Below are 57,671 nucleotides of genomic sequence, written 5' to 3'. Positions count from 1 at the left end.
CAGGTTACGCTGATATACAATGATGTCAAGGTGTTGTCAAAGGCAGTCAATTCTGATTACGAAGAATCGATGCCTTTACTCTCACCGGATGGAACAACCCTTTATTTCACCCGCTTCCTATCACCCGAAAACAAAGGAGGAGAATTTTCAGGAACCGACGTTTGGACTAGTCGTTACGATGTTACGAAGCTCGATTGGGGTAAGCCGAACAATACAAAAATTGAGAATACACCCGGCAACAACGTGGTTGTCGGTGTCGGCAACAAAGGCGATGTGATTTATCTTCAGCATACTGTTGCCTCGCGCGATGTATTCGGTATTTACTTTTCGAAGAAAGTAGGAAACGAATGGTCGAGACCGGAGCTTGTGCCAATGAAAGGACTTGCGTCGGAAGGTTTTCTCGGTATTTATGTTTCGCCGGAATTTGATGTGATCTTTTTGTCTATGAAGGGTTCTGATTCGCGCGGCGAGGAGGATTTATACATCAGCTTGAAGAGCGTAACAGGACAATGGTCAGAGCCTAAAAATTTAGGAACAACGATTAATACCACTGGTTTCGAGATCTCGCCTTACCTGTCATCGGATAAGACCAAGCTTTATTTTTCAAGCAACGGTCATGCGGGGCAGGGAGATGCAGATATCTTCGTCAGTGAACGTCAGTATGGTTCTTGGGAAGTTTGGTCACCACCGAAGAACCTAGGTCCGGCGGTAAATTCAAAAAAGTTTGATGCTTACTTTTCGATGTACGGCGATTCCACTTTTTTCTTTACTAGTAACCGTGCTGGAAAGATGAGTGACATCTACCGAGGCTCAATTACGATCGATGATGGTAAGAAGGAGCAAATGAAATTGGATAGTCTCGTGAATCAAACGAAGGATTTGTTGAATCAACTTCGAACTTCAACCAAATCGATGGTGAACCTTGAGACCTCAAAGAATCTCATTGTATTTGATGACAATACAGCGCGGATAGCGGCAGATTCAGAAGACTTGATCGAAACCTATGCGAATTATCTGAATAAGAACGTGAAAGCGCGCGTGTTTGTGGAGTACGATAGTCGGGCTATGCAGGCTACCAAAGCGCAACAGAAGCTAACAGATGATCGGATCCGCCGACTCAAGCAAATTTTGAAATCGTATGGTGTCGCAGAAAGTCGCGTTGTAATGTCTTCCGCTTGGGCAAGCACACAACCCGACAATGTTCGCCGCAACTCTGTGCAGCTTTCTATTCTAAGATAACGTATGCGACTTCGGTTTACGGATAAAATTCACACTCGGTTGATAACCTTTGGTAGGCATAGGATTATTCCGGGTGGCTCGAAATGCCTATTATTGAATTCCTTTTCGATATATTTAGCTTTTTATAAGGTGTTTAAACCGTGGTATAAGGTTGTTTCCTTAACCGTACCTTTAATTTTTTGTACTTTTGAAATATGGATATAGTCGTCCTTTTCCGCGTTTTACTTCGTAAGAAGTGGTATCTCATACTGATACCGATTGTAGCTGCCGTTGCCACCTACGTCTTCACCGCAGGTATGAAGCCTGTGTTCAAATCTACCGCTAAAATCTCGACAGGTTTTACGACCGATGACGAGATCAAAGTGACAGATGAACGGTTTAACCTTCGCGACGCAGGCGTAAAATTTAACAACCTGCTGCAGACGATGACTTCGGAAACGGTGTTGTCGATGTTGTCGTATCGCTTGTTGCTGCACGACTTGCAATCAGAACGCCCCTTTAAACCATTGCGTTCGGAAGATCCAGAGGCAATTGTGTTGTCCGCCGAAGAACGTACGCAAGCCATTCAGCTGTTGAAAGTTCGCTATGATTCCATCAAACAACTCTCCAGCATTGACCCTTTTGAAAATAAAATCCAAAGTTTCCTGGCGCAAATGAATTATGCGCACTGGCAAATGAAGGACAGGGTGGAAGTGAAGTACATCAAAGACACCGACTTCGTTACGATCACACATGCATCTGGTAAAGCTGAACTTTCGGCATTCGTCGTGAACACGCTTGGTGAAGAATACATCCGCTACGACAATTCATTACGCCTCGGAAAAACGGATCGGTCTGTAACTTTCTTCCAGAACCTCGTGGCAGAAAAGAAGAAGGTTTTGGATGAGAAAAGCCAAATGCTGAACGATTACAAGCTTACTAATGGTGTCGTTAACTACGAAACGGAAAGCTCGACGAAGATGGCGCAAATCACCGAGTATGAACTTCGTAAGGAGCAGATCTTGAGCGATATTCAGCGCGTGAGACTTTCTTTGGCAAGTGTCAATAAAAAGCTTGCCGACTTCGCCAAAGGCGCGAATCCTGATATGGATCGTGCCACAATCAATGGTAATATTGTACGCATTCAAGAAAAAATTACCCAACTCAACGACGAATATACAAAGGGAGGATCGACAAACACGGAACTTCAATCCACGATTCGCGATTTGCGCTTCCAACTCGAAGTAGAAAAAAATAAGCTTCAGCAGCTTGGTGCATCAAGTGTAAAAGCGTCACGCCAGGATCTCCTCGATCAGCAAGAGCAATATCAATTGGAGCTTCAGATATCAGAAGCCAACTTATCCAATGTAAACGGCATGATCGGCGCACTGCGTGGCAGCGTTACTGGATCGGCATCGAAAGAAGCAACGCTTACGGCGTTACAGAGCGAAGTGACCAAGGCGAATGAAGAATACCTTCAAGCATTGGATCGCTTTAATACTGAACAAAGTAAGTCGATGATTTCATCAAGCTCGGTGAAGATCATTCAACCTGGTCAACCGAACGGTGCACCTGAGATGTCGATGCGTTATTTATTCATTGGGCTTTCGGCCATCGTAGCCTTTGTGCTCACGGTATTCACAATTGTGTTTATGGAATACATCGATGTGCGCATCAAGAATCCACAGCAATTCCGCAAGATGGTTCGTATACCTTTGGCAGGATCTGTAAACGGTATCGATACGAAGAACCTCAATCTCACTGAACTATTTGCCAACAGCAATAAAAACCAAGAGATGGAAGTGTTTAAACATTTCTTGAGAAAACTCCGCTTTGAAATTGAAGCGAGTAAAGGCAAGGTGTTGTTGGTGACAAGTACAAAACCTGGTGAAGGGAAGACTTTCATTATTCTTTGTGTAGCGTACTTGTTGAGTTTAATTCAGAAGCATGTGTTGATTATTGATACCAACTTCAAAAACAACTCATTGACACATATTCTGCTTCGGAAGAATCAAAACGTTCGTAAACTCGAACAAGGCATCTTTATCAAAGGATATATTGGTCAGAGCGAAAAGCATGACATGAGTGAAGAAGATTTTGCAAGCAGTATTATCTACCCAACAGGGCATCGCGGTATCAGCATCATTGGTAACAACGGTGGTAATGAATCGCCGTCGGAGATTTTTGCAGGAAGAGATTTTGGCGAAATGATTCGTAAGCTGTCAGAAACTTATGATTATATCATCATGGAAGGTGCGGCCCTGAACAATTATTCGGACACAAAAGAGTTGGTTGACTATTCAGATAAAGTGTTGTCGGTATTTTCTGCCGAATCGGTTATCAAACAGCTAGACCGTGAATCGATTGACTACCTGAAAGACTTAAACGGCAAGTTCATGGGCGCTGTGTTAAATAAGATCAATACAAAAGAATTGGCGATTTAAAACCATGCAAAAGTTCGAAGATGAAGATCCGATGAACGAGCGCTTGAGTGGAAAGATCATTCTGCGTAACATGGTTATTGCCTTCGTCGTCGTGACCTACTTTTATTTGTTCTTGATCACGATGTTTGATATTTGATCGACTAATCTTACAGAATTAGCGGATGGAAAGATTGTTATTTCAATTAAAGAAAGCATCGCCAGTATTGCTGTTTCTCATTCTGAGTGTTGTTGTGATTGGAATATCTTTTCTTATCGCCAACATTGGAATTGCCATTGCACTGGTTGTAATTCTGTTATTGGTTGCCATTGCGGTTGGTGTTGCTGTATTCGCAAACTATCGTAATGGTTTTCTCATCATGGTTGTATATTCCTATTTCTTCTTTGAGATAGGACGTCTTGCCGGCGTAGACCTTCCGCTGGGTGCATTAATTGAGTTGTTCCTCATTTTGATTACGCTGTCGATTGTTGTTGAGAGAGGCAAAGAGGATCATGAAGAGAGTGCATGGAATGTCTTTAAAAATCCCATCGGCACTGCTATACTGGTCTACAGCACATACGCCCTGCTGGAGATGTTCAATCCTTTTAGTCACAGTATCTCAGCGCGCCTGATTGGTATTCGAGAGACCGTGATGGTCTTGCTGCTGTTCTTTACATGTATGCATGTATTCACAAGCTTCAAGTTCATTCGATTCTTTACAAAGTTTTGGTTGTTCTTCGGGCTATTGGCCGCATTGTACGGCATGTATCAGGAGTGGTTCGGGATGCCTGCGTATGCCATGCGTTGGCTCATGAAAGGCGGACCAGAGGCATTTAAACTCGCATTTATCTGGAATCACTTACGGGTATGGTCCTTCATGTCGGACATCAGCGGTTTTGGATTATTCATGGCCTACGGAGCTATTGTGTGCTCCATTTTAGCGCTAGGCCCTTTTAAGACGTGGCACCGCTTGGTATTGGCTACCGTTGCTTTTATCATGATCATCTCCATGGGCTACTCGGGTACACGCACCGCCACGGCGATGATTCTTATGGGGTTTGCCTTTTATGTGATGATGACGATGAACAAGCGGATCACCATCCTATTTGCAATCGTTGGTGCCATTGGCTTTGCAGCACTCATGTGGGGACCATTTTACAGCGGACCGATATTACGCATGCGTTCAACCTTCAAAGGTTCAGAAGACGCGTCGATGAACGTGCGTGATCAAAAGCGTCTTCGACTACAGCCTTACGCGCAGACCCATCCTATTGGTGGCGGATTGAACACCGTTGGTAATCTTGGATTGCGATTGGAGCCCGGGCATAGACTTGCGGGGCCATACGATACAGATAGCGGTTTTTTGCGTATTGCCCTTGAGCGCGGATGGATTGGTTTAGCATTGATCATGTACATGTATGCTACGGCCATGATCGTGGGTGTGATTAATTTTTATAAGGCGAGGGACGAGCAAATTAAGATATTCTACGCGGCCTATTTAGCGGCATTTTTTGCTATATCGGTGGCGCACTTCACGCAGGATGCGACAGATCAGAAACCGATTATTATTATTATCACGGCATCGTTTGCGTTTTTTATTAACCTCATTAAGTTCGATAAAACCGAATCTACAACTTAAATTCACGTGCAAATCTTTAATCCTTAATCGTATATGAAAAAGATCGTTTTTCTCTCTATTGTGTTACTAAGCGGTGGCGGCGCCTTCTCTCAGGACGTCGACTACAACACCATTATCCTACCAGCAACGGCAGCCAATGTCAGCTTTGAGGAAAAATTGGTGCAGTTGGCTTGGAGAAACGATCCATTGAATCATCAAGTGGTCAAATCGTCATCTATTGCCCGTTACAATATGAAGCAGGCACAATGGAATTGGCTAGACTATTTTTCGGTACAAGGTAACATGAACGAATTCACCATCAATCCTGATTCTGATCCAAACGGTCGCGCTGCTTTCTTCCCGCGTTATAATTTTGGTGTTCGCATTACCATGGGTACACTTTTTACGAACGGCCTTGAAGTGAAGAAGAGAAGAGTCGCTGCGTCACAGGCTGAAGATGCAATCAAAGCGCAAAAATTGTACGTCAGATCGGAAGTACTCACGCGTTATGCTCGTTTTCAACTCGCAGAACAGAAATACAAAATTCAAAAAGAGACTACGGATCAATCGGATGTAAACTTCAAGTACATCGAGCAAAGATTTAAAGATGGTCAAGAAGACTTAACGACTTATAACAACATCTTGGAACGTAATACGAACCAGGCTTTACGTTTGGCAGAAGTGGAAGCAGAGTTGAAGATTGCTAAATATGAGATTGAAGAAATGATCGGTACCAAATTAGAGAACGTACCGAAATAAACTTCATGTCTATGTTGGGTAAATTGTTATGGAAGCTTTCGCATAAGCTCAATGGCAATGGATCTGATTTCAAGGTCCATTGGCATAAATCTGCGACACAATCTTGGATCGGTGATTTCTTCAATAAAGATATTCACACGTTGCCGTCACCACCGATGTCGGCGAAGATCGAAGACCTTGCATTGAAAGCGTCAATGCTGGGTGAACTTCCTTTGTGGGAAGGTTTCGAAAAACTTGAGGACTATCCTTTTCCGGTGAAGAATGCGACGCGTAACGCTAACCAAGTTCGCGTCGATAAGAAGGTTGGTGATCTCTTTTACAATTTGGTGGTGGCGAAAAAACCTACCCGCATTGTTGAGATTGGAACAGCATTTGGCGTGTCAGGAATGTATTGGCTAAGTGGTATCAACGCTAACGGTAGTGGTACTTTGCTAACGTTCGATCCCAATGCCATTTGGGCGAAGGTCGCTCAGTCTAACTTGTCGATGATCAGTCAGAATTATATCTCGACAGTCGATACTTTTGAAGACACACATCATAAGATTTTAAAGCCTGGCGAGACCATCGATATGGCATTTATCGATGCAATCCATCAGAGCGGTATTGTCAATAATCAGTTCAAGCTGGTCAGTCAGTATTGTGCCCCTGGAAGTATTATCCTCTTTGATGACATTAACTTTTCGTACGACATGTGGGATTGTTGGGTAAAAATCGCTCGCTCACCACAAGTAAAAGCAAGCTGCTCCATTGCCAAACGCATTGGTATAGCAGAACTAAATTAGAATCATGAGGAAAATTCTTAGCGGAGCGGCGAACAAGTTCCGGGGATCGTATTGGTTGAGTTCAGGATCTTTTAGCCTGATCAATAAAATTGCCAGTATGTTTTTCGGGCTGGCAAACTTCTGGATTCTTATTCGAGTCATGTCGAAAGATGACTACGGAACTTGGATTCTATACTACACTATCGTGAACCTAATGGAAATGAGTAAGCAAGGATTCGTAAGGAATCCACTTATTCGTTTTTTGAATATCAACTCCGACGAGGATTCTCCTAAGATTCAAAGCGCTTCGCTTTATTTGAATACGATCATTGGTGGAATTGAACTGCTGCTTCTTGGCGTAGGAGCGATGTTCCTTGGAAAACTTTGGGACGCGCCACAAATAGGATCGTTGTTCCTGATTTACATGGTGGCCACCATAGCGCTAATCCCGATCAACCATTTCGATATCGTACAACAGGCACGTTTTCAATTTAAGGGAACCACGATCAGTAACCTCATTAGACAAGGCGGTTTATTTTTATTCATCAGTACCACGTACTTATTCGGCTATGTTCTGAAAATAGAACCCTTTGCCAGTTATCAGTTCGACTTGATCACCTTGGCCATTGTGCAATGCACCGCGATCATCATGTCGGGTTTGTTTTCTTATTTCTATTCGAAAAAATTTGTTTCGTTTTCGAAAAAGGTCGACAAGAAGTGGACGAAAGATCTGTTTGACTATGGGGTATTCACCTTTGGTACCAATGTGAGTTCTACTATTTATAAAAGTATCGATAGCTGGATGTTAGGGTCGATGTTAGGGAAACAAGAGGTGACGAATTTTGCGCCGGCAATTCGCGTTTCAAACTTGGTAGAAGTACCAACGGATACCCTTACTTCAGTGCTGTTCCCGAAGCTCTCGCAACGCATCGCGACCGAAGGTATGGGCACAGCAAAATATCTATATGAAAAGGCGGTAGGAACGCTTACGGCAATTATGCTTCCTGTGGTCCTGGGCGTAATCATTTTCGCGAAGTATGTCATTATCATCATCGCCGGATCGAAGTTCATTAACACTGTTCCAATTCTGCATGTCACGATGTTATTCGGCTTAATTATTCCATTCAATCGTTTGATGGGAATTACACTTGATGCAATCGGGAAAGCAAAAGTGAATTTTGCTTACGTGTTATTGAATACCAGTATTAACATCGTTTCAAATTATTTCTTCATTCAGCATTTTGGAACGATCGGTGCAGCCTATGGAACTTTAACTACCTATCTTATTTCATTGGTGTACAATCAGTATTATCTTTATCATAATTTGAATATCAGACTCACGGGCGTGTTCAAACATTTTCTAGAATTTTATGGGAATATGTTTTCACTTGGAATGAAGTTTTTAAGACGCACGTTTGCATAAATGGCGAAGAACGATTCTATGGATATTATCATGCTAGCGCTTCCCCGTTGGGATGGTGACTATTCTTCGACGGCTTATTCCCTCGCAAAGGAATTTTCCCGAGATCACCGCGTTTTCTACGTCGATAATCCATTTACACTCAAAGATTTTTTCTCCAATTATAAAAGCCGTCAAATTCAGTCGCGTAAAAGAGCGCTTCTCACAGGGAGTGGCATCTACACGAAGATCAATGACAATCTCGTTGCTGTTACGCCGAAATTGACCATTCCAGTGAACTTCCTTCCAGAAGGAGCGCTGTACGATAAACTTTCTGCCATCAATGATCGAATTCTCTTTCATTCGCTCAAACGTCTGATTCGCGATTACAAGATCAAAGATTTTATATTCATCAATTCTTTTAATCCATTTTACGGTCGCCATTGGCCGAAGTACTTCAAGCCTTCGCTGTACATCTATCACACGGTAGATGATATTAGCCACTCGAAGTATATTCATAAACATGGGCCGCGGCTGGAGACAGAAGAAATTCGTCGCGCCGATTTGACGTTTACAACATCCATCGAACTCAAACGGTTAAAGGCGTCATTAACGAAGAATATTTATTACTTACCAAATGCTGCCGATGTATCAATGTTTAAGGACAGCTTAAATGGTAAGTATAAGATGCCGGAAGAAATAGCGCATGTGATCAAGCCGATCGTAGCGTACACAGGCCATTTGGATGATCGATTAGATTATGACTTGTTGAAGTATGTCTTCAAAGCAAATCCGGATAAAGCTTTTCTAATGATTGGACCATCGTCTATCAGTAAGAGCTTGTATGATGAACTCGCTGCATTTGAGAATGTCATCTTTACGGGAAAGAAAGATATTTCTGAGCTTCCAAAATATTTACATTTTGTAAAGAGTACAATCATTCCGTTTAAGTGTAATACACTCACGCGAAGCATTTACCCATTGAAGGTAAACGAATATCTCGCGGCAGGTAAACCTGTTGTATCAACCCCATTCTCGGAAGATATCATGAGCTTTAGCGGAACAATTGAGATTGCATCTAACTATGAAGATTTTTCTAATGCGATCACCAAAACAATCAACACGGATTCACCCGAGTTGATCATTGCACGACAATGTGCGGCAGAAAAAAATACATGGGAAGCCAGGGCTGCAAGTTTTTGGGAAGTTATTGATGACTACCTGAAGTAGCTAACGTTAATTTCTTTCCGCGTACAAGAAAGTCCTGGTTCCAGTCTGGATATTTAATCTCCATATTTTCTTTTTACAACATCCAATAAATCGAGTAATTGTTGGTGCTTACTGCCGATGACCGTGTCGTTGCTTAGATAACTTTTTCCTTGTCCGATTTCGATGAGTTGTTTTCTGACTTGCGGAATTCTAGAAACATTTTGGATGAGGCCGTAGCCTTTCAGCCCCATTTTATAAAGGTCGTTCGGAATGCGTGTTGAAATTTTTTCGTTGCAAACTTTTAGCATGAACTGCGTTGCGTCGAATAGGGAAGGGATGCGAATTGGTTCATACCGCATGCTGAGGGAGTCGGTCCAATCATGCCACTTAAAGTCGTTGATGCCGTTGTATGCCTTAACCGGAATCCAAGGCGTACGGAGCGCGTCCGCAATAATGGCCGCATGCATTGCCTCGCAAATAATGACTTCCGATTGCTGAATGCGTTTGATTACATCTCGATGGTCGTCCATTGGACTGATGTAATGGATGCCGGCCTGAGCGCACAATGTTGACCAGTCAAATTTCAATTCACTTTCCCAATGCGGCATGTACGAAACCCCGTATTTCTTACCCGGATTTTCCCGGAATATTTCCCTTACGAGGATAGCACCGTCTGCAACGGCTAGTTTTTCATCCAACCCAAGTGCTTTGGCTGTGTGTGGACCGCGCACGCAAATAAAATCGAACGACGTATCAACCGTCGGTTTTGTCCCATACGCAAATCCGCTACTGAACACGATTTTTCGCGTTGCCGACTTCGCCATATCGAAGCCAAGGATGGATCCAATTCCTAAGAAATCTATTGCTGGATCGTCGTCAAAAAAGCCTGGTAATAGCTTGTTGAAGAGGTGCGGATTTAAGGCATCGCCAAAGTTCTTGGATTCAAAATAACGTAGCCGCATGGAAAATGTGATGAATGGTTTTCATATATTCGAGTCGCAATAATAGTTTCGTTCCTTCGTAAAGTTGGGTCAATTTAAAGGTTATGGCTTGATTTTTTTCTATTGATAGCTAATCATTGTCAACCAAAAGCAGTGTATGTATTTTTTTAATAATCCGGAGTGGATCGACAAGGACTTATTCCATGTCAAAAGGCTGGAGGATGTTCCTGATGAGACATTCCAGAAAATAAAAGAACGTTTACAATCAAAGATGAGTAACGAGCCAACGATTACCATCGTGATTGCCGCGTGGAATGAAGAGGTGAATATTATTCGCTGTCTTGATACGTTGTCGCGTAATGTAACTGACATTCCTTTTGATATTGTTGTTGTCAATAATAACTCGAAAGATCGCACCCAACAAGTTCTCGATAAGCTTGGCGTGACTTCTTATTTTCAAGAAATACAAGGATGCGGCCCTGCACGCGAACTAGGACAGCGCAATGCAAAAGGTAAGTACATTCTCATCGCTGATGCTGATTGTTATTATCCAAAACGTTGGATTCAATTGATGGGTAATGCCTTGCTAAAAGTAGGTGTCATTGCCGTGTACGGGAGATATTCGTTTCTGGGAAATGCCAACATCGCGCGTTGGAAATTTTCGCTGTATGATGTGATCAGGGATTTTATGGTTGAAATTCGCCACATCAAACGTCCATACCTAAGCGCCTATGGAATTAGCATGGGCTATGTGAAAGAATATGGAATTAAAGAGGGTTATCTCCGTCGCAATATCCGAGGTGATGATGGACGCCTCGTGTTTGACCTCATGAAGTATGGAAAAGTTGGTCTTGTAAGAAATCGTGATTCACGCGTGTGGACGAGTAACAGAACGCTGGAGCGAGATGGTAGTCTTTACGCGGCGGTGAAGAAGCGGATTTTAAGAGAGTTTGCGCGATTCGATAAATACGTAACACAACCTATTCCCCACGACACCAAAGTGTCTAGCAACGAAGAGTACTCCGTTAATGAGAGTATTCAAATTATCAAACACAAATACAATCCATTCAGGTTACTCAAGAAGAAAAAGTAACATATCGGCTCCCCAACAAACATGTCTAAGTTAAGTCTCTTCTTTAGTAAACTAATTCCCCAACAGCTCGAACGCAATCTGCGTGACTTTCGTGATCTTTACCTGCGGAATTATGCTTTTGAAAAACTCCCCGCAGAAATTTACGACCCAACGCTTAAACATCATTCGATTTCTTTTTGCACCACTTGCATGAACCGCTTTTTCCATCTTCGGAAAACGGTGATCAAGAACATGGAAGACAATATCAATTATCCCGGTGTTGAGTTTGTGGTGATCAATTATAATTCACAGGATGGCTTGCATGAATGGGCGAAAAAGAATCTGAAAAAATATACTGACGCTGGCGTGTTGAGCTATTACCATACAAAAGAACCACAGTTCTTTCATGTTTGTAAAGCGAAAAATTTAGCACACCGTGCAGCAAAAGGTGATATTGTTGTGAATGTAGATGGCGATAATTTCACCGGAAAGGATTTCGCGTATTACATCAATTGGCTGTACAACAAGCACGATTTTAATTCGATATTTCATTTTAGAAAAAAACCTTATTGGGGAACCGAAGGAAGAATTGCGTTAGCAAAAACGAAGTTTATGGAGCTCGGTGGGTATGAAGAGAGTTTCCTTCCAACGGGTCATGAAGATCACGATCTACTCAATCGCGCAAAGGCTTATGGTATGCGATATGAGAACATACAAATTGAAAATTTCCTTCGTTACCTCAGCAATACGACGAAAGAGAAATCAATGAATTTCGAAGACGAGAACGCATATTATTACAACTACGAGACAGGTAATCGTAAAATATCGAACGATAACATTGCCGCAGGTAAATTGATTGCGAACGTCAATACGAGCTGGGGAAGCTTGCCGATGTTTAAGAATTTTACTGAGGAAGTGGTGCGATTCTAATGATTATTCGAATTCAAAAGCTCCAATGTCATAACCCTTTCCCTTCGGGCGTTCGTTCTTCAAGAAATCAAAATTAATGTTGTAAGCGCTCATATCGCGGCCCCCATCGATGGCTGGAGATTCACGCGAAACTTTAAAATCGTATTGATCAACATTTAGGAATTTGAGCTGAGACACATCTTGTGTAAATAGGTTGTTAGACATGTCGATTCGAACGTCTTTATTCAATTTGTGTACATAAGCATCTTCCGCTCTCTTATATGGCGTCGATTCGTATACTTTGTAGTTGCCAGGATTCGCAATGATATTGTTGATGATCACATTTTTCTCGACGAGCTCGGCATATATCAAAATGCCATCGTGTCCAGGATTAATGATCGTGTTATTGATGAATTTAAACCCATCGCCTTTGGTGTAACGCTCGTCGCAGAAGATTGCATTTTTGCCGGCATCAATAATTACATTGTTAAAAATGATGTTGTCGCCATAACCAAGCACGATCATAGCATTGCCTTTACCTTTTTTGATAAAGTTGTTGTAGCAAAGACCGCCTGTACCTTCACCGATTTGTATTCCACCGCGCTGATTTTCGATGTCCTTTGTACCGTAGTTCTCGATGTAGTTGTTATAAACTTCGGCGCGTTTGGGTGCAGATCCAACTTGAATAGATTCCCATCCGGAATTTTTTACGATGTTGTTAAAAACTTTTACGCCTTCGATATCATGTGGGAAGCGTACACCGCACTTGCGTTTCATGCCGTTGTTATAGAACGAATTTCCAATGTAAAATCCTTCACCGCCTGTGTCATGAATATAATTATCATGAAGCGCTATATCGCGCATCACAAAGTTGCCGCGGATTGTAGCGTCATCGCAGTTAGGATCAGTTTTGGCCATGATACCCGCAAAGCCAATATTGAAAACCTCTACGTGATCAACTTCAAAGTTTGTGCTTAAGTAGTCGAGGGCAATGCCCATCCCCTTCGCGCCGGAGATTTTAATTCCGTAAGGGTCGTCTTTCGTGCCGACGCTCGTGATACGGAAGTGTTCAGATTTTTCTGTTTTCAGTGCGAAAGAATGACCAGGCGTGTCGATAGTAATAGGCCCGCCACAATTGATTATGGTGATCGGTTTTTCTTTGGTGCCCTTTAAGTTTACAAACTTCAACGGGCCGTATTTTATCTTGGCATCGAGGCAGATGACGTCGCCTGGTTTTAATCCAAGTTTGGCGCCGTCATGTTCATGCTTTTTAGGAACAACGTATGTGCACTTGCCACATTGAAATGGTTTCTTAACAGAGCCGACAATTTCACTTGGCTGATAGTTCTCAACGACGGGAAGATCGTGATGTGCACGGAGTGACGTACGTTCAGATGAACAATGAATCATTGCCAACGAGAGTACGAGTACCTTAGCAAAGGTCATGTTCATACTGGGGAAGGTTAACGTGTTACGATACGTTTCTGTCGCGAAAGTTAAAGTATAATTGTCTCTCATACCAACGATTAGCAAGTAATCGAAGGCTAAAAAACTTTGCCACATCTCTCAACGCAAGGATGAACGGTTTTGTTGTTCGATAGTATTCAATATTGAGCTTCGAACGTTTCTCCCATCCCCACATAAACGTGTGACAAAATTTTCATGCGCGACGAATAGTACTCAATCCGCTATAGTTGCAACGGTCGTTGCCGGCCGGACATATACTTCGATATAATCCGTTTGGTATCCTGTTGGCGACGGGAAAGAATCCGTTTTTTGATAATGTTTTTGAAGACACGCCTGAACATCAAAAGGGAAAAAGTTATCGACGTCGGGCATCGCTTCAAAGAGCACAACATCATACTGTTGATCGGCTATTTTATCGCAAAGGCTTTTGCTTTCGCGATCAAAGAAGGCAACACCTTTATGATACCACAGCGGAATGTTTTCTCCTGCTTCCGGCGTATACTTCAATTCATGCGCAAGAGGCGTAAGGTTCGACATGTTTAACACTTTGAGATTAGGATTGTCTTTTACAATGGACAAAGACTTTATTCTTTCAATTCCTTCGACTGTTGGTACTGGTAATTTAATTCTTTTAAATGCTCTGTATGGTGTCAACGTCCATTCCAGTGGTTTCCCTCCACCTTTTTGATCTGCTTTAGATGACCACGTGTTTTTTGATACCACAGATGGGGGAGGAGGACTGAAACTAGCAGGGAGAAATTTCCCCAAAACTTTCATTGAATACTTCCAATAGTTTTCAGATCGCCAAAAAAGGACCAATAGAAAAGCCAATGAAATAACCCATACTTTCTCGAACTGCATGACTCTTCCTGCATTGTAAATCAAGAAAGCAAATGCGAAACTATTGTAGTAAAAGTTGGTTGTCGCGGGACTGAAACTGGTCACTTGGATGATCATCGCTTGTGCTAAAATCCCAAGTGTAAATAGTGTAAATAAAAAGTAAGGTCTGTCTGCAGTCAGTTCCTTGAACTTCGGATAGCGAACCAAAGCAACTATAACGGTTGCAATGATGAAAAGCTTTAGAATAAGCGATTCTTCGAAGAATGTGCTTAAGAAATCGTAAGCATTTATTCTTGAGAAGTGATGCGATTGACCGAAGTTGAACCAGTATGAAAACTCGTAAGCAGTGAATGGGAGGATAAGCACAGCGAGTGCTACGGCGTAGAAACCGACATATAATAATAACGTCTTAAACTTCTTGGTAACGAGTGCGTCGACAATCAATATGCCCATGGTTAGCATCATACCCAAGCCGCCGGCATCTTGTTTTGTAAGGAAGGTGAGTGCGATGAAAAATGCCGCGAGGATGAGCCAGATGATTTTACTATCTCGCAATAAATAGCGGAAGAGAAAGTAGAGACCGATCAGTTCATACACGAATACGGTGTGATTGTACCAAGGCCAGAAATTGACCATGACAAAGGAGAGGCACATTACCGTGATGGAAAGTAGAATTTGCCCAGGACTCAAATTGAAGATTTTCAGAATGCCCCTGAAAGCAACAAGAGAGAGGAAGTTGATGAACGCCTGTGCAATAACTAGGCTATAGAGATACGGCCCGAAGATCTTAAAAAAGATAAACGGGATGAGCCAAAATCCGTAGCCAAGAGGCATACCGAAATCACGGAATGGAACTTGTCCCACATACATGCGATAGGCGCCTTCCCAGGTTACGAAAATGTTAACCCGGAAGGGGAGTTCGAGAAGTAATGGTAAGCAGGAGAAGAGGGTAATAATGGCAAATTCAATCGTTGTAATTTGCCTTGGTGTGAGGTCTTTCTTAAGAATCATTTTTGGTACAGATATCGGTTATTTTTCTTTGCATTCGGGCTATAAAATTAAGCTTATTATCGCCATCTTTAAATCTTGTTCAGTCTATAGTTAATCTTTTTATGAAGCATTTTGTGTCTTTAATCCGGATGAAACATTGGGTGAAGAACGGTTTCGTTTTTATCCCTGCTTTCTTCGGTGGCGTTTTGTTCAATCAGGACAATCTTGTACTCCTTATCGCTGGTTTTTTCTGTTTTTCGTTTGTGGCCAGCGCCATCTATGTTATCAACGACTATCGTGATATCGAAGTCGATCGAAATCATCCCGAGAAAAAAAATAGGCCACTGGCTTCCGGGGCCATTAGCCCAACAGTTGGTTTTATTGTGGCCACAATTTTTCTCATTGCAGGCATTGCACTTGCCTTTTTTGTCAACACTGACTTCCTATACATCATCCTAACATATCTCGTGATTAACCTCGGTTATTCACTGGGACTAAAAAACATTTCCATTTTGGATATCATGATGGTTGCTTCAGGATTCCTGCTGCGAACGATTGCCGGTGGTGTTATCATCGATATTTCCCTTTCGCAATGGCTACTTATCATGGTGTTTCTAGGCGCGCTGTTTATAGCGTTGGCGAAACGCCTCGATGATCTTATCCTCGCAGAACAATCAGGTACCATCAGTAGAAAAGTGAAGAACTACAATTTGAACTTTGTTTATAGTGGTATCACGATGATTTCCGGAGTGAGCATGGTTTCGTATATCATGTACACAATCTCCGCTGAAGTAACAGAGCGCCTTCACAGCGATCATTTATACTTCACATCAATCTTTGTAGTCGCGGGAATCCTCCGTTACTTGCAAATATCTTTGGTAGAGAAAAATAGTGGTAGCCCTACGAAAATTTTGTTGACCGATCGGTTCTTAATCACTACCATTCTTTGCTGGATCTTGAGTTTCTATGTTATCATCTATATGTCTAAAGGCCTGTGAGAAGTAAAAAAGATATAACCAACTGGGGTAAGTATCCTGTTGCTGAAGCAAACGAGTTTGTCTTCGATTCAGAAACGAATCTGAAAAAGATTATTGAATCATCACCATCATCGCCGTTCATTGCTCGCGGGGCGGGCCGTTGCTACGGTGACGCGAGTTTAGGTGAGAACATTGTTTCTACACTTCACTATACCAATATCCTTGAATTCGATCCTGTTCGTGGGGAAATTTTCTGCGAAGCTGGTGTAACGTTGGAGGAATTGATCGAAGTGATTCTTCCGAAGGGATATTTTCTTCCCGTAACACCAGGTACAAAATTCATCACCGTGGGTGGTGCTGTTGCTTCTGACATTCATGGAAAGAATCACCACAAGGAAGGATCATTCAGTGCGCACATCATCTACATGGAGATCTATGCTGCCGATGGAAAAATTTATCGCGCAAGCAGAACGGAGAACGTAGATCTGTTTGAGGCAACATGTGGTGGAATGGGACTTACTGGAATTATTCTTCGCGTGAAGTTTGGTTTGAAAAAAGTTGAATCCGCATACATCAAACAAATCACAGCACGTGCGCGTAATCTTGATGAGATTTTTGACCTGTTTGAAGAACATCGTTCTTGTACATACTCGATGTCCTGGATAGATTGTTTTCAGAAGGGAAGCAAGCTCGGAAGAAGCATTATGTATGCAGGAGAACATGCTACGCTTGAAGATCTGGATACGAAAAAGAAAAAAAATCCGTTGTATGTTCCCGCGAAGCGTAAGCTCACGGTACCGTTCAATCTTCCTTCAATCACATTGAATCCTTTAAGTATCCGCGCTTTCAACTTCCTGTATTATAACAAGAGTCCGAAAAATCGCCATGTAGGATTGGTGGATTACGACACATTCTTCTATCCGCTCGATGCCATTTTACATTGGAACAGAATGTATGGTAAGAGTGGTTTTGTGCAGTATCAATTTGTGTTGCCGCTGGATGTAAGTAAGAAGGGTTTGACAGAGATCCTCACGCGTATCAACAAGCGGAATATGGGTTCATTCTTAGCCGTGTTGAAGCTTTTTGGAAAACAGGATGATTTGATTTCTTTCCCGATGGAAGGATACACCTTAGCGCTTGATTTTGCAGTAAGAAAAGGATTGTTCGAATTCCTGGATGAGTTGGATAAAGTGGTGATGGACCTTGGCGGAAGAATTTATCTTTCTAAAGATGCACGGATGAAATCTGATTTCTTTTGGAAGAGCTATCCGAAAATTAATCAGTTCGCAGAAACCATTAGAAAGTATAATCCGAGTTCCACATTTGCGTCTGAGCAATCGGCTAGACTTCAATTGACCAATCACTACCATAAAAAATGAAGTGTGTTTTAATTCTTGGCGCATCTTCGGATATCGCCAAAGCTGCAGCAAGACAATATGCCCGCAAAGGCGCCACGATATTCTTAGCTGGAAGAAATGAAGAAGCGTTGACAGGTTTTTCGAAAGACCTTTCCATACGTCACAATGTAATAGCAAAATTTGTTCGCTTCGATGCTGACGATGTCAAGTCACACGCGTCATTCTACAAGGGAATTTCCCCGGTGCCTGATGTTGTGATTTGTGCTTTTGGCTATCTCGGTGATCAGGCTGTCGCGCAAAATAATTGGGATGAATGCAATCGCATCATTCAGGCAAATTATACCGGCGCAGTTTCTATCCTAAATCTTGTCGCCAACGATATGGAGACAAGGAAATCTGGCGTAATCATTGGTGTAAGTTCGGTGGCTGGTGATCGCGGAAGACAGAGTAACTATATCTATGGAAGCGCGAAGGCTGGATTTACATCTTATCTCTCTGGACTTCGTAATCGCCTATTTAAATCAGGTGTCCACGTGGTGACTGTCAAGCCTGGATTCGTTGATACCAAAATGACGAACGGATTAAAACTTCCTGCGCCGCTTACGGCACAGCCCGATCAAGTTGCGAGCAAGATGATAAACGCTGCTGACAAAAAGAAAAACGAAATATACGTACTCTGGATGTGGCGTTGGGTCATGCTCATTATCAAGTCTGTTCCTGAAGGTGTGTTTAAAAAATTAAAGTTGTGATTCGACACCTTGCACTTTTTGATTTCGACGGTACGATCACAAGAAAGGATACTTTTGTAGAGATCATTCGATATCGATTTGGAACATTTCGTCTGCTCACGGGTATGGCAATCGTTTCACCAATTTTGGTGGCCTATAAATTGAAGCTAATCAAAAACTGGCGAGCGAAGGAAATCATGTTTGGCCATTTTTTTAAAGGAATGACAGCGGAAGAATTCAAAAGAACGGGAGAAGCATTTGCAAAAGAAGCGCTTCCAAAGTTGTTGCGACCATCCGCAATTCAAAAGATCAAGGAGCATCAAGCTGCAGGACATGATATCTACATTGTGACAGCATCAGCAGCGGATTGGATTAAGCCTTGGAGCGACCAGTTTGGATTCAAGATTTTGGCGACCTGTTGGGAAACAAAAGATGGCGTCATCACGGGTAAAATCAAAGGCAGAAATTGCTACGGGCCTGAGAAGAAAGTTCGGATTCTTGAGTCGATCGCGCTTCCTGATTATGAGTCGATCTCAGTTTACGGCGACACATCTGGCGATCGAGAAATGCTCACACTCGCGACACATAAATATTACAGGTTCTTTAAGGATTGAGTTTTGTCGATACAATAAAAAAGAAAGGCTGCCGATTAAGGCAGCCTTTTCATTTATAAAGAGAGTCGACTAATTACTCTTTGACAAAACGTTTGATCAGTTGTCGGCCATTCACCTCTAGCTTCATAATGTATATTCCGATGTTGTGATCGGTGATATCTACTTCAATACCATCAACTACATGAGCCCGTTGCTGCTGGCGTACGATTACACCTTGAGCATTGTAAATGTTGATCGCAATTGGGGTGTTTTCTTTGACGGCGCTCGATAATTTAACCCTCACAGAGTTTTTTGCCGGGTTCGGGAAGATATCTGCATCAAGGACAACTTCTTCGGAAACGATCGGTTCAGATTGGGCGATCCTTCCATTCGCGATTGTTGTGACACGAACACCGAGAGAAGAAGCTGATTCATTCTGCGCTGCATCGATGGCTTTCACATAAAACAGATAGTTTGTCGATGCAGTAAGTCCGGTAATATTTGTTGAAGTTGCTGCAACTGTCGTCACCAATCCCAAACCTTGGCGGTAAACTCTGTAGCCTGTAACGGCGATATTATCAGTCGATGCATTCCACGTTAGCGTTACTGACGAGCCAGTGATGTTTGATGCTGTCAGTGATTGCGGGCCAGACGGAGCGGTGAGATCAAAAGATGATGCGATCGGCGCGTGTGAGCGAACTTCTAAGGCGTTCCATACACCGTAACGAGCTTCGTCATTGGCTTTGATCTCGAATGGAATCATTCCGACCTCAGGCGCAACATTTTTTACCGATACTGATTCGAGTGAATTCTTTCCATTGAATTGCGACACAGTGACGCCATCAACAGTGTAGTCGGTTGCTACGATCATGTTTCCAGTAGTGGCTACATTCCACTCATTTCCTAAAAAGACGAGGTCATACTCCTGACTATTATTCAGTCCATTGAGTCGGTAAGTGGTCGCTGCATCGAATTGTTCGAAGTAGTAATAATTTTCCAACACTGCATCAGGATAGAGACCTGAGTTATTTCCGGTAGTGAAACCAGTATTGTTAGTGCCGCCATTTTCCCAATTGATCAAGTCAACGCTTATTCCCGTATTTGTATTGTTGTCATCTTTCAAATCTGCAAATGACAATCCATCTGAGGGTGGTGTGCCTAAATTGTTCCAAGGTGCAGGCGCCTGAAGCTGACCACTACCAGCAGACGAGTTAATATTTACGAGAATAATCTGGTTAAAGGTAGTTGTGTATGCATTATCTGAATACGTGGAATTACCGCCAACCTTAATCGAACGAATCTTGTAAACGTACGCCGTGTTCTGCGCAAGTCCGGTGTTCGTAAATGACTCGACGTTGGATGCTGTGGTGTGAACTAATGTGAACGGTCCGGCTTGGGTCGTTGCACGATAAACTTCAAAACCAGTTTCATCTGAACTGTTATCAGACCATGTCAAGCGGATAGCGCTCTTTGACAATCCTTCTGCGGCGAGATTTGTTGGACGAATCGGGTTTAATCCTTGTGTCGCGGACTCGATTACCAGCGATCCAAGAATACCATCGCGTTGTGCGACGACAGGATTTGAATTCACGTTAGCGCCCTTCCTCACGGTAATCACGATTGAGTCACCAGCAGGTTGAATGCCCGCAAACTTTACGAACTTGCTCGTGTTCTTTGAAGTGTTCAAAGTCTTTTGTGCGCCATTCACGATGTATGTTGTATTGGCAAACCAGAATTGATTCAAGCTACCCGACAATGTCAGGTTATAACGCTTGGCATTGTCAAGTCCTTTTAACACAACTGTGGCACCAGTTGTTGACGTTGTAGTCCAATGTGAACCAAGAACGCTGCTAGGATAAATACCACTTTCAGATATTGTGCCGCCGTTGTTGCTAGAGCCTGTCCAATTGATACCCGTTTTTAGATTGATCGGCGTTGTTCCGCCTTGTACATTCTTTAATCCGTTCATGTTATTGAACGCCACTGCATTGTTCCAAGGTGAAGGCGCGTCGTCTGATCCCGCGGCGCCCTTAAAGTTTATCAACACGGTTTCTCCAAAGCTAGGATCAGTAGCGATCACAAATGTTTTGAGTTCTGATCTTCCGCTGAAGTTGTCGGATGCTTGAAGCGTGAATGCATAGTTACCGGCTTGTGTAGCGGTTGGATTGAATTGAATGTAGCCTGTGCCATTTCCATTATCAACTAGCGTTGCAAATGATGGTAGGTTGAGGGTAGAGAAAATGATCGCATCACCATCAGGATCTGTTGCATTGATGGTACGCTGAAATGTTTGGCCGGCCACGCCTACGATTGCTTCGAAGCTGGTTAATGACGGCGATCCATTCGGCGTTGTGACCAATTGCGGACTACTATCGGTGCCACTCGTCAAATTAGCGGCTCTTACCTTGTAGTAATATGAAGTGCGTCCTACGGTGGTGAGGTCTGCAAAGGATGTTATGTTTGCTGCTGTCGTTCCGACAATACTGTACACGCCATTGATTGTCGTTGACCGAAGTATATCAAAGCGTGTTTCGTTGATGCTGTTGTCTTTCCACGTAAGGTCAACGCGGTTGTTTGCAGGGGCAGCGACGACGAGCTCAGTAGGTGCTTCTGGTGCACTTCCGTTATCATAGTACGCTGAGATGATCATCGCATTGATGTAGAAGTGATTGATGTTGTCTGTACCGCGGCCGACGGTGACGCTGATCTCGCCTGCTGAATTTGGTTTCATTAGATCAGTCGTTACTGTATTTGATACGTTGTTGAGTGTGTTCAATTGAAACGTCTGAGTCGTAAGTCCGGCAACGGTGTAAGCGGTATTTAGCGTGGTGAGCCCAGTAGGCGCTGTTCCGCCGATCCATCCACCAGCACCATACAAGGTGATCTTGTACTGCATTGCTGGGTTCAGATTTTTGATTTTCATTTTATTGCCCGTGCCGCCAGAACTTTTTCTGAAATAAGATTCTCTAATTTTTTCCGTATAGATAGCAGCAGTAGACGCTGGGAGGTTTACGACTTGAGGAGCTGTCGTGGTCCAATTTGTCGTTGTATTCAAAGCTACAAATCGAACCACATTACCTTGATCATCTTTCATGTTCGTGATGTCGGCAGTTTGAGGCATTCCCGTATTATTCCACGGATTTTCTTCAAACATGCTTGGTGTCGTAGCAAAATTGATTGATATAGTGTACGACTGATCAAGTGGTGCCACGACGAGCGTAAAACTTTTAGTGTCAACACCAGCAGGAACTTTATTGTCTCTTACCGTCACGGTGATGTTCTCGTAAATACCAGCATGACCCGCGAGAGGTTTGAAGGTAATTCTTCGTTGTGAAGCGTTCCATGTCGCAAAGGAAGGAAGGCCGCTTACGGTATAGGTGAGTAGGTCAGTTGCATCCGCATCGGTAGCGGTAGCCGTTACATAGAGCAGTCTTCCTTCTTCTGATGTTTGAAATGGAATATCTGCCATAACAGGACTGTTATTTGTGTTTACAGTCAGGACGAATACATCCGATGTGCTAGTGATGCCGTCAGAAGCGGTAGCTTGAATATTGTAAGTCCCGGCTTGTGCATTGGTGAAGATAATTTTACCTTTTCCAAAACCGTTACTTTGTGTTGAGGCAAAAGCCGGAAGGCCGGTGTAGGAGAATGTCAATCCATCTACATCGGGATCAGTGGCGAGCACATCGATTGTGAGCGAGCTTCCGATAGCAATGCAGCGGTCGATGACGTTGGTGATCACCGGGGCACGATTTCCAGTGGTCACATTGGCGGCTGATGTAAACCCAGAGACGACACCTCCTTCGCGTGCAGCACGAACCCGATAGTAGATTGTAGCGTGACCGCTAGCTTTTGTGTCCACGTAGCTTACCGCATCTGCGGATGTAGTAGCAATCGTTACAAACCCCGTTGTTGGTTGTGATGATTTTTGAATTTCAAAGCCGTTCTCGTTTGCGCTATTGTCTGTCCAATTCAAAGTCACTTGTGTTGGCGTGTCGGCAGTTGCTGAAAGTCCAGATGGATCTGCTGGTGTTGCAGGAGCGATGTGCGTTGAAGCGTTTGCAGGTCCAACTACGGGTGATGCACTACTACTATTGATCGTACGGATACGATAGTAGTAAGTAGTCGACGGTGTCAGTGTATGGTCAGACCACGAGATTGCATTTGCGGTTGTTACTTTGACGACTTGATATCCCGTTCCTGCATATAGTGAGCGCTCGATTTCAAAACCAGATTCATTATTACTGTTATCAGTCCACGTGAGGTTAATTTGGTTAAATGAAACCGTTGTGGCAGTGAAAGCTGTTGGCGCATTCAATGGTGCTGGAGGTGTGTAATTGTCTTTCAATGCAGATGCTGGTATTTCACTTTTGGCAATACCTGGCCCTTGCCAACGTACTGCCAAGCACTCTCCACCACTATTGGAGAACATCGAACATTGTACCGGATAAGTTCCGGCTGAAAGACTAATGGTTCCAGATTTTTCTACACAGCTATGCGTGCCGTCGTTGTTTACAACACGTACGTTGTTAACCCATAGTTGACTACCGTCGTCGGATGATGTATAGAATGTATAAGTTCCAGTAGTTGGGATGATGATGAATCCGTCGAAGATAAAAGCGAAGTTGTCGTCTTGGTTTCTTTGCGCGATTGAAAAAGTGGAAGACGTTCCTGTTTTAATGAGGTTTCCACTGACCGCAATTTGCGCGACATTTGAAATGCCACCATGGTGAAAATATTTAAAAGTAAGTCCGTTGATTACCGCCGCAGTATTCACTTGGTTACTCGGCGCAGAAGTATTATTGGCAACGTCGCGAGCTTTTACAACGAACGCATAGTTAGCAAATTCAATGAGTCCCGTTACTTTGTAAGAAGTGGCCTTTGTCGACGTGATGAGTGCATTGTTTTGATAGATGTCGTATTCAGTAACACCAACATTATCAGTTGCACCTGTCCAACTTAAGTTTATTTCAGTGCGTGTCGTAGAACCAACGGTAAGCACTGGTGCAGTAGGAGGGGTGTTGTCTGCGACAGTGATTACGCTAGCTTCTTGGCTGTATGTTGATCCACCCAGGGCATTAATACTTCTTAGTTTATAGAAGTACGTTGTATTGGCTTGCAACCCGTTGTCGATGTGTGATAGAGGGTTAGGTGCCGATGACGCAGGAAGGATTGCAATGAGCTTATATCCTACACCCGTCGAGGTAGATCGATATAGTTCGAATCCAGTTTCATCATTCGCGCGGTCTTCCCACGTAAGCGAGACACTGGTTTGTGAGTTCACGCCGGCCATAAGATTAGCTGGAGGGGAGGGAACTCCAAAGCTACCACTGGTGGTGATCGCTATTGTGTTTGAAGACAAGCTTAAACATCCTAACGGCTCGGCGCGATATTCTGTCGGTGTTATACCATCTGCTTCTCTACCTGTGCCACCGAAATCCCGGCTGCGAAGACTATAGGTACCAGCAGTGTTTACGTTAATGACTTGTGTTGTATTGGCAAGTGTTGTTGCATCTCGTCTCCAAACGTATGCAGCTTTTGCATTGGAGCCCGTGAGTGTAATGTCTGGACTACCATCCAATGAAGGAAGATGTTTACTTTGTCCATCTGCAGCAATTGTCGGTGTTGGTGACAAGCCACGGTTACTGTTGATGTTTACAGGAGCAGACCATTTCGTCCAGACACCGTTCGCGCGTTGAAAACGTGCATAATAGGTGCCTACACCTGATCCTGTATTTACAATTTGCGTAATGGTTACTTCGTTGATGGTCGCACCTTGCGCGAAGGGCGCTGCTGTCGTATCGTTTTTACACCATTGATAATTTGCAAATCCAGGCGTGAGTCCAAGCGTTACCGAGAAATTTTCTCCGGGACAAAAAGACGTCTGTCCATTGTATACATGGATGTTATTTTTTCGCTGTGAGAGGAACCATGAAAAGAAGTCGGGCTTTGCGTATTCCGAATTCCATGTTCCGTGTCCAAGTGTTGGATAGTAAGAGTATCGGATATTACCGCCGATCTCGCGGATGGCGTCAACTGTGCCATTGCCTTCGAGTGGTGTCGGTCCTGTATCCAGAGCACCTTGTGCTTGACGTAGGGGAATGTGCTTATAACGAAGTCTAGCTTCTCCTTCCCAATATCCTGGAGGCGCTGATTTATTTTTCCAGAACAAAGTACCGCCAGCAGACATCGGATGCGCTGCGGCGAAAAGATCAGGTCTCCAGGCAATGAATCTCCACGTTCCTTCACCACCCATAGAAAGACCATGAATGTAGATTCGGTCTGGGTCTACCTTGTAGCTCTCGATAAGCTTTCGCAAAATATATTCTACGGCTTTGAGGTTGTCGAATCCCCATGATGGCCCGATACCCAACGCTGGGTTAGGGCGACGAATTTGTGGATAGAGCAGCAAGCCTGGAAACGTGCCGTTGAGTACGGCGTTCATGTGGGTTTGACCGCCATGTACAAGTTGTTTTTCATTGTCCTGTTCGCCCACACCGTTGTTGGGTGCCGCGTCGTACACACCAGCTTCGCCACTACCGTGAAGGAAAATAATAATAGGATATTTCTTGCCATCATTGGCGAACCGGTCGAAACCGTTCGGTGTCATCAATCGAAAACGAGTGAGTGGACCAGATGGAATGGGATACTGAAACGATTGATAAGGTGTGGTGTTCCAATTGTAGATGTGCGTGTAGGCAAAGGGTTGGAATTCCGGAAGTGCCTGTCCGTTTACCTGGCCGGCACACCATGTAGACAGCATGGTAATGACAGCCAAAAGGGTCATGTAATGTTTTTTCATAAAGGTGTAAATAACGATAAGATTTAAAGCCAGTGGTTAATAAAGGTATCTAGATCATCTTCCTTTCGAATTATTTATTTTTCTGACAGTTAAGTGATTGGACTCATCATCGGGTTACGATTTCATAAAGGTAGCGGTTTGACAGCAATTGATATGGCCGATAGGTCATTTATTTTTTCATACAGTACGTTTGTAAGTATTATCCGGAAAATGACCCTTTTTAAATAAAAAAGCCCCGCTGTGAACGGGGCTCCTTGTTACAAAATGACGTTTTCGCCGCTTATTCGCGAATGAACCGTCGTTCAATCCTTTCGCCATTTACGCGAATCAGAACCGTGTACAAGCCGGCAGGGAAGTCGGCCGCGGAAAGCTGAATTCCTTCACGTTGATTTACGGTTTCCAAAGCATCCATGACGATACCCTGTGCATTGATAATTTCGATCTCCAGTGGAGTTGCCTCCGGAATGCCATTGAGTTGGATGAGGAACCTGGAATTGCGTATTGGATTAGGATAAAGTACTACACTTTCGTTTCCGAGGGATTCAATATCCGTTACCATAAAGATTATGGCCTCAGAAGTTACCGAGCAATTTGCGCCGATAACGCTCACACTATATTCTCCAGATACCGTAGGCTCAAATGTCGTTTGCGTAGCCCCGGCAATTACCTGACCATCTAATAACCATTGGTTGTTGGTGTTGGCGCTGGATACAAGCTTGTTTCCATCGATGCTCACAGCAGGAGTCTTAGTATACGTTATGGTGGATTCTGCAGGAAGCGTTATCGCATCGCATCCTGAAAATCCTGCTTGAAGGGTAATATGGTGTGATCCTTCCGCAAGTACGGAAGCATCGATATTGACTTGCATCGCTTCGCCATTACCAGTGAAGGTTGCTAAAATCGTTTCTGCATTGATGATATTGTACTCAACACCAACTTGCGTTGAAGTTAAGTTTACCGTGGCTGTACCTCCACCACATACAGATGCATCACTTGTAAATGAAACTTGCTGATCTATCGCCGGCTTACCGATAACTAAATTGAATCGACCACTGCCAGTTGATGCAGGATCGCTTGTAATCTCAAACGAGTAGGAGGCCCCGTCCTGTATCGGTGTCACCGTATTGAGGAACTTGTCAATGAGTTTTGCTTCAAGCGCAAAATCAAAACTTGCCAGTTCAGAGAATGTCAATGAAAATTGTCCCGGTGTTCCTTTTTCTATGTTGATTGGGATAATGCGCGAACAGAATGCAGACGATAATGTATTGATGCCAAGGTTTTTCGAGTTTGCCACCGTTGACAAAGTGAAGTAATCATTAGCCAACTTTAGTCCGTCATATCGCTTGTCGAATGATTCCGTTGCGTCGTCCTTAAATTGCACGTATGCATTATCGTTGCGTGTACCGTCACTCATCGTCACCTTTAAATAGTTGCGAGGTGATGCAGCGCGCATGAACTTAGCGTTAGCCGCGTCGTATTTAGCGTCTTCAGTAATTGTAAGCGACGGATCGAGGCTCGTACACTGAACCCAAAATGATTGTCCTTGCGAGATAATACCAGCGAAGTCAGTGTCGCCGATTTCACCATTCCATTGCTTATAGGAGTATGCGCCATTTGCATAGGTGCGTATGTACACCGTGGCATTAACGCCGTTGGGTATCCAGCCTGCATTTCCCCACTCAATCGGCGATGCATACGGGTTGGCAATAAGATTCCATCCATTGCCAGGCGTTGCTTCACCTTGCGCTTCCTCAGCGGGGAATTCATTGCCTTTCAAATTTTGGTATGTGAAATTTCCTTGTTGAATTGGTCCTGAGATTCTGAGCTTTTTCGACGTCGTACCTTGGAAAACAAAGATCGAGTAACCACGTCCAACGTCCATTGTAGAAGTGCCGCTTGTTCCAGTATTTGTATCTGGGTAACCGATCCATCCAGCTTCACTATCGTAGTAGAAAAGTGATGCCGTTGTGTTCGCGTTGTTACTTCCAACAAATGGTCCCGTAACAGGTAGATAAGTTTTCCAATTATTTACCGTGGTGTTAAAGACCGGTGTACCTACATAACGATAGGCTCTTCCTGCAGCGTCGAAGTAGCGTTGGAACTCCACCTTTCCAATCACTGAGCCGTTATTTCCAATCTTACCAATTCGTGCTGTGTGTGTGTCAGTCGAAACAAGAACGATCAAATCATTGGAGTTGAGTCTTCCACTTGCCATGTCGATTGCGTTGTCAACGTACAGGCGGGAACGGATGTTAACCTGTCCCGAAACATTTGAATTCAATCGAAGAATATTGACGGTGTCAGAATTCGTGGTAAATGATAAGTTTGAAATTTGAGTGCCCGTGCTGTTGATCGTGATATCACCTTTGTTGATTGTGATTTTTCCTTTTTCATTCAATGGGTTGACTGCACCGGTGCCTTCGATAACAAGTTTATTTTTTCCAAGATTCAAGACCGCGCCACTGTCAATTGTTATGCCGCCGCCGGTAGCAGAGCCGAGTGAAAGCGTCTTCTGCGTTGCGCCGCCAATTACGTTGAGTTGTGTGAGTCCTACAACATGAATGCTGTTGAATCGAAGCGCGTTTGTTTGGGAAGCGGAGATTGATTGTGTTACGCCCGATACGAAGTTCAGGGTAAGCAACTCATTTTCCGATGGTGATGTTGTAGCACCAGCAAGCGTCAAATTACCATGAATGTTCAGTACCGTGTTATTACCTGCGGAACCTGCCAGCGAAATGCCGTCGGCAATATTTAAATTTCCATTGACGGTGTAGCTTCCTGAACTAAATGATTTAGAAGTGTTGGTGCCATCCAGTGTAAGGTTACCATAGTTTGCACCTGGAATTGCATTAGAAGAACCACTGAAACGAACCGTTGATGTCGGCGCAAGTACACCGAATGAAGGCGGTAGTGCAGATGCGACATAAACGGTTGCGTTGTCTTCCAGATCAACTGTTCCTGCAATATTGCTGTTGATGTTCAGCGTCATTCCATTCTTCACGATTATGCGTGAGTCGGCACCAGTTACAATCCAAGGCGCATTGCTATTAGCATTGCGATCGATGATGAAATGCTGATGTCCCGTTGTGAAGTTTGCTGGATGAGCCCCGCCACCACCGACGAGTGTTCCCCATGTACCAACGACAGTGATGTCGCCTGATGGTGTTGGGTAATATAATGTTGCTTCAGTCGATGAATTGAGCGTCGTCACCTGAAGTGCATTGCTAAATCCGGATTTGTTAAGTTTAGTATCGACTGCTCTAACACTTACGCTGTACATCGTTGCTGACTGTAGGCCGGTAAGTATCGCGAAAGTATCTGTTACCGTTGTGACCATTGTTGATCCCAAGTATACTTCATAGCTACCCACACCAACGTTATCTGTCGATGGATTCCAACTTACTTGAAAACCTTCATCCGTGATGTTCGAGGCTACTAAACCTGCAGGGATAGAAGGAGCTTCGGTGTCGAACACTTGATTCAATGGTGTGTATGAGCGAATTTCTAGTGTGTTAAGAATTCCATATCGTGCACCACTGTTCGTTCCCACGTAAAAGTCAATCGTGTTATCCGACTCTGGCTTAACACCGCGGATATACGATGGCATCGTGCTATTCCGGCCGTTAAATTGTGTGAGCGTGGTGGTACCCACCGTGTAATCCGTCGCGCAGGGAACACCATTTATTGTTGCAAGTGACCACTCGTTTCCAAGGAATACCAGATCGTAATCGAATCCAGCAGGTAATTGTGACAAACGATATTGGTCTGGCGCCTCGAACTGTTCATAGAAATAATAATTCAGCAAAGCGTTGTCAGGATAGATACCTGGTGTAAATCCAGATTCATTTCCTGCACCACTACCATGTGACACAATCGATAAATCTACTGTTGTCGCGGTGTTCACATCGTTCTTTAAATTATTGAACGATAATCCTGCAGCAGGAATAGCGGCAGTGTTATTCCATGGATTCGGCGCTTGTACTTGGCCACCGGCGCTGCTATAGTTAAAGCTCACCAGGAGTATCGTGTGGAATGTTGATGCAAGTGCATTGTTCGTGTATTCTGAAGGTGTACCTGTAGTCTTCATGGCACGCACGCGATAGATGTAGCCTGTGTTCGCTGTAAGCGCAGTGTTTGTATACTCTTCGACGTTTGCAGCTGTTGTTGTAATTACTGTGAACGGGCCGGCTTGATTCGTTGCGCGAGAAATTTCATATCCTGTTTCATCAGCGGCGTTATCTTTCCATGACAACTTGATTGCCGTCTTTGAAATCCCTTCAGCAATTAGATCAGTTGGTTTGCGTGGGGTTGTGCCGATTGTGTATGACTCAAGAATCATAGCGTTGATCACACCATCGCGTTGAGCAACTACTGGTGATGCATTGAGGTTGGTGCCTTTCCATACGTTAATAACAATGTTTCCCGATGTTGGTTGAATTCCAGTGAATCGCACGGTATTAGATTTGTTCTTGGTCCCGTTGAGGGCTTTCGTTATACCGTTGATAACATAGTTTGTGTTTGCAAACCAGAACTCATCTCTACTGCCAAACAGGGTAAGGTTATAGCGTTTGTTATTGTCAAGACCAAGGATGGTGATTTGCCCACCACCGGTTGTATTATTATTGATCCATCCACTTTGCATAACCCTATCCGGATAGATTCCTGAATTATTGCCAGTGTTAACACCAACTGTATTTGAGGTACTAGGAAATCCACTGCCGGTAATACTCACGCTCGAGGTTTGTCCTGAAGCCGTTGTCAATGCAGCGCTGTTTCCAAGGGCCCTATTGTTCCATGGGGCAGGTGCATCCGCTGCAGACCCTGCATTGAAGTTGACAAAGAAAGCTTCATCCAGCGCAGCATCAAGCACAATAACACTTACAGTTGTTTCAGTTTCCGCAGCGAGGTTATCGATAGCGCGTAATGTGAAAGTATAACTTCCAATGTCGGAGCTTTGTGGTATAAGCCTAACGAAGCCTGTGCCATTTCCATTATCAACCAACGTCGCAAATGAAGGGAGATTGAGTGTTGAGAATGAGATTGCGTCGTTTTCAGGATCAGTTGCGCTAATGTTGTGCTGCAACGTTTCGCCTACACGCACAGTAATGGTTCCAGGATTGTTGATTGTTGGGGCGCCGTTGGGAGTAGTCACTACTAGCGGAGCGGTTTCATTAAATCCGTATGCATTCACGGCGCGAACCTTGTAATAGTAAGTTGTGCGACCTGCAACAGGGGTATCTGTAAATGTAGTAGCCTCAGCTGCTACCGACCCTACGTTTGAATACGTCCCATCGATGGTCGTTGCGCGCCAAATTTGAAAACCAGTTTCATTAAAACTGTTGTCTGTCCAGGAAACATTCACACTATTGAACGATGGTGCCGTCAATGTTAATCCAGAAGGAGCTATTGGCGGCGCAGGTGCAGGGTATTGTGCGGTCATCACCAATGCGTTGATGTATACTAGGCCGGCGCTGACGCCAGTTGCACGTGACACAGCAATGCTAATTGTGCCGTCAGATTTTGGGAACACATAACCACTCGAAGCAATATTTGTAGTGTTATTCGTGTTGTTCAGTGTTAACGTTACTGTGTTTGATGATCCGGACCCCTGGGATACAGCCTTTGAAATTAAATATTGTGTACTCGACGCCGTGCCCGAGGCTGGGCCGCCACCATAGATATCAAATTTATATTGCAGTGCCGGGTTAAGATTTTTGAAGGTAAGGGTAGACGTGCCACCGCTCTTCCGATAAAATGACTCCCTTACCTTTTTGGTGTATAGGGTGTTAGGATCTCCAGTATATGCAGCTGTTCCAATATTTAAATAGGTGGTCGGAGATGGAGGATTACCATCTGTCCATCCTGAACCTCTATTGAAAGTTATAAACCGCAATGTGTTGCCGGCATCATCTTTTAAATTGATCAAATCTGATGCGGCTGGCGACCCCGTGTTATTCCATGGCGCTGCTTCCGCGTAAGTCGGAGTGTAATTGATGGCCGCATCATAAACAAAATTCATCGACACCGTAAAGAAATTATCCACAGGAAGAACGGTCACTGTAAATGTCTTCGTGGTTATACCACCTGCGTTGTCTTTAAAGTCTACAGAGACATTATAAATACCTTGCTGCCCAACCGTAGGTGAGAAATTCAAAGTCAACAACCTCGGATTGCTTCCAGTCCAAGCAGAGGTTGCAAAAGTAGGTAAGCCAACGATAGTGGGTGTGGTTAAAGTACCGGCGCCATTCGGATCAGTCACACTAAACACGAGTGGCGTAGTGCGTCCTTCTTCTGTAACAAGGCTGTTCACAAATCCAGAGGGGTTTGTAACGTTAACAGCTGGCGGTTGATTCGATCCAAATGTTACAATGAACTGATCGTTAACAGAAGCTAATCCATCTGAAGCCGTTGCAATAATCGTGTAAGCACCCGCGACTACGTTGGTGAACGTAATAACACCCTTTCCATAACCATCGTCAGTAAAGACAGCGCCGGCTGGAAGTCCAGGGCTACCGCCTGTGGTAAATGTGTAAACAATCGCGTCGTTATCAGGATCGGTTGTCGTGATGTTTAATGTCTGTGCCGTTCCAGAGGAAGCCGTCATGGACTGATCTGGAATATTTTGTATTACAGGAGCTCTGTTTGGCGTAGTTACACTCACTACAGTTGTATAGTTTGAGTGATTGTTGCCGGCGCCGCGGGCTCTAACGCGATAGTAAACGGTAGAATGTCCTGTAAGCTGTGTGTCGCCAAACGTCGTTGCATTCGCAGCGGTTGTCGCAATGGTTACGAAACTAGTTCCAACGTTGGCGGAAGATCTTTGAAGTTCATATCCAACTTCGCTGGTGCTATTGTCATTCCAGCTTAAATTAACTTGTGTCGCTGAGATGGCGTTTGCAACAAGATTGTTTGGAGCATTCGGAGCCGCGGGAGAGTTGGAAGTTGTTTTGTTCGTTGGCCCAACAAGCGCTGACGCATTGTTCGCACTGATCGCTCTGATTTTGTAGTAGTGTGTACTTCCAGGAGCGAGTCCTGTGTGCGCGTAGCTTGTTGTGTTAGGTCCTGTTGTCGCGATGAGAACGTAGGTTCCATTCGAAGAAGCGGAACGTGAAATTTCAAAGCCAGTTTCATTATTGCTATTGTCTGTCCACGTTAAATTTATCTGGCTAAACGAGGCTACAGTACTGTTGAAATTTGAAGGCGCGGCAACTGATGGCGGTGGTGTTATCGCATCTTGGAATGCGGCATCAGGAATTTCAGCTTTCGCAATGCCAGGTCCCTGCCATCTTACCGTCAAACATTCGCCTCCGGTTCCTTCGTAGTACAAAGCACGAATAGGGTAGGAACCTGCTGAAAGCGTAATGGGAGTACCTGCTTTTTCGTTACAGCCGTGACCACCGTCATTGTTTACGACAAGTTGGTTGTTGACATACAAAACACTTCCGTCATCTGACTGTGTATAAAAAGTATACGAACCTGTAGTGGGTATGTTAATAAAGCCTTCGTAGATAAATGCGAACTGATCGTTTTGTGTACGTGGGCTCAGGAGAAATCGCGTCACATAACCATTTTTGATAAAAGTGCCATTAGTAGTAATCTGATTTACCGACGTTAAATTATTGTTGTGATGATAGTAGTAGTAATATAAACCAGCGTTGATCGCACTTGCAATGATTTGATTGCTCGCTGCTGATAAATTCGTTGCAAAGTCTCTAGCACGTACTACATAGTTGTATGTCGAGAACGACACGAGGCCAGTGGCTTTGTATGTGAGCGTACTACTTGGTACAGTGGCAATGAGCGTTCCATTTTGATAGACGTTGTATTCGGTCACGCCTACATTATCTGTTGATGCTGTCCACGATAAATTGATTTCTGTTCTTGATGAACTAACTAATGAGAGAATGGGAGCAGAAGGCGCAACGTTATCAATTGCCGTGTTCACCGAAATCTCGGGCGTATAGTTCGATCCACCAGACGCATTTACCGCGCGCATCTGGTAATAGTAAATTGTGTTCGGCTGAACGTTAGTGTTGTCTGTGTAGGTCTGAGGATTTGCCGTGGCTGTGGCAGGTCTTATCGAGATTAATTTATATCCACTTCCTGGTGTTGTTGTTCGGTAAATCTCAAATCCGAGCTCGTTGCTTGAACGATCGTCCCAATTCAGTATGATGCTATTAGGTGAGGCAGCTGTTGCAAAGAAATTCCCAGGAGATGCAGGTACACCGAAACCATTTGACGTTGTGACCACGACTGGTGTCGAACCTAAGCTCAAACACCCCTGTGGTGTGGCGCGGTATTCCGTTGGCGTTTCTCCATTGGACTCAAGGCCTGTGCCGGCAGCATCTTTTGTTTGTAGTATATACGACCCAGCCGTGCCAGTAGTGATTGTTTGTATTGCAGGTAGTGTTGCAGAGGGTGTTACGCTCCAAGTGTATTGAGCTTTTCCCGAAGGCCCCGATAAAGTAACTTCGGGACTACCATCAAGCGGTACGAGATTCACACTACCACTAGCCGTTACCGTTGGCGTAGCAGATGGGCCTTTATTTCCATCGATCAATACTCCGGCCGACCACTCTGACCAAGGTCCAGAGGCAGTTCTTCTAAAGCGCGCGTAATAGGTAGTACCAATATCAGCTTGTGTTACTGTAATAGACGATGTAAATGCGAACGCAGCTCCTCCGGTGCTATTCTTAACCCATTCATACGCATTAAAACCTGGCGTAAGCCCAAGTGTAATGTTAAAAGGTTCTCCCGGACAGAATGATGTCTGTTGATTTTGTACCCAAATTTGGTTCTTCTTATTGCTGAGAAACCATGAGAAGAAGTCAGATTTATTGTATTCATTTCCCCAAATGGAGTGGCCGCCGTTAGGATAATAAGAGTATCGAACATTGGCGCCAACACTTCGAAGATGTTGCACCATCTCATTGCCTTGATACTTCGTTGGTGCGCCGTCAAGACCGCCCTGTGCATGACGGATAGGTAATGTCTTATAGTTTTCACTGTTACCTGTCGAACCGTTCCAGAAGTTTGATCCGGCAGCAGACATTGGATGAATTGCAGCAAAATAGGTTGGATATAGATTGGCGAAAATCCAGGTTCCTTCTCCTCCCATAGACAATCCGTGCAGGTAAACGCGATCGGGGTCAACCTTAAAATCGGCAATTAGTTTATCAATGATATACCTTACTGCTTTTAGGTTATCAGGCCCCCAATAGTTCTGACCTGTGGATGTTTTTCTAATCTGCGGAAAAATGACAAAGCCAGGAAACGTTCCATTCTGTACCATGTTCCTATGTCGTTCACCACCATGCGTAAGTTGTTTGTCATTGTCCTGTTCTCCGGAACCATTGTTTGGAGCGGCATCGTAAACCCCAGATTCACCACTCCCGTGAAGCATGATGATCAATGGATATTTCAATCCATCATTTGCACACCTGTTGAACCCGTTTGGCGAAATCATTCGGAAGCGCATCCAAGATGAAGCGTCGCCTTCAGGGCTGTTGTATTGATAGGATGCATAAGCCGACGTATTCCAGGATTGTACTTGTGTATAGGTAAAATTCTGAAACTCCGGCATTGTGTTGTTCGGAGGACAGTTCTGTGCACGCGATTGAAGAGAGACGAAAACCAAAGAAAGGAGGATAGCACCAAATTGGAACGCGGCCATCATGTAAGTTTTTTTCATCTGATTCCGAGGCTGAGGGTTATGGGTTCAATACCTGTTTACTTGCTTTCTGGATGCATTTCGACTCCTAAAAGTAACCATTCGTCGTCGGGCGCCTTAATAGAAGTACTTGACAACCAGTGTTTTGATTTTTTTTATTTCAAAACGCTGTAAAATTATTGATTCGGTGTCAGATTTATGCTGAAAACACCCAATAATTCCGGTTTTTCGGCCCAAACGGAGTGCCAAATGATGTAAGAAATTAGAAAGATGCGTAATTATTGAATCTACGCAGTTTTGATGATTCCGAAGTAAGGAAACATTGACCAAAAGCTCTCATAATGGGAAAAGAAAAGGACCATCCTTGGATGGTCCTTTGCCGTGTTTAACGATCGAGCCTTCGATTATTCTTTGATGAAGCGTTTTTCGTATTGCGCCGATGCACTTACCAAACGGATTGTGTAGAGGCCACTACTGAATTCTTTGGTTGAAATAGCAATGCCATCTTTCTGATTAATCACTTGCCCTTGCTTCACGGCAGTCCCTAGTGCGTTAACAATTTCGATTGTCAAGACCTCGCCAGATCGTACAGCATGGGGAAGTAACATCATGAACTGGTTTCGGACCGGATTTGGGAAAAGGGTAATTGCATCGTGGCCTTCAAGCTCAATGTCCGTCACGGCAAAAAGAACTGGAGCTGATGAGACTTCACATATTGCGCCTCTCGCCACTACCGAATACTCACCAGAGATGGTTGGTTTTAAGGTTGAGGTGGTAGCCCCATCGATCACGGCGCCGTCAAGCGTCCACTGGCTTGCACCTCCATAGCTTGATACCAACGTGCTTTCATCAATTGAGATCACTGGCTTAGGAACAAATGTTAACTGTATCGTCGCCGGTAAAGTCTTGACTGCACATCCCTCAAAGCTTGCATTCAATGTGAAATTATTCATGCCTGATACTAGCTTTTCAGTGTCTATTGAAATATTTAAATCGGTTCCCTTTCCAATCAATTCCTTCACGCTTTCAGTGCCATTCATAAGTTGATACTGAACACCACGTTGCGCTGATTTAACTATTATCATCGCCGCGTTATCACCACAGACTTCTGATGTTTGACTTTGCATAATAATAGATTGGTCAATCGCAGGTTTCTTTAAAATCAATTCAAAGCGCGTATTCCCCTGAGATACGGGATCTGATGTTACATCGAACGTATACGTGGAGGCTTCTTCCAATGCTGTCGAGGCTGAAGTGAAATGATCCACCAGGGTTACATCCACATCGAACGCAAAAGATGTTAATTGATTAAAGGTGAGTTTGTATTGACCAATCGTTGACGTTGCAACATTGAGGCTAATACGTTTTTCGCAGAACACCTCGGATGTCGTACTGATCGCAAGGTCATTCGCACCTTTACGTGAACTTATATTGAAAAAGCTATTCGCTAACTTGTAAGCGTCACGGCGTTCATCGATGCCTTCAATACCATCACTTACGAAGTGGATAAAAGCTTTATCACTCAATGCTCCTTTGGAGAGCGTAATTTCCACAAGGTTCTGAATGGTAGCTTCACGTTGGAAGGTGCCACGGAGCGTATCATATTTTGCATCTTCTGTTATGGTTAGTGTAGGAGTGTCCTCTCCAATTGCTTTCACCCAGAAAGATTGGCCTTGATTGATGATTCCTTTTGGAAGATCGCCAACCGATCCATTCCAGACTTTGACTGTCGATACTAGCACATTATTAATAATTTCGTTGCTCCGCACATACACAGAACCGTTCAATCCCGTTGATTGCCATCCAGCCGGTTTCCATTGAATAGGCGATGCGTACGGATTTCCTAAAAGATTCCAGCCGTTTAAAGGCTCGACATCGACTTCGCCTGTACCAGGTGTTTCATCACCTGTCAATCCGGAAAAGGTGAAATTTCCCTGATGAATTGGTCCGTTAATACGAAGTTTCTTCGACGTGTTTCCATTGAAGATGTAGACAGAGTAACCTCGTCCCAAATTCATTACTTCCGAGCCAGATGCTGATGGGTAGCCTATCCAACCACCGTTCTCTCCATCATAGTAGAATAGCGAATGTGTTGTGTTTGCGTTTGAGCTGCCTGAGAATGGCCCCACAATTGGTAAAGTCGCGTCCCACTGTTTGACGGTACTACCGTAGATTGGTGTCGAAAGATAGCGGTAAGCTTTTCCTTTAGGATCGAGATATCGTTGAAATTCTACTTTGCCAATCAACAGGGCCGAAGCTCCCATCTTTGAAATACGTGCTGTACCGTTCGCATCAGATACCAGTGACATGAGGTCGTTTGAGTTTAGTCGTCCATTGGTCATGTCGATAAGTTCACGAATGTAGACACGTGAACGCATGTTCAACTGCCCACTTGGATTCGCGTTCATGTGCAGCGACTTGATCGTATCTGCCCCAGCAACAAAATAAAGATTTGAAACTGCTGTACCAGAACTATTCACCGTAATGTCGGACCCTGAAATTTCTAATCTACCTGTTTGATTCGACGTGTTAACACCTCCAGTACCCTCAATTACAAGTGCATTCGTTCCGAGGTTTAGTGTCGCGCCGTCTTCGATCGTTAATCCGCCGCCATTAGCAGTACCGAGTGTTAATGTTTTGGGTGTTGCACCTTCGGCCACTGAAACAGTGCTTCCGTTACTAACAACGATGCGATGGAAACGAATTGCGTCTTCATTTGCATTTATACTTTGATTAGTTCCCGAATTGAAGTTTACGGTTATCAACTGCGCATCTGTCGGTGTTGCAGGTGTTCCCTGTATCGTAAGGTTACCAGAAATATTCAGTACGGTATTGTTACCCATGGCGCCATTCATCAAAACGCCATCAGCGATTTGCAAATTTCCGTTAACTACGTACGTTCCGGTGGCGAACTCTTTTGTAGAATTTGTACCACTCAGGATCATGTTTCCGTAGTTAGCACCCGGGATCGACCCTGGGTCTGCTGTAAAGGTAATTGTTGAAGTAGGAGCGAGTGTTCCAAACACGGGTGCTGTTGCCGAGTTGACAATCACACTACCGGTGTGATTGACATCGACGATCGCCGTAACAACATTATTGATGGTTAGTGTGAACGCCGTATCAACAATCATTTTGGAATTCGTTCCACTAATGATCCAAGGAGCATTAACACTTGCAGAATGTGTGAGCATGAAGTGCTGATTGTTGACGGTGAAAGAAGATGGATTTGCACCTGTTCCGTTCTCATTCGTTCCCCATGAGCCAAGCAGTGTAATATCGCTGGCTGGCAATGGATAATAAAGCGTCGCTTCTGTGGATGAGTTAAGTGTTGTGACTTGAAGTGCGTTACTGAAGCCAGATCGATTTCCTTTGCTATCGACAGCGCGCACACTTACACTATACATGGTTGCTGGTTGTAAATTGGTGATGATCGCGAAAGTGTCTGGTACCGTTGCAACCAAATCAGATCCAAGGAATACTTCATAGGACGTAACAGCAATATTGTCTGTTGATGGCGACCACCCAACCTGGAATCCCGCATCTGTAATATTCGACGCTACAAGAGCCTGTGGAATAGTCGGCGGTTCTGTATCAAAAATCGCACTTACAGGTGTGTATGATCGGATTTCTAACGAATTCCACACGCCATAACGCGCTTCGTTGTTACTCTTGATACCAAATGAAATGGTGTTATCACCTTCTGGATTAACGCCACGAATCGTAACTGTTTCCGTACTGTTTTTTCCATTGAACTGTGATAAGGTTGTTGTTCCCACAATATAGTCCGTCGCTACTTTCACACCGCTGAGTGTAGCAGCGGTCCACTCACTACCCAGGAATACTAAGTCATAAGTATAGTTAGGATCGAGCTGTGACAACAAATATTGGTTTGGTGCTTCGAACTGCTCGTAGTAATAATAGTTGGACAGCACTGCGTCTGGGTAAACGCCACTGTTGTTACCGGTGGAGAATCCAGTGTCATTTCCAGAGCCGCTGCCTTGTGTTTCTATACTAAGATCAACGGTAGTAGGTGTACTGTTTTCGTCCATCAAGTTGTTGAACGACATGCCAGCAACAGGAACGCTCGCCGTGTTGTTCCAAGGAGCAGGTGCCTGTAAATGACCGCCTGCAGTACTGTAGTTCAAATTAACCTTTATGATTTTGTTGTACGTCGTCGCCAATGCATCATTGGTATATGCTGATGCCGGCTGCGCTGTTTTGACTGCACGTATTCGATAGATATAACCTGTGTTCGGTGTTAAGCCAGCATCGGTATAGTTGTCGACACTCGCGGCAGTTGTATGAATCACCGAGAAAGGTCCAGCTTGATTCGTGGCACGCGCGATTTCAAAGCCAGTTTCATCAGACGCGTTATCGAACCATGTTAACTTAATTGCAGTTTTTGAAGTAGCCTCTGCAACTAAATTGGTTGGTTTACGCGGTGAGTTGCCTGGTGTGTACGACTCGATTACCAATGCGTTCAGATAGCCATCACGTTGTGTTATCGCAGGACTTGCGTTTACGTTTGCACCACGTTTTACATTGATCGAAATAATTCCACTGGATGGTTGTATTCCTATAAATCTTACGGTATTCGATTTGTTCTTGGTCGTATTTAAAGTTTTTGTGACACCGTTAATGGTATACGTTGTGTTTGCAAACCAGAATTCATTGATACTACCGAGAAGCACGATGTTATAGCGCTTGTTATTATCTAAACCGAGAATCGCCAATGTTGCACCCGTTGTCGTTGAATTTGTCGTCCAGCCACTTTGTATCACATTGTCAGGATATACACCCGAATTGTTCCCAGAATTTACACCGCCTGTGTTGACGAACGATGTCCAGTTGGTTCCGGAAATCGTAACGCCGGAAGTGTTTTGTCCTGATGTGTTAAACAGTGCGGTACCATCGCCATTTGTCCTGTTGTTCCAAGGAGCGGGAGCATCGGATATCGTACCAGCGCCGCGCAGGTTTACAAAGAATGCTTCATCCAATTCAGCGTCAAGCACGATAATCGATACATTAGTAAGCTCTGATTGCGCCGTGAGATTGTCTGTTGCTCGTAGTGTGAAACTGTACGAACCGATGTCGGTTGTTTGAGGAATCAGACGAATATAGCCGGTGCCATTTCCGTTATCGACTAGCGTAGCGAAGGCAGGAAGATTTAATGTGGAAAATACAATCGGATCTCCCTCGGGATCGGTAGCACTGATATTATGTTGGATGGTTTGTCCAACGCGTACAGTAATTGTTCCTGGATCGTTGATGATCGGAGCACCATTAGGCGTTGTTACAACCAGCGGTGTCGTTTCATTAAATCCATGGGCGTTAACGGCTCTTACCTTGTAGTAGTAGGTTGTTCTTCCTTGAACTGGTGTATCGACAAACGTAGTTTGTTCGGCAGGTACTGTGCCTACATTCGAATACGTTCCATTGACAGTGGTTGATCGGAAAATTTGAAAGCTGGTTTCGTTGAAGCTGTTGTCAGTCCAAGAGACATTCACGGTGTTGTAGGTTGGAGCACTGAGTGTCAAACCACTTGGGGCAAGAGGAGGCTCTGGCGCTGGGTACTGTGCTGACATGACAAGCGCGTTGATATAGACGTTTCCCGTAGTAACACCGCTAGGTCGAGATACCGCTATCGTAATGGTACCATTTGATGCCGGAAAGATATAACCGCTCGTCGTCACAGTGGTCGTGTTGTTGGCGTTGCTTTGTGTAAGGGTGGTAGGCGTTGCACCGGTAATCAAATATTGCGTGCTCGATGCTGTTCCTACACTTGGCCCTGCTCCGTAAATAGCAAATCGATATTGTAAAGCTGGGTTGAGGTTCTTGAAGGTCAGGACTGATGTACCGCCTCCTTTCTTGTAGAAAGATTCTCTCACCTTCTTCGTGTAAAGCGTTCCGGGGTCGCCGGTGAGTGCTACGGTGTATGGATTAGCGTCTGTCCAATTGAAACCTGTATTAAAATTGATAAAACGTAGCGTAGCGCCTTGATCATCTTTCAAGTTAGCAAGATCGATTGTTGTCCCACTAGTCGTACCTGGTGACCCCGTGTTATTCCAGGGGCTCCCTTCCGCGTAGTTTGGTGTGGCATTCATCGGTGTATTGTACACAAAGTTCATCGACACGGTAAAGAAATTATCAACTGGCAGAACAGTTACTGTGAACGTCTTTGTGGTGATGCCATTGCTGGCGTCTTTAAAGTCAACAGACATATTGTAAATTCCTGCTTGACCGACAGATGGTGAGAAGTTAAGTGTTAGCGTTCTTGCGGACGTTCCTGTTCCCGTCCAACCTTGTGTCGCGAAAGAGGGGAGTCCAGTAATTACCGGCGTCACTAGTGTATTGTTACCTTCGTTATCCGTAACCGTTAAAATTAATGGTGTAGTGCGCCCTTCTTCAGTCACTAAGCTATTCGTGAAATTTGACGGGTTAGCAGCGGTAACAACAGGTGGTGTGTTCGATCCAAACGTAATGGTGAACGGATCTTGTGCTGAGGCAAGACCATCGCTACCCGTTGCGATAATGTTGTATGATCCGGCAGCGACATTTGTAAAACTTAACACTGCGCGCCCATAACCGTCGTCAGTAAAAGATCCTCCTACAGGCAGTCCTGGCGAGCCTCCTGTCGTGAAGCTAAAACTTATAGGATCATTGTCCGGATCACTTACGATGATCTCCAATGTCTGTGCAGTTCCAGACGCAGCCGTCATTGCCTGATCAGGTACGTTTTGAATTGTAGGCACACGATTAGGTGTTGTTGCACTGACGGGCCCATTATAGGCTGAGTGCGTAGTACCTGTGCCTCGTGATCTTACCTGATAGTAAATCGTTGAATGCCCATTCACTTGGGTGTCACTATAGGTAGTCACGTTCGCGTTGACAATAGCGAGGGTTACGAAACCAGTTGATGGTGAAGATGACTTCTGAATTTCGAAACCTGTTTCATTGGTACTATTGTCCGTCCAAGAAAGATTTACTTGTGTCGCTGAAATTGCATTTGCAGCAAGTCCAGTAGGAGCGTTAGGAGCCGACGGAGATGCTGATGTTGTTCGATTGACCGGGCCTACCAATGCTGATGCATTGTTCGAACTGAGTGCGCGTATTTTATAAAAGTGCGTGCTACTTGGCGCTAGACCCGTATGTGAAAATGTCGTTGAGTTCGCAGGTCTAACAGCAATTACCTGGTAGGTTCCGTTAGACGATGACGAACGTGAAATTTCAAATCCTGTTTCGTTGTTACTATTGTCTGTCCATGTGAGATTGATCTGACTGAAGGAAAAAACACTCGCAGAAAAATTTGAAGGTGCCGCTACCGCTGGCGGAGGTGTCACTGCATCTTTAAATGCGGCATCTGGAATTTCTGCCTTCGCAATGCCAGGGCCAGCCCATCTCACCGTGAGACACTGCCCTGAAGTTTTTTCAAAGTATAATGCTCTGATCGGATAAGAACCAGCGCTTAAGGAAATGGGAGTTCCGGTTTTCTCACTACAACCATGTGTGCCATCATGATTGACAACAAGTACGTTGTTCACATACAATGCACTTCCTTCATCTGACTGCAAATAGAACGTGTATGATCCAGTTGTAGGTATATTGATAAATCCTTCATAAATAAAGGCAAACATGTCTTCACGTGTTCTCGGCGAAATCAGAAACCGACTAACATAGCCATTTTTGATCACCGAGCTTTTCGACACGATATCATTCACGGTAGAATAATCATTGTTGTGATGATAGTAGGTGTAATACAAGCCTGAGTTAATGGCACTCGCAACAATTTGATTACTTGGCGGCGATGTATTATTAGCTACATCGCGTGCGCGTACAACATAGTTGTATGTTGAAAAAGCAACGAGTCCAGTGGCTTTATAAGTGGTGGTTGTCGCGGGTACCGTAGCAATCAACACGCCATTTTGGTAAACATCGTATTCATAGAGAGCCACGTTGTCAGATGCGCCTGCCCATGATAAATTGACCTCAGTTCTAGAAGCGCTGACTAAAGATAAAACTGGCGCAACGGGCGCTACGTTGTCGACGGCCGTACTCACCGATATTTCAGGTGTGTATGCAGATCCCCCAAAGTTGTTCACGGCACGCATACGGTAATAATAAATCGTATTTGCAGCAACGGTCACATCAGTGAAAGTTTGTGGATTCGGTGATGAGCTTGCAGGACGAATGCTTATAAGTTTATAGGCACTTCCTGGAGTTGTTGTTCTGTAAATTTCAAAGTTCAGTTCATTGCTTGAACGATCGTCCCAACTCAGCGCCACACTATTGGGGCTTGTTGTTGTTGCGAAAAAATTAGTGGGCGAAGCCGGCGCGCCAACACCGTTCGATGTGGTTACGACGACGGGGGAAGATGAAGCACTAATACAGCCCTGAGGAGCGCCCCTATATTCCGTTGGTGTTTCTCCGTTGGATTCGAGACCACTACCAGCGGCATCTTTTGTTTGCAAGGTGTAAGAACCTGCCGTGCTTACCGTGATGTTTTGTGTTGCCGGCAAGGATGTATTTGGAACCACATTCCAAGTGTAAAGCGCTTTCGATGCTGGGCCCGATAATATAACTTCGGGACTTCCATCAAGTGGAACGAGGTTCACACTTCCATTTGCAGAAATTGTTGGTGTTGCCGATGGACCTTTATTGCTGTCAATAACAACGGCTGGTGACCATCGTGTCCACGTCGCTCCACGTCTGAATCGTCCGTAGTAGCTGCCCACGCCAGACGCCGCACTTACCACTTGTGTGACAGTGATTTCATTCGATGTTGAGATAACAGCGCTTGTTGTGTCATTCTTGGTCCATTCATATCCACTGAAGCCTGCTGTAAATCCGATCTTCACCGAAAAATTCTCACCCGGACAAAATGATGTTTGTTGCCTTTCAACCCACGGGTGATACTTGCGATAGCTTAAGAACCACGAGAAGAAATCGGATTTATTGTATTCGTTATTCCAAATCGAGTGACCACCATTTGGATAATAGGAGTAGCGAATGTTTCCTCCGATGCTCCGAATTTGCTGCACCATTTCATTTCCCATCTCTTTTGTGGGAGCGCCGTCCAATCCACCTTGAGCGTGTCTTATCGGTACATGTTTGTATACGTTCATGTCGCCCGTAGTCCCATTCCAGAAGTTTGATCCAGCGGCTGACATTGGGTGGATAGCAGCAAAGTATTGTGGGTAATTGGCAACGAAGATCCACGCACCTTCACCACCCATCGAAAGGCCGTGAATGTAAACTCTGTCTTCGTCGACCTTATAGTCCGCAATCAGTTTATCAACAATGTACTTAACGGCCTTAATATTATCGAGACCCCAATAGTTCTGGTTGTTTATAGATTTTCGTATTTGAGGATAAATTACAAAACCGGGAAACGTTCCATTTTGTACTGCGGTTTGATGGCGTTGACCGCCATGCACCATTTGTTTATCATTATCTTGTTCACCCACCCCGTTGTTCGGGCTGCCATCGTAAACGCCCGACTCGCCGCTTCCGTGAAGAAAAATGATTAATGGATATTTTTTTCCGTCGCTCGCACACCGGTCAAATCCGTTGGGAGATAGCATGCGGAAACGCATCCAGCTGGCTGATGTAGGGTCGGGGTTATTATACTGATAAGAAGCATAAGCAGATGTGTTCCAAGATTGCACGGGCGTATAAGTGAAATCTTGGAACTCAGGCATGGTATTGCTCGGGGGGCAATTCTGTGCATTACCAGCAAGTGCCAAAGAAAGGGACATAATTACCGAAAGGACATAAGCTCTTATCGGCGTGCCAGATTTTTTCATGAGGGTCGAGGGAACTGTTTAATATTCGTTGTGAACAATATGTACTGATCTCATTAATCGCCGTAAGATGCGCGCAAGTAACCGAAATTCACGTGCTCAAAATGATTCTTCGTCGACGCATTTTACCGATAAGTCGTGAATCAATAGACTATGCAAAACTATCGATTGAGCAGGAGATTTTAAGGGAGAAAGTCTGATTTTTCAGGTCGTCAGACTATTTCCATTATTCTTTTTTTTGTCGGGGGAAAATAGCACCCCAACGTTCAACTACCGGAGTTTGGGAAAGTAGTCTTTGAACCCCAGGAACCGCTTTTCGAAGTAATTATAGCTCACATAAGACATCGCAAAGATGACGACAAAAGCGATGGCAAACGAAATAGGGAATGAGTGAATCAGCTTTTGGTCTACTTTCGACATGGCGTAAAGAACAGCAAAATGGTAGATGTACATGCCGTACACAATCTTTCCAATGTTCACGAGGATTGCGTTGTCGAAGATTCCCTTATAGTCAACACGTATGAGGTACAATATGACGAACGTAAAGAGGAAGTTGATCAGCGTGTAAGACCAAACATGCTGCAAGTTCTCGATCATGGCAACGGAGATTCCAAAGCTTGACCAATGGATGTTCATTCCTGCATTTCTTAACAGCGCATAATTTGTGAAGCCAGCGCCTAAGACGACCACCAAAGCGACCAAAGCCCATTTTCCGGGTTGTTGTATGCGTTCACGAAGCTTAAAGATTGGAATTGCCGCGCCAATCATAAAAGCATCGAATTGACTAAGCGTAAAGGCATATGTAATTTCACCTGTAAGCTCCGCGCCATAACCATGAGCCAATACATAATCTGTAAACCAGTAACGAAATACAGGTACGGCGAGGATCATCGCGACGATAACAAACTTGATCTTCTTTTCATCAAGGAAATAAATCAAGAAAGGCCAGACGAGATAAAATTGTTCTTCGACTGCGAGTGACCAAAAATGCATGAACCAAATGCCATCAAGACTCATGAAGTCGATGGACGGAAGAAGGCGCGTGTAATTATAGGTGAAAGAAAAAAGGAAAGGCGCACGGTCACCAAAATCCTCTGGTTTATGAAGTACAAGATACAGTACTGCGAAAGCAATAATGTAAGCAAAATACACAGGGAATATGCGAAGCATTCTGCGCCAATAAAATTGACCTGCATAAATCCCGAAAGGCTTATGCTTGGTGTTGAGCAAGATGTCGGTGATCAAGTAGCCGGACTGTACAAAAAACATCTGTATCCAAATCCAGGAAAATCCGAGCACAGTCCAGTCAAATCCACTGAGACGCATGAAGTGATAACAGATAACAAAGAAAATTCCGAAGCCACGGATGCCATCGAGTGAATTAATATACCTTCGCATGTAAATACATTTGGCCTGAAGTTATAATGAAGATTTTGAATTTTAACATGATACAAGGTATCAATAACTTGATTATTTTTTGGGCTGTCTATAACTAACCGTCTCGATGTCTTCCTCTTCCAAGCGCATCTACTTTGTTGACTTCGCGAGAAGCTTTGCCATTATGCTGGCACTTACAGATCATGGTATGAATGATTTTCACATTTGGGAAAATTATTCTATGCAAACCTTTACGGCGCTTAAAGTGCTTACAACTTCTGCAACGCCAACGTTTATCTTGCTTTTCGGAATGATGCTCGAAATCATCTATCTCGGAAAACTCCGGAAATCTGGGATGAGAAAGACGGCTGCGGGTTTAGTTAATAGAAGTTTCCAGTGCTACGTCGGATACTTCCTCACAACTGTTGCAGGCGTTATCGGCGGATTCAAAGTTCTAAAAGGTGCGTTCGCTGAAGTCATCTTTTTAGGCAACAACCATTTCGGCAACATATTAAAAATATATACCATCTTACTTTTGGTCGCCATACCCTTGGTGTGGTTCAGAAATAAATACGGGATGAAATGGACCGTTGTTCTTGGTTTTGCACCATGGTTATTATATCCGATTCTTCAATCGCTTTCACCCATTGACGGCAATATTGGGATTTTTACCTCATCGATGTTTGGTACTGGCGGACAAGGCGGCCCTAGCATTATGTTGTCGCTGAGCGTCGTCACAACTGGAATGTTGGTGGCAAGCTTTATCTCCTTCGAACGCAAATATGATTTTCAAAAGAAAACGCTTGCTGTCATATGCGCTTTTGGGTTGGCAGTCATTGCTATCTTTTTCATCGTTCCCGCACAACCGTTACATCATGAGTACACCACTAACGGTTATCGCGACGATAACAATGTTATCTATTACATATTCAGCACAACGCTTGGGTTGACCGTTGCGCTCATAAGTTCATTCATCATTCCGATCGGAAGCAGCATATCCAAACCGATCCATACGTTCTTAGCATTTGGTCGCTCATCACTCACAGCATTTACGGTCGGAAATATATTTTTGAATTTGACAGCGCTTACCGTGTTAGTACGGTATAGTTGGAATGAGCTCGCGGTGGCTGCGTTTGTCGCTGGTGTATTTTTAATTCTCCTCTTTTATGAAAGAGTTTATCCGACACTAGCCGTGGTAAAGTCTGCTCAGCATTTCTTCCGAGGGCTTACGGTACGGTATCACTGGTTTTATGTGAGAAGGATGAGTAATCTCTTTGCGACTGTCCTCGATGATCGTGGACGCAAACCACAAGGAAGACCTTCAAAGCATAGCGCCTAAATTCAAATTACTTTTGCGTAGGTATTCAGCGATAGAAATCCCATCGTGATACCAATAGCTAATCGTATCCAACGCCAATTATCTTTTTCATCTACTTTTGCGAAAAGGATTACGAGAAATGGTGCTGCTTGCGCTACGTAACGACTACTAAACTGGTGACTAATTTTTGCTGATGATGCCAGAATTGCCAACGATGTGAGCAGGGCAAATAAGTACATCGCATCATTGAGGTTCTCTTTTCCGCGATACCAACAGCAAACAAGGAAGTAAAATCCAAATGTTGCGAGTAAAGGTGAGATCAACTTCACATACATATTAAATGCATTCAAACCAGCAATTCGGATTACCGTCGTTGCCATCGGCGCATATTCATAGCCGAGTTCCATTAATCCGAGCGTGAAAAAGAATACATATGCACCCGCAAGGATCATTAAGATCGTGTTGTTGAAAACAAACCATTTCGGATAAATAATAAATCCGATCACACCGGCGTAAGCGCATGCAAGTAGGCCATGCCATGGTTGAATAGCACCTTCAACTTTTGGTTGTAATGGTGGTACCATTCCACCCCAAATCAAAAAAATGGGAATGATCATGGACAATGCAATCACAGCATACGGGATGAATGCTTTAGCAATCGGTACGCTACCGACTTTGAAGAAGCGAATCAATACGAGTACGCCGAAAAATGCAGGAAGAATAACAAGGTAAGGAGTACGCCCTAAGATGGCTAGCCCGCCGGTAATACCCATTAAAACACTATACAGCAAAACCTTTTTATGGTCATCTTGATTGTTGAGTAGCACCACGCCAATTAAAAACGACGTAGTTGCAAATAGCATGGCGGGCATCTCAGTAAGTACAAGCCCTGCGACCTGCCAGAGCGTGGTGATGGCTATGATGTGGAGCCCAAGGTATATCGCATGCTCCTTCTTTTCTGATTGACGGTAAATTTGAACGAGGATGCAGATGATTAAAAAGAAGAGTATCAGGTTAACGATCCTCATCGCGCGAGGCTCTAGTTTCGTAATTCCCTTTAGTGGAAGGTGAATGAATTCATACAACGGACCCGGCGCTTGGTCAATCATTTCTAAAAGAAAAGTTTTGCCGAACCCGTGCTCTTCCATCAGTAGTACATTAGGAGGGAAGAGTACTTCATCAAAAACAAATCCGTTCGGATTAAAAACTGCCGTGGCCGATAGAAGTATGAGTCCTGCGATGAGGACGATAAAATCTTTTCTCATGAAAAATCAGTATTCATTACTCCATCGTAAATAACCATACCTCATGGAATGGTCTGCGCAATCTATATTGATTTCTCACTTTTCGTGCTTCATCAAGATCATATGAAGAGAAAATGTAAACGTAGTACAAATTGTTCTTCGGATTGATTGCAATCGTGGCATCCGTGTATCCCTTTTGATGTAAATCTTGAGAATAGTGGATGGCGTTGTCCATGATTTTGAATGCACCAGCAACCACATAATGGCCTGTCGCTAACGAGAAGCTTTTCGCGGGCTTAGAAACCTTTTTCGCGGGTGGTTCCGTTGCAGATGTTGCTGGGGTGGTATTCTCTTTTCCAACGTTCGCTGGGTCAATCACGTTACTCTTTGTTGGTGCAGGGCTGGTTGCAACATTGTTGTTCGCAGGAGGTGTTGGCCCCGTTGGTGTTATTGGCGTAACATCAGCACGCCCTGGTCTTGCAGACCCTTTAGCAGGACCAGCAGGATTAGACTCAGAAGGTTCTGCTGTCGGCGTACGATTTCCTTCCGTGCTACTTGCGGCTGTGTCAATATTTTTGATGCTATCGTTGCTAGGTTCTTCATCTAGTACTTCGTCGGCCTTCTTGGCAAGCGCAGCAGAATCGATTTGAGGAATATTCTTCTTTGATTTTTTTGTAATGAGTTGGTCTTCGCGTTTTTTTCCGAGCCTCAGCGATAAGTGCAACTCATGGGAACTGCTGCTGATGAAGTTTTTGTCTGGCGGAGGCAACTCGTAACTATAGCTAAAACGAATCAAGCTTTTAATGTTCGTACCGATGAAAAATCCCAAACCTTGGGTTTCGTGATACGATGCACCAAGCCAAAGCTTGTCTTGATAATACACAGTTGAAGCACCTTCCCAGGCATTAAGCTTATCCGTTGATTCACGGTATAAAAAATACGGTTCGATGGAGATTGGTCCGGAACCAAAATGATGGCGATAGCTAATCGAATAGAGTCGATTGTCGAGGGGAGAAAAGTTTACTTCGCTGAAACTTGTTTCACTAAAGGTGTTGACATCAAATAGTCGCGTCAACGCGAAGCCTACACGCAATCCTTTGTACACATAAAGTGCGCCGAAGTTGCCATCGACATAAAAGCTGTTCTGCATCGCAGCTTGAATACGCGGATCAGTTTCATCATACTCGCCTTCGTCAAGCTTCAATGTGTTTGTGCCCACGCCACCAGAAATTCCGAAACGAATACCGTGACCATCAGCGATGGGAACTGCATAGCCGAAGGTACCCATAAACGATGTGTTGCGCACGGCTACAACTTCGTCTGATACTATACTCGCGCCAAGAGAAACTCGGTTTTTGCTAGCGTATTGAAAATTTGCACCGAACGTGGTGGGGGCATCGTTAAAGTTCGCCCATTGTTTGCGATAAACTAAATAAAGCTCGGTACCATTAATGCCTGTATAACCTGGATTGAATAGATACGGATTGAAGAAAAACTGCCTGAAGGGTGCTGGCGTTTGAGCTGCACAAAGCTGGGCAGTCAGTGTAAACAGAATAATGGGTAGAAATCTTTTCATTCTTTTCTATTTATCGAACAATGCGCACACCACCGGTGGTTTGTTGCCCGTCACTGCACTTGATTACGTAATAGTAGGCGTCCTCTTCGAGCTTCACACCGTTCGATGTGCCATCCCAACTATTGTCATAAGACGTCATTTCAAAAACTTTCTTTCCAAAGCGTGAATATATTGTGAGCTCACAACCCTGGTACATTGACACCACTTGTGTTGGCCATTCCCATGTTTGTCCTTTCTCATCACCGTTAGGGGTAAACACTTTTGGAATGATCAAAGAGCCCTCTTCGATCGATACCACAATAGTAACCTGATCAGTATGTGTTGCGCCGTCGTTATCGGTTACGGTAAGCGCGAAAACATAAGTGCCTTCGATCAGATCAGTGACGTCCAGTTCAGCAAATGTTGTATCTGAAAGAGTAGCAGGGAGATCTGTTACTTGTACCCATGCAAAAGAAGAGATTGTACCATCTGCGTCGGTAGAGGTAAGTCCATTCAATGTAAGACTGTTCTCCGGTAACGTGAGCAGGACATCGTTGCCCGCATGCGCCACAGGAGTCTGGTTTGTGGGGGTAGATGTCACTACAATCGTAGCTTCGTCGGTAGCTTCCGCGCCCTTGTCGTCAGTGACGGTTAGTTTGAAAACGTAGGTCCCGGCTTGTAGTCCTTGCACGGTAATCACTGAATCAGTGGCGGTAGGAGGGGTTACTCCACCGGGTGAATTTGGTTGCAATTCCCACAAGTAGGAAACGATTTTCCCATCTGCGTCAGATCCTAATCCCGTTAACTTCAATTCGTCCACTGGAAGGACAACATTGAAATCTCCACCAGCAAAGGCTACGGGGAGTTGGTTCGCATTTACAGTCACTGTGAGCTGATCAGAAGTTTTATCACCTCGATTATCAGTCGCTTCTAGTTTAACGATATACGTCGCCGCATTGTCTGGGAACGTAATGGTTGTTGTTTCATCATTATTTGGGGTGAACACAACGCCGGTACTTGGTGAAGCTGTCCAGAGTAAGGTCGTAATAGTACCATCGCTATCTGTTGCAGTCGCTGTTACCGACAGTGTCGCATCGGGAGACGAAAGAACTTGATCCTCGCCAACGTTGACAACCGGTGGATTGTTTGCAGGTTGTGGATGGACTGTAATTTGAACATCATCAAATGATTTCTCGCCTTGAGGATCTGTTGTTTCTACTCTAAAGGTATGCACACCTTGTAGCAATCCTGTTACCGTTGGTTGTGCGACATTGTTTGGTGTTGGTACTGCTCCTGCTGCGGGCGATACGCGTGTCCAAAGGAAGGTAACGATTCCTCCTTCGGGATCAGTACTTGCCGATGCATCCAACGTCACGTCTCCATCGGGGAGCGTGGTCTCAGCGTCAGGACCTGCGTTTGCTACCGGTGGTTGATTCGGAAGTGGTGGATTCACACGAACGTTTACCTCATCAAAACCTTGCGCCCCTAAATCATCTGTTACCGTAAGTCTGAAGATGTACGTCCCTTCCGCAGTCAGCGATGATGCGGTCAATGTGTTCGATGCTTGCCCTGCCAGTGATGGCGCAGTAGGAGGCGTTCCTTCTATGGTCCAAGCGTATGTCATCGCTTTTCCTTCTGGATCATTTCCGGATCCGGCGAAGACAGCATTATTGTCTGGCGCGAATATATTCTGATTGTCACCAGCGTCCGCGGTAGGGGGTTGATTCGCAGGCTTAGGCTGAACGCGAACATTCACTTCGTCAAAACCTGTTGACCCATCATCATCGGTTACGGTCAAGCGGAAAACATAGATTCCTTCGACGAGTCCCGAGATGTTGATATTCCTATTGTTTTCGTTTGCAGCGGTAATTGGGTTAGCAGCACTTGCAGGAAGTTCGATCGTTTCCCAGAAATATCCAGTCGCGTCACTTACCGCGCCATCATTGTCTGTCGCTGATCCTTTCAGCGTCGTAGACGTTTCACCTGGCAAAGTTAAGACTTGGTTATTACCGGCATCTGCGATCGGCGGAAGGTTAGCTGGTACCGGTTTAACGGTGACCTTCATTTCATCGAAAGCAATCGCGCCATCTTCGTCAGTTGCTGTAAGACGAAATACGAAAACACCTTCTGTTGGTATTCCTCCATTTTCGATACGCACGGTCGTTGCCGCCTGTGTGTCAACAAAAGGATCAACGCCTGTGTTAGGCACGACGAGAGTCCATTTGAATGTTGGCGCAGGGCCATCGATATCAGATCCGGAACCATTAAGCGCCGCAGTTGAATTAGGCAGCTCTATGATAATGTCGGGACCTGCACTCACTGTTGGCGGAATATTCGCTGGCGCCGGCTTCACAACCACACTGACTTCATCCTGACCTTGGGCACCTTTCGTGTCCGTCACGGTGAAACGAAATACATAGGTGCCCGCGATTAAACTCGAGAACGTCACGTTGTTTTGATCTAAAGCCGTGGCGTTAGCCGTGTTAGGTCCGCTCACTTGCGACCAGAGTACAGTTGCTATCCCGTCACTATCCGTACCTGATCCCGCAAGTGCTACAGAGCTCTGCAACGGTAGTTGACGCTGAACGTCAGTACCTGCATTCGCAGTAGGTGGTGTGTTTGGCGGTTCAGGGTTGACCGTAATAGTAACCTGATCCACGGAAGTGACACCGTCATTGTCCGTGACTTTCAAACTGAACACATAGATCCCGGCGACCTTGAAATTATTAATGACTGTTGAAAAAGCGTTTGGTGTTACGATTTGCGGAACATCAGCGAGAGCAACAGGAGGTCCACTCACTTGTTCCCAAAGTCTTGCAGCTACGGTGCCATCAGGATCTGAGCCGGTACCATCAACTTTTACAGAAGACGTAGGAAGTTCAATCGATTTATCTGGACCAGCGTTGGCAACGGGAGCTTGATTCATTGCGTTCACAAAAATCTTTACTTCATCCGTCGCTGTACCTCCACGATTATCGGAGACTACCAATTCGAAACTATACGTGCCGGCTTCAAGGTCACTTACGTCGAGATTCTGGAGGTCTGGATTACTTAACGTAAATCCTACAGCAGGTGGGCCTGCGATGTAATTCCAGTGATAGCTCACGATTGTACCATCTGTATCTGTACCAGACCCAGCAAGCGTAGTTGCATCGGTTGGGAGTTCCAATGTTCTATCTGGGCCCGCGTTTGCGGTAGGCAATTGATTAGGTGGTTGCGGCGCCACGGTAATTCTGATCTGGTCGGTGGCGGTAGCGTTGTCATCGTCACGTACAGTTACTGAAAACACGTAGATACCGTTTATCGTGAAGGTAATAGTAGGATTCTGAACTGAAGTACTCGAAAAACTTGCGCTAGGTCCGCTCACTTTAGCCCATGTATAGCTTGAGATTGTTCCATCGCTGTCAGTTGCATTGGCACTCACCGGAGCTGTGTTCGTGGGGAGCGTAATCGTGAAATCTGTACCAGCGTTAACAGTAGGAGGTACGTTTGCCACTGGGAATACTGTCACCGTTACAAGGTCGGAACCAACATCACTGTCATCGTCACCCACGGTAAGCTCGAAGGTATATACACCTGGTAAGGTTAAGTCGCTGAGCTGTGCTGTGGGTTGATCTCCATCTGTGATGATCACTGTCTTTGGTGTAGTTCCTTGTTGTTTCCATTCATAGGTAATAACAGATCCATCGGAATCTGTTCCACTGCCAACAAGTTGAGCCGTTGTTATTGGCAAAGTAATCGTAATGTCCGCTCCAGCATTGGCTACAGGAGGGTCATTGGGCGGTGGCGGTAGTACCTGAACCAGTACCTGGTCAGAGCCTTTCGACCCACGATTATCTGTCACCGTTAATGTGAAAAGGTGATTTCCAATTGGAAGTGCTGAGACAACTGTCGATGCTGAGTTCGGACTTGCAATGTTGCCAATTGGACCTTCCCAAAGATAGCTGACGATTGTACCATCGGCGTCGGTACCAGCGCCAGTCAATGTTGTTTCATCAGTAGGTGATGTGATCACGATGTCTGCGCCAGCGTTTGCAGTAGGGGGACCGTTAGGAGGCTCGGGTTTTACGGTCACGATCATCTGATCGTTATCTGAAAGTGGTGTAGCATTGTTATCTGTAACTTTCAGCGTGAATACGTATACACCTTCACCCAAACCAGACACACTGGTTGTGGCGGCATTTGGTGTCCCGATGATCGGTGGAAATCCAACTGGAAATCCTGGTTCGACAGTCCACTCGTAGGCGGCAATGGTGCCGTCTGAATCGGTGCCACTACCAATAAGGTTTAATGAAGTCGTAGGCAAATCAATGGTTCGATCGGCTCCCGCGTTAGCAACCGGTGCTGCATTCGGTGGCGGTGCACTCACAACCACAACGGCCTGATCTGTTCCCGTAAGGCCGTCGTTGTCGGTTACTGTTAATGCAAAGGTGTAGCTTCCTGGTGTTACGATATTGCTCACCACAAGATCTTTTGTAGTAGCGCCGGTAAGTGTAACGGCAGCGCCACCAGTCTGAGTCCAAGCAAAACTTGCAACAGTCCCATCGGAATCTGTGCCCGAGCCATTCAGCGTAACCGTACTGGTTGGAAGCGTAATAGGTTTATCAGGTCCTGCGTTTGCTACTGGCGGGAACTTAGGCGGAATCGGGTTCACTTTTACGACAACCTGATCCGTCGTTTTTAATCCTGTATTGTCTGTTGCTGTAAGTGTAAAAGTATATGTTCCGGCGACTAAACCGGTGAAGGTCGAAGTCACCGCGCTGGATGGAATTCCACCAGGTGTATTTGGTCCGACTACGGTCCATTCTGTTGATGCAACAGTACCATCAGGATCTGTTGCAGTTCCGTTGAGTGTAACGTTAATGTTCGGTCCGATAAGTTGTAATGTTTGATCAATACCTGCGTTCACCACCGGAGGCTTAGGTCCAGGGTTGTTTCGCTTGATGCTGAGAAACCACTCGTAAAGATTGGGATTGTGATAGGTATGATCTGTTCGATATCCGCGATCCCAACAGCCACCGTGACCAACACCAGGATAGGTTGTCCATAATGGGCTACCGCCAGCGGTTCTCATACCCAGTATAGGATTGAGTCCAGCGTTCAATGGAATTGCTGTGTCGGATTCGCCGTGGAAAGACCATACTGAAATTTTTCTACTTTGAACGACGCCTCCATCCGTTCTGGAAGCGCGTCCGCACATGACACCAATCGCCGCCCAAACATTTGGGTCGTTATCAGGGAAACATGCGCTGAACCATGTACCTTCTCCGCCCATACTCAACCCAGTACAATAGAGGCGGTCGGGGTCGATATTGTAATTCTGTAACGCCCATCGTACGAAAGGCATCACATCTCCCTTCCACGACCACTTGTTGGTTTGTGGGGAGAGGACCATGAAATATTCTGTTTTACCATTGACTGTAAAGCCCATGGTGTGCCCGTTCTTGATATGCTTCGGAGGACCGTTGCCCAAGATCTTGTTAAGATCACTTGCCGTGCCTAGACCACGCTCACCAGAGCCGTGGAGAAAGATAATACAAGGAACTTTAGGACCAGTTGGACTGTAGCCTGGGGGAAGATATTCCCAATAGCCTTTTACATAAAGGCCAGCGGCAACAGGGGTTTGTCTCTGCGTATGCTGCGCATATGATTGAGCTGTTCCTACCAGGAGCAGTAACCACACAAGGGCAGTGAGGAGAAGGGTAGAGGTTTTTTTCACGGGACAAAAAGAAATATAAACTTACTATATTTTATTCGTCTGGCGGTGAAAAAGTCACCATAATGTGTGGGAGTTCGTGTTAAATGTCGAAGAAAAAAAGTTGAACTTCAGAATATTCCGGTAAAATCCCGTTGAAAAAAATAAGGATGGTTTTCGCCATCCTTATTTGCTCACATTATCATGTGGTATGTTACCAGCCCTCAGGCATGTTCTTTCTGATTTCTACATTGTTAAACTCTTGGCTCTTGCGTGCACCAACCACTTTCGCCCAAGACGCCATCTTCTTAATCCCTTCGTCGAGCGATACGGCACCGTTTGTTCCGAAGATACGATGTGCTTTGGCATGGTCTGAATATGCATGCACTACTTCTTTACGCGCTTGAAGATATTTCGTGTTAGGCTGCGCATTAAGGTGCTTGCAAACGACACCAACGAGTTCATTGATGGTATATGGCTTGTCGGCACCGATGTTAAATACTTCGTTATATGTTTTTGGATTGTTCACACAATTCGCGATTGGAATAGCAACATCATCGATATAGCTAAAGGCACGCGTCTGCTCTCCGTCACCAAAAATCGTCATCGGCTTGCCCTGCATGATTTGGTTCATAAAGATACCGATCACGTTTCTATACTTATCACCAATGTTTTGATTCTCTCCGTAAACGTTGTGAGGACGGAAGATTACATAATTCAAACCGAACATGTGGTGCGCTGCTTTAAGATCTAACTCCACAGCATATTTAGAAACACCATATGGATCTTCTGGAATTGGTGTCATGTCTTCCGTCATTGGAAGCTGACCAGGTCCGTATACGGCGATGGAAGATGTAAAGACGAAACATTTTACTTCAGCCTTTACCGCTTCATTGATCAGGTTAATGCTTCCGATCAAGTTTGTTTCGTAATTGAAGCGACGAATGAAG

Annotated in this window: 26 protein-coding genes (2 of these 26 running past the window's edge); 15 read left to right on the top strand and 11 right to left on the bottom strand. The window is 44.6% G+C overall.

From position 1 onward, the window contains the following. From DQQ10_RS10655 to DQQ10_RS10625, 8 genes are all read left to right on the top strand, one after another. On the top strand, positions 1-1,239 hold the 3' portion of the coding sequence (locus DQQ10_RS10655; protein ID WP_112746845.1) for a PD40 domain-containing protein. 54 nt of this gene lie to the left of the window's left edge; only the last 1,239 of its 1,293 coding nucleotides appear in the window; its start codon lies off the left edge, out of view; its stop codon occupies positions 1,237-1,239. 194 nt (positions 1,240-1,433) lie between these two features. Beyond that, positions 1,434-3,662 carry an exopolysaccharide transport family protein gene (locus tag DQQ10_RS10650; protein WP_112746844.1) on the top strand — a complete coding sequence of 743 codons (2,229 nt, stop codon included), beginning with the start codon at positions 1,434-1,436 and terminating at the stop codon, positions 3,660-3,662. A gap of 4 nt (positions 3,663-3,666) precedes the next feature. Beyond that, complete coding sequence (locus DQQ10_RS28305; RefSeq protein ID WP_262511767.1) at positions 3,667-3,798, top strand: hypothetical protein; 132 nt, start codon at positions 3,667-3,669, stop codon at positions 3,796-3,798. Between the two features lie 25 nt (positions 3,799-3,823). Next, complete coding sequence (locus DQQ10_RS10645; protein ID WP_112746843.1) at positions 3,824-5,278, top strand: O-antigen ligase family protein; 1,455 nt, start codon at positions 3,824-3,826, stop codon at positions 5,276-5,278. Positions 5,279-5,311: 33 nt separating this feature from the next. Beyond that, complete coding sequence (locus tag DQQ10_RS10640; protein WP_112746842.1) at positions 5,312-6,016, top strand: TolC family protein; 705 nt, start codon at positions 5,312-5,314, stop codon at positions 6,014-6,016. Between the two features lie 11 nt (positions 6,017-6,027). Beyond that, a complete protein-coding gene (locus DQQ10_RS10635) occupies positions 6,028-6,798 on the top strand; it encodes an O-methyltransferase (protein WP_165823884.1) in 771 nt (256 codons plus the stop codon). A 4-nt stretch (positions 6,799-6,802) separates the two neighbouring features. Continuing rightward, positions 6,803-8,200, top strand: coding sequence for a flippase (locus tag DQQ10_RS10630; protein WP_112746840.1), 1,398 nt, complete (start codon positions 6,803-6,805; stop codon positions 8,198-8,200). Then, positions 8,201-9,406 carry a glycosyltransferase gene (locus DQQ10_RS10625; protein ID WP_112746839.1) on the top strand — a complete coding sequence of 402 codons (1,206 nt, stop codon included), beginning with the start codon at positions 8,201-8,203 and terminating at the stop codon, positions 9,404-9,406. It abuts the gene before it with no gap. 53 nt (positions 9,407-9,459) lie between these two features. Here DQQ10_RS10625 and DQQ10_RS10620 read toward each other — a convergent pair whose 3' ends face one another. Further along, positions 9,460-10,347, bottom strand: coding sequence for a polysaccharide pyruvyl transferase family protein (locus DQQ10_RS10620; protein WP_112746838.1), 888 nt, complete (start codon positions 10,345-10,347; stop codon positions 9,460-9,462). A 136-nt stretch (positions 10,348-10,483) separates the two neighbouring features. Here DQQ10_RS10620 and DQQ10_RS10615 point away from each other — a divergent pair, with 136 nt between their 5' ends. Beyond that, entirely contained in the window at positions 10,484-11,419 is a 936-nt protein-coding gene (locus DQQ10_RS10615; RefSeq protein WP_112746837.1) for a glycosyltransferase family 2 protein, read from the top strand. A gap of 21 nt (positions 11,420-11,440) precedes the next feature. Beyond that, on the top strand, positions 11,441-12,328 hold the full coding sequence (locus DQQ10_RS10610; protein WP_112746836.1) for a glycosyltransferase: 888 nt from the start codon (positions 11,441-11,443) through the stop codon (positions 12,326-12,328). Between the two features lie 3 nt (positions 12,329-12,331). Here DQQ10_RS10610 and DQQ10_RS10605 read toward each other — a convergent pair whose 3' ends face one another. Both DQQ10_RS10605 and DQQ10_RS10600 read right to left on the bottom strand, forming a co-directional pair. Further along, complete coding sequence (locus tag DQQ10_RS10605) at positions 12,332-13,759, bottom strand: right-handed parallel beta-helix repeat-containing protein (protein WP_165823883.1); 1,428 nt, start codon at positions 13,757-13,759, stop codon at positions 12,332-12,334. Positions 13,760-13,987: 228 nt separating this feature from the next. Beyond that, on the bottom strand, positions 13,988-15,625 hold the full coding sequence (locus DQQ10_RS10600; protein ID WP_133259611.1) for an ArnT family glycosyltransferase: 1,638 nt from the start codon (positions 15,623-15,625) through the stop codon (positions 13,988-13,990). A 101-nt stretch (positions 15,626-15,726) separates the two neighbouring features. On the opposite strand from DQQ10_RS10600, the gene DQQ10_RS10595 reads away from it, so the two are divergent. The 4 genes from DQQ10_RS10595 to DQQ10_RS10580 are packed head-to-tail and all read left to right on the top strand — an operon-like array spanning position 15,727 to position 19,281. Further along, positions 15,727-16,602, top strand: coding sequence for a decaprenyl-phosphate phosphoribosyltransferase (locus DQQ10_RS10595; protein WP_112746833.1), 876 nt, complete (start codon positions 15,727-15,729; stop codon positions 16,600-16,602). After that, on the top strand, positions 16,599-17,960 hold the full coding sequence (locus DQQ10_RS10590) for an FAD-binding oxidoreductase (RefSeq protein WP_221409707.1): 1,362 nt from the start codon (positions 16,599-16,601) through the stop codon (positions 17,958-17,960). Before DQQ10_RS10595 ends, DQQ10_RS10590 begins: the two co-directional genes overlap by 4 nt. Further along, positions 17,957-18,688: an SDR family oxidoreductase gene (locus DQQ10_RS10585; RefSeq protein WP_112746832.1), complete on the top strand. Its 732-nt coding sequence runs from the start codon at positions 17,957-17,959 to the stop codon at positions 18,686-18,688. Before DQQ10_RS10590 ends, DQQ10_RS10585 begins: the two co-directional genes overlap by 4 nt. After that, complete coding sequence (locus DQQ10_RS10580; protein WP_165823882.1) at positions 18,685-19,281, top strand: HAD-IB family hydrolase; 597 nt, start codon at positions 18,685-18,687, stop codon at positions 19,279-19,281. Before DQQ10_RS10585 ends, DQQ10_RS10580 begins: the two co-directional genes overlap by 4 nt. 73 nt (positions 19,282-19,354) lie before the next feature. Here the strand turns inward: DQQ10_RS10580 and DQQ10_RS10575 are convergent, their stop codons facing one another. The 4 genes from DQQ10_RS10575 to DQQ10_RS10560 all read right to left on the bottom strand — a co-directional run bounded on the left by DQQ10_RS10575 (position 19,355) and on the right by DQQ10_RS10560 (position 46,930). Further along, positions 19,355-26,062, bottom strand: coding sequence for a fibronectin type III domain-containing protein (locus DQQ10_RS10575; RefSeq protein WP_112746830.1), 6,708 nt, complete (start codon positions 26,060-26,062; stop codon positions 19,355-19,357). Between the two features lie 280 nt (positions 26,063-26,342). Then, the gene (locus tag DQQ10_RS10570) at positions 26,343-35,753 is read right to left on the bottom strand and encodes a fibronectin type III domain-containing protein (RefSeq protein WP_112746829.1); all 9,411 of its coding nucleotides are present in this window, start codon (positions 35,751-35,753) and stop codon (positions 26,343-26,345) included. Between the two features lie 383 nt (positions 35,754-36,136). Continuing rightward, positions 36,137-45,535 (bottom strand): fibronectin type III domain-containing protein, encoded by a 9,399-nt coding sequence (locus DQQ10_RS10565; protein ID WP_112746828.1) that lies wholly within the window; start codon positions 45,533-45,535, stop codon positions 36,137-36,139. Between the two features lie 267 nt (positions 45,536-45,802). Beyond that, a complete protein-coding gene (locus DQQ10_RS10560; RefSeq protein WP_112746827.1) occupies positions 45,803-46,930 on the bottom strand; it encodes an acyltransferase family protein in 1,128 nt (375 codons plus the stop codon). A gap of 106 nt (positions 46,931-47,036) precedes the next feature. On the opposite strand from DQQ10_RS10560, the gene opgC reads away from it, so the two are divergent. Continuing rightward, on the top strand, positions 47,037-48,248 hold the full coding sequence (gene opgC, locus DQQ10_RS10555; protein WP_112746826.1) for an OpgC domain-containing protein: 1,212 nt from the start codon (positions 47,037-47,039) through the stop codon (positions 48,246-48,248). Between the two features lie 2 nt (positions 48,249-48,250). Here opgC and DQQ10_RS10550 read toward each other — a convergent pair whose 3' ends face one another. From DQQ10_RS10550 to DQQ10_RS10535, 4 genes are all read right to left on the bottom strand, one after another. After that, positions 48,251-49,492 carry a hypothetical protein gene (locus DQQ10_RS10550; protein WP_112746825.1) on the bottom strand — a complete coding sequence of 414 codons (1,242 nt, stop codon included), beginning with the start codon at positions 49,490-49,492 and terminating at the stop codon, positions 48,251-48,253. Between the two features lie 16 nt (positions 49,493-49,508). Next, positions 49,509-51,047, bottom strand: coding sequence for a PorP/SprF family type IX secretion system membrane protein (locus DQQ10_RS10545; protein WP_112746824.1), 1,539 nt, complete (start codon positions 51,045-51,047; stop codon positions 49,509-49,511). A gap of 10 nt (positions 51,048-51,057) precedes the next feature. Beyond that, positions 51,058-56,745, bottom strand: a complete 5,688-nt coding sequence (locus tag DQQ10_RS10540; RefSeq protein ID WP_112746823.1) for a PKD domain-containing protein — start codon at positions 56,743-56,745, stop codon at positions 51,058-51,060. Positions 56,746-56,935: 190 nt separating this feature from the next. Beyond that, positions 56,936-57,671: the 3' portion of an NAD-dependent epimerase/dehydratase family protein gene (locus DQQ10_RS10535; RefSeq protein WP_112746822.1), read on the bottom strand. 257 nt of this gene lie beyond the right edge of the window; only the last 736 of its 993 coding nucleotides appear in the window; its start codon lies beyond the right edge, outside the window — the gene reads right to left on this strand; it ends in the stop codon at positions 56,936-56,938.

Origin of the sequence: Pseudochryseolinea flava (assembly GCF_003286915.1) — a bacterium.
GTDB lineage: Bacteria > Bacteroidota > Bacteroidia > Cytophagales > Cyclobacteriaceae > Ohtaekwangia > Ohtaekwangia flava.
Note: the sequence above shows the minus strand (reverse complement) of the source record. Positions and strands in the feature narration are given on the sequence as shown.

Excerpts from the sequence above, each read along its gene's own strand:
- DQQ10_RS10650 (WP_112746844.1), top strand. The coding sequence starts at position 1,434 with ATGGATATAGTCGTCCTTTTCCGCGTTTTACTTCGTAAGAAGTGGTAT.
- DQQ10_RS28305 (WP_262511767.1), top strand. The coding sequence starts at position 3,667 with ATGCAAAAGTTCGAAGATGAAGATCCGATGAACGAGCGCTTGAGTGGA.
- DQQ10_RS10645 (WP_112746843.1), top strand. The coding sequence starts at position 3,824 with ATGGAAAGATTGTTATTTCAATTAAAGAAAGCATCGCCAGTATTGCTG.
- DQQ10_RS10640 (WP_112746842.1), top strand. The coding sequence starts at position 5,312 with ATGAAAAAGATCGTTTTTCTCTCTATTGTGTTACTAAGCGGTGGCGGC.
- DQQ10_RS10635 (WP_165823884.1), top strand. The coding sequence starts at position 6,028 with ATGTTGGGTAAATTGTTATGGAAGCTTTCGCATAAGCTCAATGGCAAT.
- DQQ10_RS10630 (WP_112746840.1), top strand. The coding sequence starts at position 6,803 with ATGAGGAAAATTCTTAGCGGAGCGGCGAACAAGTTCCGGGGATCGTAT.
- DQQ10_RS10625 (WP_112746839.1), top strand. The coding sequence starts at position 8,201 with ATGGCGAAGAACGATTCTATGGATATTATCATGCTAGCGCTTCCCCGT.
- DQQ10_RS10620 (WP_112746838.1), bottom strand. The coding sequence starts at position 10,347 with ATGCGGCTACGTTATTTTGAATCCAAGAACTTTGGCGATGCCTTAAAT.
- DQQ10_RS10615 (WP_112746837.1), top strand. The coding sequence starts at position 10,484 with ATGTATTTTTTTAATAATCCGGAGTGGATCGACAAGGACTTATTCCAT.
- DQQ10_RS10610 (WP_112746836.1), top strand. The coding sequence starts at position 11,441 with ATGTCTAAGTTAAGTCTCTTCTTTAGTAAACTAATTCCCCAACAGCTC.
- DQQ10_RS10605 (WP_165823883.1), bottom strand. The coding sequence starts at position 13,759 with ATGAACATGACCTTTGCTAAGGTACTCGTACTCTCGTTGGCAATGATT.
- DQQ10_RS10600 (WP_133259611.1), bottom strand. The coding sequence starts at position 15,625 with ATGATTCTTAAGAAAGACCTCACACCAAGGCAAATTACAACGATTGAA.
- DQQ10_RS10595 (WP_112746833.1), top strand. The coding sequence starts at position 15,727 with ATGAAGCATTTTGTGTCTTTAATCCGGATGAAACATTGGGTGAAGAAC.
- DQQ10_RS10585 (WP_112746832.1), top strand. The coding sequence starts at position 17,957 with ATGAAGTGTGTTTTAATTCTTGGCGCATCTTCGGATATCGCCAAAGCT.
- DQQ10_RS10575 (WP_112746830.1), bottom strand. The coding sequence starts at position 26,062 with ATGAAAAAACATTACATGACCCTTTTGGCTGTCATTACCATGCTGTCT.
- DQQ10_RS10570 (WP_112746829.1), bottom strand. The coding sequence starts at position 35,753 with ATGAAAAAAACTTACATGATGGCCGCGTTCCAATTTGGTGCTATCCTC.
- DQQ10_RS10565 (WP_112746828.1), bottom strand. The coding sequence starts at position 45,535 with ATGAAAAAATCTGGCACGCCGATAAGAGCTTATGTCCTTTCGGTAATT.
- DQQ10_RS10560 (WP_112746827.1), bottom strand. The coding sequence starts at position 46,930 with ATGCGAAGGTATATTAATTCACTCGATGGCATCCGTGGCTTCGGAATT.
- opgC (WP_112746826.1), top strand. The coding sequence starts at position 47,037 with ATGTCTTCCTCTTCCAAGCGCATCTACTTTGTTGACTTCGCGAGAAGC.
- DQQ10_RS10550 (WP_112746825.1), bottom strand. The coding sequence starts at position 49,492 with ATGAGAAAAGATTTTATCGTCCTCATCGCAGGACTCATACTTCTATCG.
- DQQ10_RS10545 (WP_112746824.1), bottom strand. The coding sequence starts at position 51,047 with ATGAAAAGATTTCTACCCATTATTCTGTTTACACTGACTGCCCAGCTT.